The 57,671-nt window shown below is 47.9% G+C and carries 53 protein-coding genes and 1 tRNA gene (1 of these 54 running past the window's edge); 19 read left to right on the top strand and 35 right to left on the bottom strand.

The features are described from left to right. The 5 genes in view from RCH83_RS06965 to RCH83_RS06945 are tightly spaced (at most 10 nt apart) and all read left to right on the top strand, a layout consistent with a single transcriptional unit that may run on beyond the window. Nucleotides 1-498: the 3' portion of an acetyltransferase gene (locus tag RCH83_RS06965; RefSeq protein ID WP_306520391.1), read on the top strand. Its footprint begins 153 nt before the window's first position; the window shows 498 of its 651 coding nt (coding positions 154-651); its start codon lies off the left edge, out of view; the stop codon is at nucleotides 496-498. A 10-nt stretch (nucleotides 499-508) separates the two neighbouring features. Then, nucleotides 509-1,567, top strand: coding sequence for a nucleotidyltransferase family protein (locus RCH83_RS06960; protein ID WP_306520390.1), 1,059 nt, complete (start codon nucleotides 509-511; stop codon nucleotides 1,565-1,567). Next, complete coding sequence (locus tag RCH83_RS06955) at nucleotides 1,564-2,553, top strand: Gfo/Idh/MocA family protein (RefSeq protein ID WP_306520388.1); 990 nt, start codon at nucleotides 1,564-1,566, stop codon at nucleotides 2,551-2,553. Before RCH83_RS06960 ends, RCH83_RS06955 begins: the two co-directional genes overlap by 4 nt. After that, nucleotides 2,553-3,254 carry a cytidylyltransferase domain-containing protein gene (locus RCH83_RS06950; protein ID WP_306520386.1) on the top strand — a complete coding sequence of 234 codons (702 nt, stop codon included), beginning with the start codon at nucleotides 2,553-2,555 and terminating at the stop codon, nucleotides 3,252-3,254. The genes RCH83_RS06955 and RCH83_RS06950 overlap by 1 nt, the downstream gene beginning before the upstream one ends. Continuing rightward, nucleotides 3,247-4,002, top strand: a complete 756-nt coding sequence (locus RCH83_RS06945) for an oxidoreductase (protein WP_306520384.1) — start codon at nucleotides 3,247-3,249, stop codon at nucleotides 4,000-4,002. The genes RCH83_RS06950 and RCH83_RS06945 overlap by 8 nt, the downstream gene beginning before the upstream one ends. A gap of 33 nt (nucleotides 4,003-4,035) precedes the next feature. On the opposite strand, the gene RCH83_RS06940 is transcribed toward RCH83_RS06945, so the two are convergent. The 21 genes from RCH83_RS06940 to RCH83_RS06840 all read right to left on the bottom strand — a co-directional run bounded on the left by RCH83_RS06940 (nucleotide 4,036) and on the right by RCH83_RS06840 (nucleotide 25,097). Beyond that, nucleotides 4,036-6,117, bottom strand: a complete 2,082-nt coding sequence (locus tag RCH83_RS06940; RefSeq protein WP_306520382.1) for a 6-hydroxymethylpterin diphosphokinase MptE-like protein — start codon at nucleotides 6,115-6,117, stop codon at nucleotides 4,036-4,038. Next, entirely contained in the window at nucleotides 6,117-6,416 is a 300-nt protein-coding gene (locus RCH83_RS06935) for a hypothetical protein (RefSeq protein WP_306520380.1), read from the bottom strand. Before RCH83_RS06935 ends, RCH83_RS06940 begins: the two co-directional genes overlap by 1 nt. Further along, on the bottom strand, nucleotides 6,406-6,825 hold the full coding sequence (gene fliS, locus RCH83_RS06930; protein WP_306520378.1) for a flagellar export chaperone FliS: 420 nt from the start codon (nucleotides 6,823-6,825) through the stop codon (nucleotides 6,406-6,408). The genes RCH83_RS06935 and fliS overlap by 11 nt, the downstream gene beginning before the upstream one ends. Nucleotides 6,826-6,844: 19 nt before the next feature. Continuing rightward, complete coding sequence (gene fliD, locus RCH83_RS06925; protein WP_306520376.1) at nucleotides 6,845-8,245, bottom strand: flagellar filament capping protein FliD; 1,401 nt, start codon at nucleotides 8,243-8,245, stop codon at nucleotides 6,845-6,847. Nucleotides 8,246-8,264: 19 nt separating this feature from the next. Continuing rightward, entirely contained in the window at nucleotides 8,265-8,693 is a 429-nt protein-coding gene (locus RCH83_RS06920; protein WP_306520374.1) for a flagellar protein FlaG, read from the bottom strand. 62 nt (nucleotides 8,694-8,755) lie between these two features. Next, a complete protein-coding gene (locus tag RCH83_RS06915) occupies nucleotides 8,756-9,748 on the bottom strand; it encodes a flagellin (protein ID WP_306520372.1) in 993 nt (330 codons plus the stop codon). A 93-nt stretch (nucleotides 9,749-9,841) separates the two neighbouring features. Continuing rightward, entirely contained in the window at nucleotides 9,842-10,207 is a 366-nt protein-coding gene (locus RCH83_RS06910) for a hypothetical protein (RefSeq protein ID WP_306520370.1), read from the bottom strand. Between the two features lie 515 nt (nucleotides 10,208-10,722). Beyond that, nucleotides 10,723-11,718: a flagellin gene (locus RCH83_RS06905; protein ID WP_306520368.1), complete on the bottom strand. Its 996-nt coding sequence runs from the start codon at nucleotides 11,716-11,718 to the stop codon at nucleotides 10,723-10,725. A 493-nt stretch (nucleotides 11,719-12,211) separates the two neighbouring features. Next, entirely contained in the window at nucleotides 12,212-13,441 is a 1,230-nt protein-coding gene (gene flgL / locus RCH83_RS06900) for a flagellar hook-associated protein FlgL (protein ID WP_306520367.1), read from the bottom strand. A 2-nt stretch (nucleotides 13,442-13,443) separates the two neighbouring features. After that, nucleotides 13,444-15,429 carry a flagellar hook-associated protein FlgK gene (flgK, locus tag RCH83_RS06895; RefSeq protein ID WP_306520365.1) on the bottom strand — a complete coding sequence of 662 codons (1,986 nt, stop codon included), beginning with the start codon at nucleotides 15,427-15,429 and terminating at the stop codon, nucleotides 13,444-13,446. 57 nt (nucleotides 15,430-15,486) lie between these two features. Then, nucleotides 15,487-16,749 (bottom strand): flagellar assembly peptidoglycan hydrolase FlgJ, encoded by a 1,263-nt coding sequence (gene flgJ, locus RCH83_RS06890; protein WP_306520363.1) that lies wholly within the window; start codon nucleotides 16,747-16,749, stop codon nucleotides 15,487-15,489. Nucleotide 16,750: 1 nt separating this feature from the next. Continuing rightward, nucleotides 16,751-17,842: a flagellar basal body P-ring protein FlgI gene (locus tag RCH83_RS06885; RefSeq protein WP_306520361.1), complete on the bottom strand. Its 1,092-nt coding sequence runs from the start codon at nucleotides 17,840-17,842 to the stop codon at nucleotides 16,751-16,753. Nucleotides 17,843-17,860: 18 nt separating this feature from the next. Beyond that, nucleotides 17,861-18,538, bottom strand: coding sequence for a flagellar basal body L-ring protein FlgH (gene flgH / locus RCH83_RS06880; protein WP_306520359.1), 678 nt, complete (start codon nucleotides 18,536-18,538; stop codon nucleotides 17,861-17,863). A 13-nt stretch (nucleotides 18,539-18,551) separates the two neighbouring features. Beyond that, nucleotides 18,552-19,340: a flagellar basal-body rod protein FlgG gene (gene flgG, locus RCH83_RS06875; RefSeq protein WP_306520357.1), complete on the bottom strand. Its 789-nt coding sequence runs from the start codon at nucleotides 19,338-19,340 to the stop codon at nucleotides 18,552-18,554. 23 nt (nucleotides 19,341-19,363) lie between these two features. After that, a complete protein-coding gene (gene flgF, locus RCH83_RS06870) occupies nucleotides 19,364-20,110 on the bottom strand; it encodes a flagellar basal-body rod protein FlgF (protein WP_306520355.1) in 747 nt (248 codons plus the stop codon). A 206-nt stretch (nucleotides 20,111-20,316) separates the two neighbouring features. After that, nucleotides 20,317-21,633 (bottom strand): flagellar hook protein FlgE, encoded by a 1,317-nt coding sequence (gene flgE, locus RCH83_RS06865; RefSeq protein ID WP_306520353.1) that lies wholly within the window; start codon nucleotides 21,631-21,633, stop codon nucleotides 20,317-20,319. A 20-nt stretch (nucleotides 21,634-21,653) separates the two neighbouring features. Beyond that, on the bottom strand, nucleotides 21,654-22,352 hold the full coding sequence (locus tag RCH83_RS06860) for a flagellar hook assembly protein FlgD (protein WP_306520351.1): 699 nt from the start codon (nucleotides 22,350-22,352) through the stop codon (nucleotides 21,654-21,656). Between the two features lie 10 nt (nucleotides 22,353-22,362). Beyond that, nucleotides 22,363-22,776: a flagellar basal body rod protein FlgC gene (flgC, locus tag RCH83_RS06855; RefSeq protein ID WP_260657657.1), complete on the bottom strand. Its 414-nt coding sequence runs from the start codon at nucleotides 22,774-22,776 to the stop codon at nucleotides 22,363-22,365. Next, nucleotides 22,776-23,177 carry a flagellar basal body rod protein FlgB gene (gene flgB / locus RCH83_RS06850; RefSeq protein ID WP_306520349.1) on the bottom strand — a complete coding sequence of 134 codons (402 nt, stop codon included), beginning with the start codon at nucleotides 23,175-23,177 and terminating at the stop codon, nucleotides 22,776-22,778. Before flgB ends, flgC begins: the two co-directional genes overlap by 1 nt. Before the next feature lie 142 nt (nucleotides 23,178-23,319). Further along, on the bottom strand, nucleotides 23,320-24,153 hold the full coding sequence (locus RCH83_RS06845; RefSeq protein ID WP_306520347.1) for a protein-glutamate O-methyltransferase CheR: 834 nt from the start codon (nucleotides 24,151-24,153) through the stop codon (nucleotides 23,320-23,322). A 14-nt stretch (nucleotides 24,154-24,167) separates the two neighbouring features. Next, complete coding sequence (locus RCH83_RS06840; RefSeq protein ID WP_306520345.1) at nucleotides 24,168-25,097, bottom strand: chemotaxis protein; 930 nt, start codon at nucleotides 25,095-25,097, stop codon at nucleotides 24,168-24,170. A gap of 124 nt (nucleotides 25,098-25,221) precedes the next feature. Here RCH83_RS06840 and flgA point away from each other — a divergent pair, with 124 nt between their 5' ends. From flgA to flgN, 3 genes are all read left to right on the top strand, one after another. Then, complete coding sequence (gene flgA / locus RCH83_RS06835) at nucleotides 25,222-25,935, top strand: flagellar basal body P-ring formation chaperone FlgA (RefSeq protein WP_306520343.1); 714 nt, start codon at nucleotides 25,222-25,224, stop codon at nucleotides 25,933-25,935. 77 nt (nucleotides 25,936-26,012) lie between these two features. After that, nucleotides 26,013-26,336, top strand: coding sequence for a flagellar biosynthesis anti-sigma factor FlgM (gene flgM / locus RCH83_RS06830; protein ID WP_306520341.1), 324 nt, complete (start codon nucleotides 26,013-26,015; stop codon nucleotides 26,334-26,336). Continuing rightward, nucleotides 26,333-26,764, top strand: coding sequence for a flagellar protein FlgN (gene flgN, locus RCH83_RS06825; protein ID WP_306520339.1), 432 nt, complete (start codon nucleotides 26,333-26,335; stop codon nucleotides 26,762-26,764). The genes flgM and flgN overlap by 4 nt, the downstream gene beginning before the upstream one ends. Nucleotides 26,765-26,842: 78 nt before the next feature. Here the strand turns inward: flgN and RCH83_RS06820 are convergent, their stop codons facing one another. Then, complete coding sequence (locus tag RCH83_RS06820; RefSeq protein ID WP_306520337.1) at nucleotides 26,843-27,298, bottom strand: LPP20 family lipoprotein; 456 nt, start codon at nucleotides 27,296-27,298, stop codon at nucleotides 26,843-26,845. A gap of 175 nt (nucleotides 27,299-27,473) precedes the next feature. Between RCH83_RS06820 and RCH83_RS06815 the strand changes: the two genes are divergently transcribed. Next, nucleotides 27,474-28,643, top strand: a complete 1,170-nt coding sequence (locus RCH83_RS06815; protein WP_306520335.1) for a flagellar assembly protein T N-terminal domain-containing protein — start codon at nucleotides 27,474-27,476, stop codon at nucleotides 28,641-28,643. A gap of 142 nt (nucleotides 28,644-28,785) precedes the next feature. Continuing rightward, nucleotides 28,786-28,860: transfer RNA gene (locus RCH83_RS06810), tRNA-Arg, on the top strand. Between the two features lie 298 nt (nucleotides 28,861-29,158). On the opposite strand, the gene RCH83_RS06805 is transcribed toward RCH83_RS06810, so the two are convergent. Genes RCH83_RS06805 through RCH83_RS06795 form a run of 3 tightly spaced genes read right to left on the bottom strand, consistent with a single transcriptional unit; the run spans nucleotide 29,159 to nucleotide 31,395 of the window. Further along, entirely contained in the window at nucleotides 29,159-29,995 is an 837-nt protein-coding gene (locus RCH83_RS06805) for a FlgO family outer membrane protein (protein WP_306520333.1), read from the bottom strand. A gap of 1 nt (nucleotide 29,996) precedes the next feature. Next, complete coding sequence (locus RCH83_RS06800; RefSeq protein WP_306520331.1) at nucleotides 29,997-30,746, bottom strand: FlgO family outer membrane protein; 750 nt, start codon at nucleotides 30,744-30,746, stop codon at nucleotides 29,997-29,999. A gap of 43 nt (nucleotides 30,747-30,789) precedes the next feature. Further along, nucleotides 30,790-31,395: a FlgO family outer membrane protein gene (locus tag RCH83_RS06795; RefSeq protein ID WP_306520329.1), complete on the bottom strand. Its 606-nt coding sequence runs from the start codon at nucleotides 31,393-31,395 to the stop codon at nucleotides 30,790-30,792. Nucleotides 31,396-31,606: 211 nt separating this feature from the next. On the opposite strand from RCH83_RS06795, the gene yegD reads away from it, so the two are divergent. The 3 genes from yegD to RCH83_RS06780 all read left to right on the top strand — a co-directional run bounded on the left by yegD (nucleotide 31,607) and on the right by RCH83_RS06780 (nucleotide 35,373). Continuing rightward, nucleotides 31,607-32,914 (top strand): molecular chaperone, encoded by a 1,308-nt coding sequence (gene yegD, locus RCH83_RS06790; protein ID WP_306520327.1) that lies wholly within the window; start codon nucleotides 31,607-31,609, stop codon nucleotides 32,912-32,914. A gap of 150 nt (nucleotides 32,915-33,064) precedes the next feature. Beyond that, entirely contained in the window at nucleotides 33,065-34,489 is a 1,425-nt protein-coding gene (locus RCH83_RS06785) for a DEAD/DEAH box helicase (RefSeq protein WP_306520325.1), read from the top strand. A 143-nt stretch (nucleotides 34,490-34,632) separates the two neighbouring features. Continuing rightward, nucleotides 34,633-35,373 (top strand): pseudouridine synthase, encoded by a 741-nt coding sequence (locus tag RCH83_RS06780; protein ID WP_306520324.1) that lies wholly within the window; start codon nucleotides 34,633-34,635, stop codon nucleotides 35,371-35,373. Nucleotides 35,374-35,421: 48 nt separating this feature from the next. On the opposite strand, the gene RCH83_RS06775 is transcribed toward RCH83_RS06780, so the two are convergent. After that, nucleotides 35,422-36,633 (bottom strand): MFS transporter, encoded by a 1,212-nt coding sequence (locus RCH83_RS06775; protein WP_306520322.1) that lies wholly within the window; start codon nucleotides 36,631-36,633, stop codon nucleotides 35,422-35,424. 222 nt (nucleotides 36,634-36,855) lie between these two features. Here RCH83_RS06775 and RCH83_RS06770 point away from each other — a divergent pair, with 222 nt between their 5' ends. The 3 genes from RCH83_RS06770 (at nucleotide 36,856) to RCH83_RS06760 (ending at nucleotide 42,265) form a co-directional block, all read left to right on the top strand. Further along, a complete protein-coding gene (locus RCH83_RS06770; RefSeq protein ID WP_306520321.1) occupies nucleotides 36,856-38,745 on the top strand; it encodes a DUF885 family protein in 1,890 nt (629 codons plus the stop codon). A gap of 56 nt (nucleotides 38,746-38,801) precedes the next feature. After that, nucleotides 38,802-39,203: a hypothetical protein gene (locus tag RCH83_RS06765; RefSeq protein ID WP_306520319.1), complete on the top strand. Its 402-nt coding sequence runs from the start codon at nucleotides 38,802-38,804 to the stop codon at nucleotides 39,201-39,203. A gap of 425 nt (nucleotides 39,204-39,628) precedes the next feature. Continuing rightward, nucleotides 39,629-42,265 (top strand): M9 family metallopeptidase, encoded by a 2,637-nt coding sequence (locus RCH83_RS06760; protein ID WP_306520317.1) that lies wholly within the window; start codon nucleotides 39,629-39,631, stop codon nucleotides 42,263-42,265. 103 nt (nucleotides 42,266-42,368) lie between these two features. Here the strand turns inward: RCH83_RS06760 and RCH83_RS06755 are convergent, their stop codons facing one another. The 8 genes from RCH83_RS06755 to RCH83_RS06720 all read right to left on the bottom strand — a co-directional run bounded on the left by RCH83_RS06755 (nucleotide 42,369) and on the right by RCH83_RS06720 (nucleotide 52,012). Further along, complete coding sequence (locus RCH83_RS06755) at nucleotides 42,369-43,676, bottom strand: hemolysin family protein (protein WP_306520315.1); 1,308 nt, start codon at nucleotides 43,674-43,676, stop codon at nucleotides 42,369-42,371. 218 nt (nucleotides 43,677-43,894) lie between these two features. Further along, nucleotides 43,895-44,671 carry a dienelactone hydrolase family protein gene (locus RCH83_RS06750; protein ID WP_306520313.1) on the bottom strand — a complete coding sequence of 259 codons (777 nt, stop codon included), beginning with the start codon at nucleotides 44,669-44,671 and terminating at the stop codon, nucleotides 43,895-43,897. A gap of 112 nt (nucleotides 44,672-44,783) precedes the next feature. Further along, nucleotides 44,784-46,109, bottom strand: a complete 1,326-nt coding sequence (locus tag RCH83_RS06745) for a PAS domain-containing sensor histidine kinase (RefSeq protein ID WP_306520311.1) — start codon at nucleotides 46,107-46,109, stop codon at nucleotides 44,784-44,786. Next, on the bottom strand, nucleotides 46,090-47,424 hold the full coding sequence (locus tag RCH83_RS06740; RefSeq protein ID WP_306520309.1) for a sigma-54 dependent transcriptional regulator: 1,335 nt from the start codon (nucleotides 47,422-47,424) through the stop codon (nucleotides 46,090-46,092). Before RCH83_RS06740 ends, RCH83_RS06745 begins: the two co-directional genes overlap by 20 nt. A 3-nt stretch (nucleotides 47,425-47,427) precedes the next feature. Next, nucleotides 47,428-48,621 carry an FtsX-like permease family protein gene (locus RCH83_RS06735; protein WP_306520307.1) on the bottom strand — a complete coding sequence of 398 codons (1,194 nt, stop codon included), beginning with the start codon at nucleotides 48,619-48,621 and terminating at the stop codon, nucleotides 47,428-47,430. Between the two features lie 5 nt (nucleotides 48,622-48,626). After that, the gene (locus RCH83_RS06730; RefSeq protein WP_306520306.1) at nucleotides 48,627-49,925 is read right to left on the bottom strand and encodes an ABC transporter permease; all 1,299 of its coding nucleotides are present in this window, start codon (nucleotides 49,923-49,925) and stop codon (nucleotides 48,627-48,629) included. 11 nt (nucleotides 49,926-49,936) lie between these two features. Further along, complete coding sequence (locus tag RCH83_RS06725) at nucleotides 49,937-50,635, bottom strand: ABC transporter ATP-binding protein (RefSeq protein WP_306520304.1); 699 nt, start codon at nucleotides 50,633-50,635, stop codon at nucleotides 49,937-49,939. Between the two features lie 102 nt (nucleotides 50,636-50,737). Beyond that, the gene (locus RCH83_RS06720; RefSeq protein ID WP_306520302.1) at nucleotides 50,738-52,012 is read right to left on the bottom strand and encodes an efflux RND transporter periplasmic adaptor subunit; all 1,275 of its coding nucleotides are present in this window, start codon (nucleotides 52,010-52,012) and stop codon (nucleotides 50,738-50,740) included. Nucleotides 52,013-52,250: 238 nt separating this feature from the next. Here RCH83_RS06720 and RCH83_RS06715 point away from each other — a divergent pair, with 238 nt between their 5' ends. The 3 genes from RCH83_RS06715 (at nucleotide 52,251) to RCH83_RS06705 (ending at nucleotide 56,714) form a co-directional block, all read left to right on the top strand. Further along, complete coding sequence (locus RCH83_RS06715) at nucleotides 52,251-52,670, top strand: YciI-like protein (RefSeq protein WP_306520300.1); 420 nt, start codon at nucleotides 52,251-52,253, stop codon at nucleotides 52,668-52,670. 291 nt (nucleotides 52,671-52,961) lie between these two features. Next, nucleotides 52,962-55,715 carry a pitrilysin family protein gene (locus RCH83_RS06710; protein WP_306520298.1) on the top strand — a complete coding sequence of 918 codons (2,754 nt, stop codon included), beginning with the start codon at nucleotides 52,962-52,964 and terminating at the stop codon, nucleotides 55,713-55,715. 165 nt (nucleotides 55,716-55,880) lie between these two features. Continuing rightward, nucleotides 55,881-56,714 (top strand): transporter substrate-binding domain-containing protein, encoded by an 834-nt coding sequence (locus RCH83_RS06705; protein ID WP_306520296.1) that lies wholly within the window; start codon nucleotides 55,881-55,883, stop codon nucleotides 56,712-56,714. Here the strand turns inward: RCH83_RS06705 and RCH83_RS06700 are convergent. Next, nucleotides 56,695-57,671: bifunctional diguanylate cyclase/phosphodiesterase (locus RCH83_RS06700; protein ID WP_306520294.1), on the bottom strand; the 977-nt coding region annotated here is incomplete at its 5' end. The genes RCH83_RS06705 and RCH83_RS06700 overlap by 20 nt on opposite strands.

The raw sequence follows: 57,671 nt of genomic DNA, 5'->3' as shown, positions 1-57,671 counted from the left end.
CCGCAGTATCACGACGACGCAGAGATCAACAAATTTCCACCAGAACAAGTGTTGTTGATCAATGCGGTGGGTCGTTTGCCGGGCGAACATCGCCGTATGCAGATTTTTGAAAAATTTAAACAGCAGGGTTACCGGTTTGCCAGCGTTATTTCAGAAAAAGCACTGGTTTCAAGCCACTGCCAGCTTGGCGAAGGGGTGCAAATTCTCGATGGCTGTATTGTCAATTCCGGTGTGGTGGTTGCGCACAACTGCATCCTCAACACTGCCGCAGTGGTAGAACACGATTGCCGGCTGGACGCTCATGTGATGATAGCGCCAGGAGCTGTACTTTGCGGCAATGTACATTGCAAAGAGCAGGCTTTTATCGGTGCCGGCGCTACTGTTATTCAGAATCTGGCTATTGGCAAAGCGGCATTGGTGGCTGCGGGCGCCACTGTGGTATGTGATTTGCTAGACAATCAAAAAATTTATCCGGCACGGCACTTTATCGTTATGTGAGGTCATCATGATGGAACAAAAGTGGAAACAAGTCCTTATCGCCCCTGACAGCTCTATCCGTGATGCCCTGAAAATTATTGAACAGGCATCCTTGCGTATAGCCTTGGTGGTTTCTGCTGAACATCAGCTGCTTGGGGTTGTCACAGACGGTGATATTCGCCGTGGTCTGCTGAAAAACTTTTCGCTCGACAGCCCGGTGAGTGCGGTGATGAACAACCACCCTATTACAGCTGCTGTTGGCGCCCCCAGGCGTGAGCTGATTAAGCTGATGAATGATAAGGGATTGTTATCTATTCCATTACTGGATGATGGCAAAGTGGTTGATCTGGAAATTCTGCAGCGCAATGCCCCTGAATTCCGCCACGACAACCCGGTGTTTCTGATGGCTGGTGGTTTTGGTACCCGCTTAAAACCGCTGACCAATGATTGCCCTAAACCTATGTTAAGAGTGGGCGAAAAACCCATACTGGAACTGGTGTTACTCAGTTTTATCCGCTCTGGTTTTCATAACTTTTATATCTCGTTGCATTATATGCCGGAGCAAATCCAGCAATATTTTGGTGATGGTTCCAAATGGAACGTCAGCATCAAATATATCTACGAAGACTTACCGCTTGGCACAGCTGGCGCACTGGGTTTATTACCAGCTGATGCCCCTAAATTACCGGTGTTATTAATGAACGGTGATTTATTAACCACGGTCGATTTTGAGCAACTGCTTGAATTTCACAACAAAAGCCGCTCTGACGCCACTATGTGTGTGCGGGATTATGAATATCAGATCCCATTTGGTGTTATCAATGGCGACGGCGAGCGGGTGCTGAGTATGGTGGAAAAACCGATACAACGGCTTTTTGTAAACGCCGGTATTTATGTGATTAATCAGGATGTCCGTGCTCAGGTGAAACCCAATCAGCGTATCGATATGCCGACTTTGCTGGAGCAGAATATTGACCTTGCCAAAAAAGTGTCGATGTTCCCTATTCACGAATATTGGCTGGATATAGGCCGGATTGATGATTACCAAAGGGCACAAATTGATGTACACAATTTAAGGCTGCCGGTATGAAGCATATTGCGGTGATTGGCGCTGGCAGTATAGGTCGGCGCCACATCGACAATCTGCGGTTATTGCATGCTAAAACTCAGATTTACTGGTTGGGCGCGACCGGTCAGCTCCCCCCGGCACTCAGACTTAACGACATTCAGTATCCGGCAAGTCTTGAAGAACTGACTGCTTTGCCACTGGATTATGCTGTTGTCGCATCGCCGGCATCAAGCCATCAGCAACATCTGAGTGCCCTGCTTGCCCACAATATTCCGGTCTTAGTCGAAAAACCGCTGGCCGCCACCCTGGCGCAGGGACTGCAACTGCAGAAACTTTGCCAGGCTTCACCACAAATACCAGTGGCAGTTGCCTATTGCCTGCGGTTTTTACCAGCGTTACCACTGCTGAAAACCCAACTTGCAGAACAACTTATTGGCACCGTATTACATGTTAATTGTCACGTAGCCCAGTATCTGCCCGACTGGCGGCCCGGCAAAGACTACCGGCAAAGTGTTTCTGGCCAGACGGCGCTTGGTGGTGGTGTATTGCTGGAACTCAGTCACGAACTTGATTATCTGTATTATTTGTTTGGCCCACTGAAGTTGCTGCATAGCAAGTTACAACAAAGTGGCCTGCTGGACATTGATGTAGAAGATCAGGCTGATTTATTGTTGTCGGCGCCAGAAGCAGGCACTATCTGCCTGCACCTGGATTTCCTGCAAAAAACTGTACAGCGCCGTTGTGTGATCAGTGGCACCGAAGGAAGACTGGAATGGGATCTGGTGCAAAATACCATTGTTCTGTACCAGGCAAAACAACAAAAGCTGATATTCAGTGACGAAAACTACCCAAAAAACCAGATGTATCTGCAGATGCTGCAACAATTTGAGCTGATGGTGCAAAACCCTCAACAACAACCGGCTTTTTTGGCCAGTATTGACGATGCCGTTTCGACCCTCAGGGTGATTGACGAAGCCAAACGGCAGTCGCAGTTTAAGGAAAATTGATGAGCACTATCGCTTTTGTGTTTGCCCGCGGCGGCTCCAAAGGTCTGCCCGGAAAAAATATCAAACCGCTCTGCGGTAAACCGCTGTTGCATTATTCCATTGAAATAGCTCAACAAATTCCAGAAATTTCGGCTATATACGTGTCAACAGACTGCGACCATATAGCGGCCTCTGCAATACAGGCCGGCGCTTTAGTGATCAAAAGGCCAGCTGAGCTTGCCAGCGACACCGCAGCTGAATGGCTGGCCTGGCAACATGCAATTTTGCAGGTGCAACAAAGCGGCATTCAGTTTGACACCTTCGTCAGCTTACCCACCACCAGCCCGCTCAGAGCTGTGCAGGATGTGACAGCTGCCTTAGCGCGACTCAAAACCACAGCAGCAGATATTTGTATTGGTGTGACCCCTGCTGCCCGCAACCCCTATTTTAATATGGTAAAACCCAAAGGGGATGATGAAGTCTGCCTGTTTAACAACGATCAGCAGCAGATAAAAAGACGACAGGATGCCCCTGTTGCCTTTGATATCACAACTGTAGTTTATGCGGCCAGGGTTAATTATATTCTTGAAAAGAATGCTCTTTTTGCCGGAAAAGTCACCAGCATTGAAGTGCCGAAACAAAGAGCTGTTGATATTGACGATATGTATGATTTTTTGTTTGCCGAGTCTTTGTTAAAAAGTGGAGCCGCATTTGATGTCTAAAAAAATACTGGTGGCAGGCGCCGCCGGCTTACTTGGCAAACATATTGTCAAAACTTTATTAGCAGCCAATTATCAGGTGCTGGCTTGTGATCTCAGTCTGGATTTATTACAACAACGGCTGGGCGCACTTGGCATTGATCTGTCACAACAGGGCCTTCAGTTACAACAACTGGACTTAACCAAACCAGAGGAAGTTAACCAGTTTTTCCACCAGCAGCCTGATCTTGATGGTGCGGTGAATTGTATTTATCCACGCAACAAAAAATACGGCACCGACTTTTTAAGTGTGACGCTGGATGATTTTAACGACAATGTTGCGCTGAATCTCGGTTCGTCTTTTTATCTGATGCAAAGTTGTGTCAAATATTTTCAGCAGCAGCAACGCCCTTTTTCGCTGGTAAATTTCGCGTCCGTTTATGGCGTAGTGGCGCCGGAATTTGATATTTATCAGGATGTTGCTTTTACCATGCCGGTTGAATATGCCGCCATCAAATCGGCATTAATTCACCTGAGTAAATATGTCTGCAAGTATGTGGCTCACAGTGATTTCAGGGTGAATGTGATCAGTCCCGGTGGCATTTTGGATCAACAACCCACTGCTTTTACTGAAAAATACCAGCAGAAATGCCTGGGAACCGGTATGTTGCCGCCGGAAAGTATGGCAGGAACAGTGTTGTTCCTGCTGTCTGATGACTCAAAATATATTAACGGGCAGAATATTATTGTGGATGATGGTTTTACTCTCTGATGGCGCAGTTTACCAAAGTATAAATGACTGCGTTTATACTTTGCGTTGTTCCAGACCCCAATCACACTTGGTATTCCAGTTTAATGGGAAATCATTTTTGATGTCGTTTAAGTAACCTACCCACAACTTCCGCACTTTTTCAAAGTGTTCCAAAGTTTCTTTTTCTTCTTCAACGCTGTACAACATTGTCAGCATTGGGCAGTGGAAATATAACAACGAACCTTTTACCATATGGAAAATATAGGTAAATTTTGTGCCATTAAAAGCATAAAGATAACGAGCTTGCCGCATCAATAGATCTGAAGCTTCCACTCTGGAGTGATAAGGCTCTTCAGCAATTGCGATCATGTGTTCGCAGACATCATTCAGCAATTTAAAATTAATATCAGCTTCGGTAACATTCAGCTCAAAATCAGTGAAAAACCTGCTTTTTATGTCCGCTACAACTTTATCTTTATCAATGGCTGTTTTTGGAATAAATACATCTTCAACAATTAATGGATGAGCGCCTTCAAGTTTGGCGCCGTAACCTACGTTATAAAAAAACGTATTTTTTGAGGTATTGATCAGGTTTTCTATTTGCGTTTTTGCAACTTTTAATAAGTCGGTGGCCATAACAACACCACCAAAATTTCCTTCTAATTTATGCCGGGCATTTTTATTAACTGTCCGTTTAAAATCTAAATTTTCGTCACTGTAAATACTAAATTTTGAATGGGTCGCCTGATTGATATAACCATTATCAACACCCACCAGGTAAATTTCTTTAAAACCCATGGACACAGCATAAGACAAGGCAGTATTTACCACCAAGGGCCCACAGTTTGGCATCGCCTTTAATAATTTTTGTTTTTTAATGGCAATATATTGATAAAGGAAAAAGGTCGATGCTTCCGGTCCTTTTAAACCAACACCAGCCCATTTATACAGTTCCAATACATCCGGATACATCACATCCACAGTCAGCAAATTCAGTTTTTCATAAACTTCCTTTGGCTGTGTATCCAGCAGGATGTCATAGGTAATTTTCGGTCTTTCTACCAGTACATGGAAATCCGGATCTATGCCCATTTTTAATAAAGAGCCTAAAGCCGTTCCTGATGCAAAAATAATGGCGCGATCTTTTACCTGTTGTAATAACCCGGCTGCATCGTCCAACGAAGGCCCGTTACCAATGACAAAAACAGGCACGTCGGCGTAAGGAAACTTCGGCGCTTTTGGCTCTTTATAAAAAAATTCGTAACCTTTATTTAAGTTTTCAATGCCATGCGCAAGGCCGGTAATGGCATCGTTGTAAAAGCCAAAACCTAACTGGAAATCGCTGTAACGTTGGAAAAATTCTTTAATCAGCTGATTGACTTCAGGTGACGGGTAGTGCTGATAACAATAACTGCGCACCAGAGAAAATGCGCCAATATCAGCGGCTACTGCACTTAAAGTTGCAAAAAACTGTTTGTAACTAACCCCCACCTGCAGAAATAAAGTTTTACCCTCTTCGTCTATTTTTTTAATAATAGAACTCCAGTCAATACAATACAGACTGGCATAAAAAAGCTCTAAATCGGGTTCTGAAATAAACAGATAATCAAAAGAATGTTGTTTAAGCAATAACGGAATATGGTAACCCAAACCTACGCCAAAAATGATTGCACTAGGGAAGTGCTCAGGTAGTTTACTGATGGGGGTCAGGTCTTGCGCGTAAAAATCAGCCAGGTGTTCATCTAATGCATGCATGTATTGTATATGAATGCGGATGTCGTCACTTTTTACACCAAAGCCATATTTCGTCATGCTGAAAAATGCTTTGTTGCGGTAACGTTCAACCTGCGTGGCAACTGTTTCTTCAATATCCACACCATAAAGCGGAATATCATGACCGGCGGGAATAAAATCAGCAAAGCCACCTTCACGGACTATAAACTTAAAGTCGTCACGCTTTTTATATTGGGTGATGGAGTTGTATACATCAGGATAATATTGCTGGAAGGTTTGCAGATTTTGTTCGAACCGTTGTTGTGAGATTTGTTCGAATACTATTTCACGTTCTTTTTGTGCAACGACATCGGCCAGTTTCGACTCAATTTCTACTAATTGCTTCTCGAGATCATTCGACATCAACAATTATTCTTCTGATAAGCTTCACTGACTTTATTAGACCGAAACTGGTCAATGGAAGCAACAGTTATCTGGATCTGCTGAAGCTTTTTTTTAAGTTCTTCTATCTTAACATCAAACAAAAACTTTAACGCTCTGATGTCTTCAGCCACTTCAGCAGTTAAGCCCTGACGCTGAAAAACCACTAAATGCTGATGGATAGTCACACATTCCTGGCAGGCTTTTTCATATTCTTCGGCAGCAATCAAGGCTTCAAAACTGCTAATTTGCTGTTGTAACAAGGCACGGTCAGCCAACATTGGCCATGCCTCTGGACTGCTCCGCTTGCATTTGTGCGTCTAACGGAATTTCGTCCCAAGCCGATTTGATGGTTTTAAACAGTTCGCTCACTTCATCAATGGCGGCAGTGTTTTCTTTTTCAACTGAAGCATCTATCAGCCGTTCAATCATATAACTATACAAAGCATATAAATTATTGGTCAGTTCAGGCGCCAGGCTATCATCCAGACAAGAACGAAGCGCTTCGAGAATGGCAGATGCTTTGGACAAAGCCCGGCCTTTAGCTTCAAAATCTTTGCGGCTGAGCGCACCTTTGGCCAAAGCCAGATTATCAAGCACACCAGACATTAATAACTGAATCACCTGATAAGGACTGGCATCTGCTAACCGGGTTTTGGTGGCTTCTTTTTGATAAAATTTAATGCTCATAGCTATCCCCTGTCAGCTGTTATTTAGATTTTACAAAACCCGGTAAACTACCCAGTTGCGATTGCAGGAAAGAACCTGAACTTTGCATCTGTGCAATTAATGAGTCCAGATTGGCATATTGTGCTCTTAACCTTACTTCCATCTGTGACATCCGGTAATCATGTTTTTCACGTTCAACTTCTAAATCGCGCAACGACAGATTGATATTGTCCTGACGGAAAGTGAAAGAACCTTTTGCATCAAGATTTTTTTCCAGCAGATCTTTGATGCCACCGGCAAAACCACCCACTGATGAAAATAATTTACCAAAATCCGCATAGTTGTCGGTTAAAGCTTCACTCATGCTGCGGACTAAACTGGATTTTTCCAGAGTACCGTCTTTTTTCAGTCCCAGGCCCACATCAAAAATAGTTTCAAAAGGTCCTGCACCTGTGACCACTTGCTGCAGGCTGTTGGTTAACTGGGTTTTTAAACCACGCATGGTGGAATCCCCATATAAACCAGCGCCAACTTTGGTGTGATAATCGATGGTGCCAACAGCATTGTTGTAGGCTTTGATAAACTCATCCATCAGTTTTTCCACACCAGCGGTATCGTAAGCCACATCAATACGGGCTTTTTCACCTGCGGCACCCACTTTTAAAGCGGTAAAACTTAAATCCTGAATGGTATTACTAAACTTGTTGGAAGCGCTGGTGACATCCACGCCATCCACTTTAGCAATGGCATCTTTTGCAATATCAGCAGCGGCAATTGTCATACCGCCTGCACCACCACCAAAAGCAACAGTCGACACTGCGTCTAAATCAGCATTGTCGTTTTCAATAATCACATCATTGCCTGCACCAGTGACATTTGAGGTGATCACCAGTTTAGATGTCGGACTTGCACCACCGGTATTGATAATGTTGGCAGTAATACCAAAATTGGTCTCTGAGCTGTTAATGGCATTACGGATATCTTCTAAAGTTGCACCAGCTGCGATATCCACAGCAAAGTCTTTGGTGCCGGCTTTTAACGTTAACTTGCCGGCAGTGGCATTCACCACATCGGTAGGTGCGGTAAAAGCGCCATTTGACATAGCCCGGCTGCCTTGCGCCAGCTGGGTCACTTCAATATTAAAACTGCCGGTAGTCGACTGATCTGTGGTGGCTACAGAAATCAGATCGCCGGAAGTTGGTTGTTTCACTGTGGCAACCCTTTTACTGAAATTTTCCGGGTCGGCCAGTTTTTTAATAATGTCCTGCAATGAAGATAAAGAAGACTTAACGGCACCTAAGGCTGAAAGTTCAACACTCAACCGCGTTTTGGTTGCTTCAAAACGTTTTAACTTAGGTTGATCTTCTGCGTTTAAGGTTGCATTGATAATGTCTTCCAATGGAAGACCAGAACCCACACCTGCCGAAGTTATACCTGCCATGTTATCTTCCTCTTGCGGCTTATATTTCAGTATTAAATAAAGCGCCGGACTTATTTAATGTATCGACCATATCACCAAAAGCTTTAGCAACTTTATCCAAATCCCGGGAAGGAATTTCGCGGATCAGCTCTTTGCTTTCTTTGTCGATGACTTTAATTATAGGTGGCTCATTTAAGTCATCAAACTCAAACACCAGGTTGGTATTAACCAACGGAATAAACTGATTCAGCGATTCCAGCGATTCGCGGATCCGTTCATTATTTAATTCGATATCTGATGGTTGCTCTTTTTTAGCCTGAGCATCAGCTTCGGCTTTGTTGGCAAGCACATCTTTTTCTGCCTGACTGGCCGTTTTTGCCGTTTGGGCATCGTCCATGGCTTTTGTTCTGTTGCCAGAGAATAAATCAGGTAATTCTCTGTCCAGAGACAAGGAAGTATCGTAACCCATAATGACCTCCACACACGCTCAGAATAAAAATGGCCAGCTCACTGAGCTGGCCATTTTAACGATTAGCCCAGTAATGACAAGGCGACTTGTGGCCGCTGGTTTGCCTGAGACAAAATCGAGGTACTGGCTTGTTGCAGAATTTGCGAACGGGTCAGTGCAGCTGTTTCAGCAGCAAAGTCGGCGTCCTGAATACGGCTACGGGCGCCAGACAGGTTTTCAGCGATGTTAGATTCGTTACGAATTGTTGATTGGAAACGGTTTTGTACCGCACCCAATTCCGCACGTTTTTTATCAACAACGGCAATTAACGAGTCCATACCAGCCAGAACCAGCTGAGCATTCACCTGAGTAGATACGCTGATTGAGGTTTCAGCAAAGATTGCTGAAAACGCAGCGTCAGCCAGTGCAAAAGTGCTGTCCATACCGCTTAATGCAGACAGTTTTGAAGCGTCCAGCACGTCAGTTAAGGCTTTGGTGGTTACGTTACTGGCAACACCAGCAATACCTGACAGGGTAAAACCGCCGTTTGCTGACAGACTGAACGTACTGTCACCTGAGGTACCGCCCACTTGTTTCATTGAGAAACCGATGGTTTGTACCGCATCAGCACCAACCTGGAAGCTGGCTTTATAAGAACCATCCAGCAGTTTCTGACCACCAAAAGTGGTGTCTTTTGCTACACGGTTTACTTCACCCATTAAAGAACGGATTTCTTCCTGGATTGCCAGGCGGTCTTCGTCGGTGTTAGAACCGTTAGATGCCTGAGATGCCAGAGTACGAACACGCTGGAACATAGACGTAACTTCGTCCATCGCACCTTCTGCGGTTTGTGCTAACGAAATACCGTCATTGGCGTTACGGATACCTTGGTTCAGACCGTTGATCTGACCTGTTAAACGGTTAGAAATCTGCAAACCTGCAGAGTCATCAGCTGCGCTGTTGATCCGCAAACCTGAAGACAAACGTTTGAAAGATGTGTCCAGATTGGTACCGCTGTTCATTAATTGACGCTGAGCGTTTAACGAACTGACGTTGGTATTGACTGCTAAAGCCATAATAGCCTCCGATTATTGATAATAATGCTTGTTTTAACAGGTTACCCCTAACCGCTAAAACAGCATGTAAACGAACTTCTTGGACCTAACTCATTATGATAATGAGACTTTTAACGCAAGGTCGCTGCAATTACAGTTCCCCTTGTTTAAGCTATCGGCGGCGTTCTGAATTACTTTAGGAATTTTTTTAAAAAATTTAAAAATAATTTCAATCGCACCGCTTAACCTAAATTTTTTGCCAGACCAGATGGTTTTTTTGACTGAAAGATTGACGATGAACTCAGCAAGAAAAGGCCCTGCGGCCGTATTCCAAGCCGGCGGCAATGGCCGTAACAGATCGTCAGCTTTTTGCCGCTCTGGTGTAAAAACTAAAATGGCCTGGTTGTTCAACCCCTCTTTTTCACAACAGCACAACACCTGATGTTGTGCCGTTCCTTCTGCCATGGCATTGCCGGTCAACAAACTGCTCCCTTTAGTTTTTTGACAGTAAGTTTGTTTGTCAGCTTGTTTGTTATTGGCACAACTTTGTGTTGTGTGGTGTTTTTGCCCGGAAAAAGCTGCAACCACAAAAACCCGGCTTGGCAGGTTGTTGCGGTTGCAGTTTTGTAAAACAGAACCTGAAGCTATATTACCCGTCACAGGCAAACGACAAGGCTTGCGACTCTGACAATCAGGCATTGGTTGCCTTACAGCTTTTAAGGATAAATAAACGGTTGAGGTTACTGTGAATGTGGATAAAAGCTGTAGCTTATGGCCCGGCACAGGAACACAACCTGGTGTGGTTGCGGCAATCTGATTGATATTCATCTGTCTGCCCTCGCAATAAAACCTGTTGTAAAACACGGGTTACTGATATTCAGTGCCGTTCAACAATCAGGGCGAAACTTGTTATTGCCGAAACAAAAAAGCGCTCTTAACACTACCCCATGTCAAGAGCGCCAACCTCCGCTTAAGCTTCAGGACTAATTAGTTAATTAACCCTGTAACAGACTTAAAGCCGCCTGAGGTCTTTGGTTCGCCTGTGCCAGGATGGTAGACGAAGCCTGTTGCAAAATTTGTGAGCGGGTTAAGGCAGCAGTTTCTGATGCAAAGTCCGCGTCTTTGATCCGTGATTTAGCGCCAGCCAGGTTTTCGCTGATGTTGGCCTGGTTACGAATCGTTGATTGGAACCGGTTTTGCACCGCACCTAATTCCGCACGTTTTTTGTCAACTACCGCTATTAACGAATCCATACCTGCCAGCACCAGCTGAGCGTTCACCTGAGTGGACACGCTGATCCCAGTCTCTGCGAAGATGGCTGAGAATGCCGCATCTGCCAGTGCAAAGGTGCTGTCCATTGCACTTAAAGCTGACAACTTAGATGCATCCAGAATGTCAGTCAGTGCTTTGGCGTTAACGTTACTGGCAATACCGGCAATACCTGACAGGGTAAAACCACCGTTTGCACTTAAGCTGAATGTACTATCACCTGCTGTACCGCCCACTTGTTGCATTGAGAAACCAATGGTTTGCACTGCGTCGGCACCCACCTGGAAGGCTGCTTTATAAGTACCATCTAACAGTTTCTGACCACCAAAAGTGGTATCGCTGGCGACCCGGTTTACTTCACTCATTAAAGAGCGGATTTCTTCCTGAATCGCCAGACGGTCTTCGTCAGTATTCGAACCGTTTGATGCCTGAGACGCCAGGGTACGAACACGTTGGAACATCGAGGTTAATTCGTCCATCGCGCCTTCAGCAGTTTGTGCTAAAGAGATACCATCATTGGCGTTACGGTTACCCTGGTTCAGACCCTGGATTTGTGATTCCAGACGGTCAGAAATTTGTAAACCGGCGGCGTCATCGGCAGCGCTGTTAATCCGCAGACCAGAAGACAAACGTTTGAATGAAGTGTCCAGATTTAAACCAGAGTTCATCATCTGACGTTGAGCATTTAATGAACTGATGTTGCTGTTTACATATAAGGCCATGGTGGTATCTCCTGGTAGCTTAAAGCGTTTAACAAACTGTTTTGTTTGTATTTTTGCCTGATACTTATTTATCGGACGTCAGGAGGGAAACTTTAGAAATTTTTGCAGCTTTTTTAAAAATGGTTTTAAGTGGCTAATTTTCTTCACTTTGGCACAGGCTGTGCATATTATTTAACTGTGATGGGTTTTTGACTGATCACAGATAAAAGCTATATAGCCTCCGCTTATTGCATTTATCAAATACCGGCGCTCTTAACGTTACCCCCAATGGTTAAGAGCGCCCCTTCCCCGCACTGAGTCTTATGGTAAATACAGCGCCTGAAGTGACCTCTGTTATATCGGCCAGCCTGAACAATATCTGAGTCGGTTTTTTGACATTGCAACCGGTAAAACAGCCGGCTGCTTTTTGCCATTACAATACCTGGTGTGCCCAAAACAAAAAAACCAGTCTAAGACTGGTTTTGCTGCTGACATGTTGCCGGATACATAGCAACTAACGGATATAGTCAAATAAGCTCAGCTGCGTCACTTTGGTAAAAGTGCTTTGCACCACCTGCAGTTGTGTTTCCTGTTTGGTCAGTTCCGTAATGCCCTGTACTAAATCAAGTTCATAAATATCAGCACGGTATTCGACATTGGCAATTTTTAAGTCTTCCAGACTACCAGAAATACTGGTGATCAGATTCTGCCGGCCACCCAAAGCAGACACTGTTTCGCCCACTTTTAATGAAGCACGGTCAATCTGTACTGAAGTATCAATTAACACATCTTTGAGCTGATCCGGCGGCAACTGATCAATCAACACTGCATCAATCACATCGGTCAGCGTATTCAGAATGTTACTTTTTGCCGGTGGTTTCAGGCTGAAATCTATCTGGCCAGGGAAGGTACCGGCATGGTCAATTTTTAAACCATTAAAATTAATGGCCTGGCCCGGCAGCACAGTACCGCCAACAGGTGGCACCAATGCCGCACCACTTTGCAAGGTAATGGCATATTGATCAGGAGCTGTGTAACTAACCCGGTAATCATTGTTTGCTGCGTTTACACCGTCATATTTCTGACCATAAAAACCGTCAAAAATCGACTGACTGGCGACCTCAACCACAGCTTTGGTAATACCACCTGCAACGCTGATATTAATTGCTTTGTTACGGGCATCCACAGTTTCAAAAATATTCTTGCCGCTGTCATTGGCCGCAATAGTGACAGAGGTCGAGACCTGTAAAAATTTCTGGCCTTCATCCCCTTTAAAGTCGTAATAACCTGTTGATTCGTTGTATTCGTACGACTGGGTTTTTTCGTTAAAACCGGAGAACAAATAACCGCCATTGGAGTCGCGTTGATTCATTAAATCAAAAATTTCAGCTCTGACATTAGCCAGCTGACCGGCAATGGCCGCTCTTTCAGTTTGTGAGTTCGAGCCGTTGCCTAATGAAATCACCAGCGTTTTGGCTTGCTGAATTGAACTTTGGATACTGCGCAGCACCGTCTCTTCCACGTCCAGGCTGTTCGACAGCATATTGCTGTTCACCTGAAACTGACCAGAACTGTCAATTTGCTGATCAAGGGCGGCAACACGGGCAGCACCTGATGGATCATCAGCAGGCGTCAGAATTTTGGTTTGTTTTTCCAGCTTGGCACTGGCAGTCTGCAGCCGTTCCTGGGCCTTGCCGATGGCCGCAACGTTGATGGCATAAGTCTGATTAAATGAAAGACGCATAATTACCTCGCAGCTTGCAGCAGCGTATCAAAGATAGTTTGTGAAGTTGCAATAATCTTTGCCGCTGCGGCATAACTTTGCTGAAAGCGGATTAAATTTGCCGCTTCTTCATCCAGATTCACGCCTGACACAGATTCGTACCAGGCTTCAGATTGCGCCAGTACAGACTTGGCGGATTCAGAAGCGATACGAATTTGTGAGGTTTTTTGTCCGACAAAACTCACCACATCACCATAAGCTTCAGTGAATGATGAACTGTTATCGGCAGCAGCGCTGGAAACTGCATTTTTTCTGATCAAATCTTTGGTCTGCAACGCAGAAAGCGCCAGACCGTTGCGGTTGTCTTTAAAACCTGAGGTGTTGTAATCAATGGTAAAAGTGTCACCGGGCTTGGGCACCCCAGTGATATTAAAATCAAAACCGTAGGTGCCAAGACCGGCAGCCGCCATCACATTGTTATATAAACCACTTGGCATAGCGCCTGTGGTTCCCAATGAAGTATTGCTGCCGTCGAAAATCTCAAAATCATCAGCGCCCAGATACCGCACGGTAAATGGCCCGCCTGTTAAAGTACCGGAAACAGCAAAAGGCGGTGCTGTGGTGTCAGTGACCTCAATGGTGCCAAAACGGGCATTACCAAGGTTATTCAGCGTAAAATCCCCCCGCACCGGTGACGCAAGCGCCAAATCTTCCGGCCTGGTGGTTGCCAAAGCAATTTCGTTGGCAGCCACACTCAGCGGTTTAAACAAAAACTTATCCCCAGCGGCAAAAGCGCCTGTGCTGGTGTCCATGTTAATTTCAAAGCCATAAGCAACAGTGCCTGTCACCTGAGTGACGGCAGAACCGGCAATTACAGCCCCTCTTTCGTCCAGCGCAGACATGGTGAACTGGTTTGGTGCCACAAACTCAATCAAAAAATCATTCGGTGGGATATTTTTGCCTTCGCCAGGTTCAACAGTAGCCAGCACCTGACCCAAACCGGTGTTTTGCCGGTACGGCATGCCCGAATAAACGCCCAGAGTAAACAGGTCTTTGCCCAGCAAACCATTGCCATCCATACCAAGTTTATTCTGCACATTAAAACTGTCGCCCAAACCAAGGGCGAGCTGGCCAATTTTGTTTAAAGTAGGTTCCAGAATTTGCGAACGGAATTCCAATAAACCACCAATTTTGCCACCCAGTTTATTACTGTCGATTTCTGCGGTGACATTAGTATTAAAATCCAGCTGCATTTTTACAATTTTGCGGCTGATCTCCGGGTCACCATCGGCACTTAATAAATTAAATTTGCCTTGTTCCAATACTACAGATTGGCCTGTTGATAAAAACACCAGCTTTTCACCATTGTCGGCATCCAGCACCTGAATATCGGCAAGTTCGGCCAGTTTGCGAATGGCTTCATCCCGCTTGTCCAGCAAATCCAGCGGCGGTGGGGTGTTGATAGATAAACCATAACCGGCAATTTCTTTATTCAGCTGGGCAATAGAGGTGACCATTGAATTGGCGTCAGACACATAAACCGACAACTGTTCGTTTATATAAGCTTGTTGGTCGCGCAACAAATTAGACTGGGTATTAAATTTATTAATCAGGGTCTGGGCACTGCCAAGCACCAATGAACGGGAAGAATTATTGGCCGGATCATTATTGGCAGTCTGCAGCTGTTTAAATAAATCGGTCATGCCGGTGCCGACACTATTGGCGGTATTGGCAAACAAGGTGTCAACCCGGCCGGCTTCGGCTAAATATTGTTCATAAAAGGCGACATTGGTGGTGTCACGGCGCAATTGTTTCAGTGCAAACTCGTTGACCATCCGGCTGGTGGTGCCACGCCCAACACCAAGACCCAGAATAGAAGATTCATATTCAGTGGACTGACGTACATAACCTTTCGTATTGAGGTTACTGATATTATTTGAGGTTGTGTTCAGCAGACCATTGCTGGCGAGGACACCTGATGTACCTATCGTTAGCAAATTATCTGACATGAAAAAAACTCCTGCTTACACAACGCCAGTCATCTGGACGCGGATTAAATAACAACACTATGATTTATCTAGCAAGTTCCGCACCTCTTTAAAGGCACGTCCTTGTAAAACTGACAATATCTTCTGTGCATAGTTCGGATCTGTTGCATAACCCGCCGCCTGCAACTGACGGAAATAGGCCTGGGTGTCGCCTGCAACATCAAGTGCTGCCTGATATCTTGGATTTGACTGTATTAAATCCACGTAGTCGGACAAACTTTGTTCAGCACTGTCATAAGCACGAAACCTGGCTTTTTCTTTTTGTGCCACACCCTGACGATATTCCAGTGTATCCACCACAGCCACATCACCCTGCCAGTTATTCATGGCTTTAATGCCAAACAAATTATTGCTGCTCTGGCCAGCAGCCGTTTTAAACATACGCTGCCCCCAACCGGTTTCCAGCGCTGCCTGCGCAATTAAAGCCAGTGGCTCAAGACCAAGTTTAGCCGCCGCCTTTTCTGCCGCTGGTAACAGACGTTGAATAAAAGCAGTGGCGTTGTTTTCCGCCTTATTGTCGTCAGAAACATCTGCTGCTTTAGCTGTGGTTAACACTTTTGCTGCAGTCACAGCGGCCTTAAGTTCATGCTTATTGCTTTCGATTGTTATCGGCCTGGCGCCATCAAACTGAAATGCGTTTGGTTGTATCGGATTGACCCTATTCGCCTGAAACACCACCTGCTCCTGCGGTAACTGCTGAATAAAATTACCGGTCTGCAGCGGCGATAGCGCAACTTGCGCTTGCAACGCCTGATGGCCGTCGATTGCCGTTATTGGCGTATCCACGGCAATTTGTTGCAGTTTTGGGGTTTTAGCCTGTAACACTATACGTTCGGGGTCGAGCTGCACAAAACGCGGACCACGCGCTTCGAGCGCGTGCATGGTGTTGTCACCCGGCAACATCAAGGTTTTTTGTTCGGCTAAATCAAAACGGGACGGCGGGCTGATTTGGCTGGCGGCTTTGGTTTTGCTTTTTTCCGGACTTAATTGTTGCACCATTAAATCGGCAAGCCCCAAAGCACCTTTTTTCGACAATTCAGTGGATAACTGGCTGTCGTGCATATCACGGTAAAATTCAGTTGCCTGGCTGTTCAGCGGATTGTCTTCACCAAAACTTTCGTTGGCTTTGCGCATACTGGAGAGCAGCATGCCCATAAACACCGACTCAAACTGCTGAGCAGCTTGTTTTATGGATGTGGTTTCATCCTGTTTTGCCGAAGCCCTGAGTTTATTCAGGCTCGACAAATCATGATAAGACACACTGACATCAGGCGTTGTCATGTTAGATCACCACCAGCTCGCCATGAATAGCACCGGCTTCTTTTAACGCTTCCAGTATGGCCATCAGGTCGCCTGGCGCTGCGCCCACAGCATTGACAGTGCTCACCAGCTCATCAAGCGTGGTGCCGGGGTCAAATTTAAACATCCTTGAACGGTCCGGCCGCACATCAATAATGGTATTAGGCACCACCACAGTTTCGCCTTCAGCCAGAGCATTCGGCTGACTGACAACAGGATTTTCGGCGATAGTCACTGTCATACCACCGTGCGTGACAGCAGCTGGGAACAGCCTTACATCTTTGCCAATCACAATAGTGCCGGTGCGCGAATTAATAATAATTTTTGCTGCATCTGATGCGGGTTCAAAAGTCAGGTTTTCCAGCGTGGCCAGATAGGACACCCGCTGGTCAATATCACGGGGTGCCCGCACCTGCACTGAACGTGCATCCAATGTGCGGGCCGTTTCATCTCCAATAAAACCATTAATGGCAGCAGCCAGATTTTTGGCGGTGGTAAAGTCACCACGATTAAGGTTAAAAGTAATGTAATCACCCTGGGCAAAAGGGCTTTGCACTTCACGCTCAACCATAGCGCCATTTGGAATACGGCCAACTGTAGGCGTGTTGACCACTACCCGCGAACCGTCCGCACCTTCAGCACCTAAACCACTGACCACCAGACTGCCCTGTGCGACCGCATATATTTGTCCGTCCAGACCCTTTAAAAAGGTTTGTAATAAAGTGCCACCACGCAGGCCTTTCGAACTGCCAACGGATGACACCGTGACATCAATGGCCTGACCCGGTTTGGCAAAGGCAGGCAGTTCAGCATGCACAGCCACTGCAGCAACGTTTTTGATTTGTGATTTCATCCCGGCCGGCAAATTAATGCCAAAATTGGTCAGCATGGTTTTAAAACTTTGTTCGGTAAAAGGGCTTTGTTCACCTGTGCCCGGTAAACCAACCACCAAACCATAACCCACCAGTTGGTTGGAGCGCACTCCTTCCACTGTCGCCACATCTTTTACCCTGGCCGCCTGACAGTGCAGACTGACCAGACTAAGGGTTAATAATACACAGGCCGTTATTTTCATAAGTTGCCTCAATCAGGTTCAGAATGGCCACAGCGCTGATGCAAAAAACCGGCTTAACCAGCCAGGTCCCTGGCCACCGTGTGCTGCACCTGTGCCACTATATTCAATGCGGGCATTGGCGATTTTGCTCGACTCCACTGTATTACGGGCATCAATATCTTCAGGGCGAATCACCCCTGTTAAACGAATGTATTCTTTACCGGTATTAAGCGTGAGCCACTTTTCTCCACGGATCACCAGGTTACCGTTGGCCATCACCCTGAGCACATTCACCGAAATATCACCTGTTAAGCTGTTGCTCTGATCGGCCTTGGAATCACCTTTAAAATCTGTGCTCGAGTTCATACCCAGTTGCAACACATTGCCGGCAGCACTGATATTGCGCCCGCCAAGACCAACCATAGGTTCGATATTGTTGCTGCTGTCTTTACCAAATTCGGTTTTGGCTTTTTTCGACGCCTGAGTATTTTCTCTCAGTACCACAGTAATAATGTCGCCTTCTCTTCTGGCTTTATTGTCAGAATACAAACCGTTCGACAAACCTGACGCAAATAAAGAACCGGTTTGCACCACAGGCGCGGCCGCTGGCTCTGGTGGCAGCGGTGCAAAAGCCGGATCGTCCGGCATGGCTTCAGGTTCGTAACTGGCACAACCAGAAATCAAACACAGCGCCAGCAAAGCAATTCCAATACGCATCACAACCTCCTGCTTACAGCTGCTGAATAGCAAAGCTCAGCATCTGATCCACTGCTGAAATCACTTTGGAGTTCATTTCGTAAACACGCTGACTTTCAATCAGCCCCACCAGCTCTTCGGTCACGTTGACGTTGGAGGACTCCAGCGCGCCTTGTACTATGTAGCCAATACCTTCAAGACCAGGTACACCCTGAACCGGGTCGCCGCTGGCGCCGGTCTGACGGAATAAGTTCTGGCCTATAGGCTCAAGGCCTGCCGGATTAATAAAGTTAGTCACCACCAACTGACCCAGCACAGCATTTTCTGCCTGACCCGGAATTTTTACCGACACTTCACCATCCTGGGAAATATTGATATCAGTGGCTTCCGGCGGAATAGTGATAGTGGGTTGAATTTGATAACCAGCGCCAGAAGTGACTAAATTGCCTTCACTGTCGGTGGTGAACTGACCGTTGCGGCTGTACGAAATACTGCCGTCCGGCATCAGAATTTCGAAAAAGCCCGAACCCTGGATCATCACATCCAACGCATTGTCGGTGGTCATATGGTTACCCTGGGTAAAGTTTTTCTGGGTAGCCACCACTTTGGTACCTGCGCCCAGCATCAAACCATTTGGCAGTTCTGAGTTCTGCGACGAACGGCCGCCCGGCTGATTGACGTTTTGATAAAGTAAATCTTCAAACACAGCGCGGCTCTTTTTGTAACCGACAGTGCTGGCGTTGGCCAGATTGTTTGAAATCACCGAAATATCACGCTGTTTGGCGTCTAAACCTGTTTTGCTGATCCAAAGTGCTGGATGCATGGTGTCCTCCTGAGCTTAAAGCTCTAGATTATGCGTAAAACCTGATTGTGCTGGCGATCCATCTCTTCAGCCGTTTTCATCATCTTGACTTGTAATTCATATTGCCGTTGCAGGCTGATGAGATAGGTCATCTCCCCCACTGCATTCACGTTGCTGCCCTCAAGGGCGCCTGACAACAAACTGACTGTTGGGTCTACTTCGGCCACAGCACCGTCTTTACGGCGGAATAAACCGTCATTGCCCTTAAACACATCCGGATTTTCCGGTTTCACCAGTTTGATACGACCCACCTCGGCTATCGCATTGGCAGGCGCGCCCTGCGGCAACACCTGAATACCGCCGTCGGCCGATATATCAATTTTGGCCAGTGGCACCGGCAACTGCAGAGGCTCACCACCTTCTCCCAGCACCGGCAGACCGGATGCGGTTTGCAACATGCCATCGGCGCTGATTTTCAGATTGCCTGCTCTGGTATAAGCTTCATTACCATCGGCATCCTGCACGGCAAACCAGCCATCCCCCTGGATCGCAACATCCAATTCGTTTTCTGTGATCTTTAGTTCACCAGCGTCAAAATTCTGACTTGGCATTTCAGTCATGGCAAAAACACGGCTTGGCAGACCATCACCAAATGCCTGCATTGACCGCGCCTGCTCCAGATCAGCTTTAAAACCTGTGGTATTGGCGTTTGCCAGATTATTTGCCCGCACACCCAGTGCGTTCATATTCTCTTTGGCTCCGCTCATCGCGATATACAGCAAATGGTCCATAACCCTGCTCCGTGATTTAAGAGTCGCGGCTTTAACAGCCTGTGATACAGGACTAAAGCAAAGATGATGCCATGATGATTAAATCACCGGATAAAGCCATGGCACTGTTTTTGTGCTCTGCCTGAAACTACTGTTGCTGCTGGCAGCCCGATAAATTTCAGCCATAAAAAAACCACCCGAAGGTGGTTTTTATGCGATTGAGCCTGTTATCGGATCTGCAACACTGTCTGCTGCAAGGTACTGTTCACTTCAAGTGCCCTGGAGTTAGCCTGGAAGTTACGCTGAGCAGAAATTAAATCGACCAGCTCATTGGTGAGGTTCACGTTGGAGTTTTCCAGCGCCGACGAATTAATGGCGCCCAGGGTTCCGCTGTTTGCTTCACCGGCCAGGGGTTCACCGGAACGCAGACTGGTTTTCCAGGCCGTATTACCGGTTTGGGTTAAACCTTGCGGGTTGGCAAATTTCACCATGGCAATTTGTGACAAATAAGTCTGGTCGCCGTTACTGTAACTGGCCATCACTTTACCTGAAGCATCAATATCGATACTGGTTAAGCGACCCACAGTAGTACCATCCTGACTTAATGAACCCACTTCAAATTTGGACGCATATTGGGTTGGCAATCTTGTAGCAGCCTGATCGGTAAAGTTCACCGTCAGCGGACCGGTAAACTGAGCACCGTTTTGCAAATAAGTCGGTGTATTTAACACCGCCTGTGGGATCACCAGATCCGGCAAGGACGCTGTGATAGGCAATGTAGGCACACCGTTGGCGTCAAAATCCAGCACCACAGGACCAAAAGGCTGACCCGCAGCTGTTTTGTCGTCAAATACCGCAAACACTTCCCAATCATTGTCAGTGGCAGGGTCTGTTCTACGGAAATAAAACGACAGAATATGAGGTTCACCCAAGCTGTCATAAACAGTGGTTGAGGTACCGGCTGTTGAGTTGTAAGTCGTTTTATCCAGCGGATCAAAAGCTGCAAAACCACCGGCAGGCGCCACATCTTTTGAGTTCAGGTTCATCGTCAGATACACATTTGATGTGGAACGTGGAGCACCTGCTGTGCTTGGTATCTGAATGGGTTTGGTGGTGCTTAAGCTGATGGAGCTGACGGCACCATTGCTTGGATCAACCGGATAACCCTGCAAATAATTGCCGTTGTTATCCACAATAAAGTTCTCTTTTGACAACTTAAAAGCACCGGCACGGGTATAAGACATATCCCGGTCAGCCAAACCCGGTGTCATGGCAAAAAAACCATCGCCGGTAATAGCCAGGTCCAACGAGTTATTGGTGAACTTCAATGCACCCTGACTAAACTGTTGTGCCACCATCGAGGTTGACACACCATCACCCACTTTGGTGCGGTTCGATGAAAAAATGGAACCAGCATAAACGTCAGCAAATTCAGCACGGGATTCTTTAAAACCTGTGGTATTAACGTTGGCTATGTTGTTTGCCGTAGTATCCAAGTCTTTCTGAGCGGCTGCCAGACCACTTAATGCAATATTAAAACTCATAGTTCACCTCGTTGACGGAGTTAACCCGCTGCAATTTCTAAAATATCTGCCAGTTTTTTCGCACCTAAACCAAACAGATTTAATGTCATGTCACCTGTACCTTTGCCAAGCGTCACGCTGGTTACCGGTACATAAGAAGAAGTGGGTAATGCTTCGGTCTTGCCATTCACAGTGGCTTCAACTTTGACGGTATAGATGCCTTTGGGCAATGTAGTACCGGCGTCATTGTTACCATCCCAGGCAAAATCGAATTTACCGCTGGCCGGGCTTTCCGCCGGCTCAGAACGCACCAGTTCACCCGCTGCGTTATAAATTTTCACCGTCAATAAACTGGTGTTAGCCGGCACTTCGGTCGATCCAACCGTCATATTAGTGCCGTCAAAAGGCAGTTGATCTGAGCTCACCCTAACGGTGCGACCAACCAGACTGGATGCCTGCAGCGCCTGATTCGAATCCATACTGCTGGCAAAATCTTTAAAGTTGGTATTGAGCGAGCTGATACCATCGGCCATGGTGAAATTGGTCATCTGAGCGATCATCTGATCATTTTCAACAGGTTTGGTCGGATCCTGAAATGCCAGTTGTTGTGTTAACAACGCAAAAAAGTCGGCCTGGGTTAATGCCCCGGCTTTTTCAGCATCCGTTTTGTCTTTGGTCGCATTGGCACCTTTGAGACTATCCAGATAACTGTTGCTGGTATTGTTACTGACCGTTGTCATTGCTTACTCCTTAGCGCTGACCAAGTGTCAGGGTGCGACTCAGCATTTGTTTAGCTGCGTCGGCTATCTGCACATTGGCGTCGTATGAACGACTGGCGGAAATCATGTTGGCCATCTCTTCAATCACATTGACATTAGGCTTGTAGATAAAACCGTTTTCATCCGCCATTGGATGGCTTGGATTGTATTCAGTAGTCAATGGCGCATCACTTTCAACAATACCCATCACTTTGACACCAGCACCCTGCTGTTCCTGTGCCCGGTCTAATTCGGCAGCAAACACCGGATGACGACCTCTATAGGTCTGATCGATGCTACTACTGACCGTATTGGCATTGGCAATGTTACTGGCAGTGGTATTCAGCCGCAGCGCCTGCGCCGTTAAACCTGAACCTGCAATATCAAACACCCGATATAAACTCATTAGGATTGACCTCCACCTAAGGCTTTTTTCAAACCACTGATTTTTCCATTCAGAAAGTTCAGTGACGCCTGATATTCCATACTGTTCTGGCTGAACGCATTACGCTCGCGGTGAATATCAACACTGTTGCCGTCACCGGTATCGGTTTGTTCAACATTGCGAAACTTCACTTCATGACGCATATCACTGGAAATCACAAAATGTTTTTCATGAGTGCGGCTGACTGAAGCGCTCTGGTGCGACCGGGCATTGGCTAATGCCGTCTGAAAATCCAGATCCTTGGCTTTAAATCCCGGGGTATCAGCGTTGGCGATGTTATCGGCCAATATTGCTGAGCGCTTCTCTCTGAGTAACATCCCTTCTGGATGAAGACCAAAGGCTTTGTCGAAACTGATTGCCATGTTGCTGCACTCTATTCTGTGAATGACAGAATTTCTTTAGCAAAACTCAGGCCAGAAATTTAAATTGGTGGTGTAAAGTAGTGAAATAAGCGGGGTTCAGCGAATGGTCATAAGACCGGCATCTAGCGGCATGCACCAGATTTTAGTTTTTGCGGCGATAAATAATGCCGGGATTACAACGCAACATTTCAAAATCAGTATTCACACTCGACAAAGACTCAGAGGCACCCAAAAACAGATAACCCCTTGGATTCAATGACTGCGCAAACTGGCGAATAATCTTGGCTTTGACTTCAGGAGAGAAATAAATCAACACGTTACGACAAAAAATTATGTCGAACTTCCCCAACAAGGTATAACTGTCGAGTAAATTCAGATGGCGAAATGACACATTTTTCCGGGCGGCATCCCGCACCCGCATCATGCCATTCCCACTGTCTTCAAAAAACTTGCTGCGCCGCTCGGGAGACAAACCTCTGGACAACGCCAGGCCATCATACTCAGCACGCTGACAATGCTCCAGCATGGCATTGGAGATGTCTGTGCCCAGAATATGCACACCCAGGCTGAAGGCCGAAGGCCGCTGCGCCTGATATTCAAGGGCTGTCATCGCAATAGAATAAGGCTCCTGACCGGAAGAACTGGCCGCTGACCAAATTTTGACGGTGCGGTGATCCTTTTCCAGTTCAGGAAAAATTTGTTTTTTCAGGAGTTCATACGGATAGGTATCGCGAAACCATAAAGTTTCGTTGGTGGTCATGGCATCAATCACAGCGGAACGAAGTTGCCGCTCAAAAGGGCTCAGCGTTTTACTGACCAGTTCAGATAAAGTGGCCAGATTAAAACGTTGCATTAAAGGACCAAGCCGGCTTTTGACCAGATACTGTTTATTGTCGCCCAGCACTATGCCGCACTGCTGTTCAAGGAAATCCCGGAACAACTTGTACTCACTGTCATGCAGCTCTTTATTCGCCACTGCGATGCCACCTATCAATCAGTATGTAACCACTTGCGCACCGACTCACCAAGTTCATCAGGATTAAACTTGGCGATAAAGTCATCTGCACCAACTTTTTGTACCATTTGCTGATTAAACACACCACTTAACGAAGTGTGTAGGATCACATGCAATTTTTTCAGTTTTTGATCAAGGCGGATTTCTGCCGTCAGGGTATAACCATCCATTTCCGGCATTTCGATATCGGAGATTAACAAACCGATTTTTTCGGTGATCGACTCTTCACAAGTAGCGGCAACTTCCTGCAGGTAGGTTAAAGCTTCACGGCCGTTTTTCACCAGATGCATAGTGACACCCAAGCCTTCCAGCGCTCTTTTAACCTGATTACGGGCCACTGCGGAGTCGTCGGCAATCAGAATAGTTCTGTCACCCAAATCAGCCATGATAGATTCAGTTTCTACAGCTGCAGTAATAGTGGTGGGTGATGGCGAAATTTCTTCGAGGATTTTTTCTACATCGATAATTTCGACCAGTTCTTTGTCAATTTCTGTCACTGCGGTGAGGTAACTTTGACGTCCGCCTGTGCCTTTTGGCGGCGGCATAATAGATTCCCAGTTGATATTGATAATACGTTCAACTGAGTTCACTAAAAAACCCTGCACTGATCTATTGTATTCGGCGATGATAATAAAACTGTCTTTAAGGTTTTCAATAGGACGGCCACCTGTTGCCAGGCTTAAATCAATCACTGAAATGGTCTGGCCGCGGATATGGGCGATACCACGGACAAATTTATTACGTTTGGGAATGGCTGTCAGTGGCGGGCACTGCAAAACTTCCCTCACTTTAAAAACGTTAATACCAAAACGCTGCCGACCCGCTAACCGGAACAACAACAACTCCAGCCGGTTTTGCCCAACCAACTGGGTGCGCTGGTTAACAGAATCAAGAATACCCGCCATGTGAGACTCCCAGAAAATTTCAGGATCGATTCTTGCAGCGGAGGAAAGACTGCGGCAAGTCACTGAAAAATTGACATACTTGGTATGTTATAGCCCTTTGCCGATAAAGCATAGCTGAAACATTATGAAAATGTACGATAAATTTTTGCCCCTGACTGTCGCCAAATTGCTGTTGTCAGTACTGTTTTTACATTGCAGTTACAGTGCCTCTGCTGCGTCTTACAGCATGGCTGAATTGTCCGCTCAGGCTTCTGCCTGGTTGCAACAACAACTGCAACAAATGGAACAGAGCCAGCTGCAGGCACAACTTTATCCGCTGGATACACGTCTTGCCGACAAAAGTTGTGACAGCCAACCCGAATTCAGTCTGGTGACGCCAAAACTTCAGCGTCAAAATACTGTCAGAATCCACTGTCCTGACCACAACGGCTGGCAGCTGTTTGTGCCGCTGCGGATGCGCCAGATGCTAAGCGCGGTCGTCAGTAATCAAAAAATACCGGCGGGCAGTTATTTAACTGCAGAAATGCTTAAAACGGCCGATATTGATGTCATACAAAGCAGGGACCAGCTGGTTGCAGATCCACAACAGGTATTAGGCGCCAGAACTAAAAAAGCGCTGAATGCCGGACAAATGTTGACACAGTCTGATCTTTGTCTTGTATGTAAGGGCGATATTGTTACAATTGAAGGTATTTCCAGCACACTCTCGGTCAGCACTCAGGCAACAGCGTTGCAGGATGGCAGTTTTGGCGACACTGTGCGGTTGCAAAACATTCAATCACAACGAATTATCAGTGCTGTTGTTACGGCGGTCAAAAAAGCCGAAATAAAGTTGTAAAAAGTTCTAAAGTTTTTGTGCCGGCGGCCGTTAAAGAGTTTAAGGAATAGGCCAAAGGGTCTGATGAGGGGTGAATTATGGCGATTAATGTCAATCAAGGTGTGCAGAACGCCACCACAGTGAAAACTGACAAAGTTGATCAAAGCATTCAGAAACAACAAGTTGCACAGCAACAAGTGAATATGAGTGCGCCAGCACAAAAGCAGGATTCGGTGTCTCTGACTACTCAGGCGCAGCAGTTTACCAAAGCGCAGGAGAAAGCGAGCAACAGTTCTGGCATCGATCAGGAAAAGGTCGATAAAATTAAACAAGCCATTGCTGAAGGCAGATACAAAATTAATGTGGAAGCACTGGCCAGACGGATCATGCAGTTCGAAGGCGAACTGTTCGACAAAAAATGATTGAACCGGCCCTCATCCTTCCTTTGTTCGAAAAACAACAAGAGCACCTTATGGTGCTTTTGGCGTTATTAAAATCTGAGTTGGCCGCTATTGCCAGCCGTAATGTCGAAGAGCTTGATAAGTGTTGTGCAGTTAAACTGGAATGCTTAGAACAAATTCAGCAACTTGACGCCCAAATTGCCGCAATTCCCAACTTAACTGAACTGAAAACCCAGCCCTGGTTTGTTGAAAAACTGCAGGCTATTGACGATGTGCTGCAGCAGTGCAAAGAACAAAACGAAATTAACAGCCTGACATTGCAACAAAGCCAGTTAATAGTGGAACGCTTTAAACATGAATTATTGCAAAACCGTGGCAAATCCGGCCTGACTTATACGGCCAAAGGCAAACCTGCGGTCGACAACAAAGGCAGTGGTATTAAGGCCTGAATTGAATGGTTTTACTCAATAAAAACAGCGGCTCATGGCCGCTGTTTTTATTTGGTTTTTTGGTGTTCAGCCATCTGGTTAATAATATTTCACTGACTTCACCCGCCGAACCGGCTGGGCATTTTGGTACAGGTCATACACTTGCCTGAAATCCAGTTCCATTTCAGTGACATAAAACTGCCCTACCGGGTAAGTTTTCACCACTCTGGCGCCACGGATCACGCCTTGTAATGAAGCTCGCAGCTGTTCATTACCAAGCAGCGCCTGCCCCATCGTCACTTTGTAATCTACTTTTTGGCCATATACCTGTTCCGCCAGCTCTTTATAAGCTTCCAGCTTGGAAGCTTTCATCGCCATCAGCATCCGTTCTTCTTCGCTGTTGGCTTTTTGTTCTGTTAAAGGTGCATAACCCACAGCTTTGATCAGCGGAAAATTATCCGGTGGCACAGATTCCCATTGCACTTCTTTATCCATAAACAAACTACAACCTGAAAGTGCCAGGCTGGCTAACAATGGCAGCAAAAATTTGTTCATTATTCACCTTCTGTCGTTTGGCACAGCCAGTGGCAAAGTTTGATGGCGCCTGACTGATACCCTTGTGGAAACCTTATTCAACAGAAACCTTGCAGAATTCAAGCCATAATTATGTTTCCAACAGAGCAGGCACGTTAATTGCTTTGACCTTGTATCAAGAGGTGGAGAACACAATATGCAAAAGTTAGCAGCTGCCATGTTGCTGATCCTGGCAGGACAGGCGCAGGCCGAGTGGTATGAAACCACGGGTCAGGCGGCTATTCGTAACGGCGATCAGGCCGCAGCAAGGGCTCAGGCCACTGAAGATGCGGTTAAACGGGCTTTATTGTTTGCCGGCGTGTCAGTGCGCAGTGTACAGCAAGTCACTGACGGTCTTTTGACACAAGACAGTATGCAGCTTAAAAGCCACGGTGAAGTACAGCAGGTGCATCTGGTATCGGAGCGCGCAACAAACGGTACTTTTGAAGTGACTATCAGAGCCGACATAGTGCCGGGTGAAGCCGCCTGCCCTAATGTTGCTTATAAAAAGAAGCTACTCATAGCTCCTTTTAAACTAAAAGTGCCTGAACAAGCCGTAATTGGCGACCTGTTTGAACTGGGTAAAGTCAGCAGTGAACTTTTTAACGACAAACTGACGGAGCTCAGCCAAAGCAGCTGGACCCAAACTCTGCCTGCCCCGCTGGATGTGGGTCGCTTAAGCTACAACGAACGTAAAGCGATAGCGCGGCAATATGGTGCCCGTTATGTGCTGAGCGCTACGCTCAACGATGTGTCTTTGGGCGAAAGCAGCGGCACCAACTGGCAGTTCTGGACTGACAAAGATCGCGAACGTTTTTACCATCTGCAATTATCGGTGTTTGATTTAGCAGAAGCCCGTCTGGTACTGCAGCAAAAATATCAGACGTCGGCTATTTGGCGGGTGCGTAAAACCACAGCTTTGGACCCGCAATACCATCGTTTTTGGCAAAGCAGTTATGGTCAGGCAGCCGAGCGCGTGCTGGACGCCGCAGTGTTGGATGTAGAAGAAGCCATTCGTTGTGAGCCTGTAGTCGCAGAGCTGTTACAGGTGCGGGACAATCAGGTTTTGCTCAACCTTGGCAGTGCACATGGGGTACAAATCGGTGATACTTTCACTTTGGTGCATCGGCGGGAACTGAATGACAACTTTGGTCAAACCCAGCCTTTGTTGGCAGTGACCAATATGACAGTCAAAATTACACAACTGAGTCACGAAGCAGCTTGGGCACAAAGTGTGGATGGTCAACTGCTGGCCAATGTGCAAGTCGGTGATTTAGCCCAGGCCGCTAAAACTGTGGTCAAGGATGAATGGGTAGAACAAGAATAACAGCAGCATTTTTAACTCAGCTGTTTGATTATCAAACAAATACCGCAAATAAATCAGCCATCAATTGACAAAAGGCCACATTTTTAGCAGCATGTGGCGCCTTTGTGTTGTTGCCTCTTTTCAGCACAAAGCAGAAACAAATGGCCCCATAGTTAAATGGATATAACGGCCCCCTCCTAAGGGGCAGTTACAGGTTCGATTCCTGTTGGGGCCGCCATTTGGCAAATGGCAGCAATCTCCACTCTTTATTTCCCCGATAGAACATTTTACTGAAATAGCCTTTTCCTGAAATAATCTGAGCACCAAAAGGTCCGCTGCATAAACTGCTACAGCCAAAGTCCAACAGCAAAAATCACCCAAGCAAAATGGGAGGTATCCTTGCTGATCCGGGGGCTTTGCATGAGACCCAATAAAAAAACCAATAAAAAACGGCAGCGCTAAGCTGCCGTTTTGTCGTTTTTATCTATGCCGCGGAACAGTTTTTTGGCTTTTTTACCAAAACTACCGCCACGCTTTTAAGGCTGAATTTGTTGTAACACCAGATGTGGCACCATGGTGCTGGCAGCTGCTATCACTTTATGGCCTTGTACCGACACTATTCTGCTATTGATCTGAATACCACGGCGTGTTGCCACCAAGGTTCCCGTCATCACATAGTCCATGCCCACTTCTTCTTGCAGTTCACGCACATCCCGCGACAAGGCAATATCCCCTCTTGGGCTGACATCAATATCGCGGGTGAGTTTATATTCAATCACATCAACACCGTATTGAGGTAGCAAGGTCACCATAGCTTCGGCAAACTGATTACCCAATGCCGTGGTTTGCTGCAGGCTGTCATCAAACTCGACAAAGCTGGTAACTCCCACTTTGGCCCCTTTTAATTCGTCAAAACCGGCCAGTTTAAAAGCCATTTGAGCGGCATAATCGGTGAGTTGTTTACGGCTTTGTGGCAAATCCGGATAAACCGACATTACCGCCATATGCGCACTGTTGTCTTGCTGAAAAGCAGCCTGCTGCTCTGAAGGTAAAGATTTGCGTTGTAAACCTGGTTTGCTGACCACCGGCCAGATAGGTTTGGCGCCTGGCTCTGCCATCAGCTTATCCAGCTGAGAGACTGTTTGCACTGACTGCACCGGTGGCGCTTCGGCCATGGCTCTGTCTTCAATCACAGTGCCATCAGTTGCAACGCTGCTGGCAACTTGTTGCTCCTGCTGCATTTGTTCCGACAACGACGGCTCTGTGCTATGGCTAACATCTTTGTTGCTGTCGGCTTTGGTACTCTGACAATCACACCACTGACTACAGCTACTTAGCTGCAGCAGCAATACCAGCAGGGTTAATTTACGCATCTTATTCACCCTGCTTTAAATAAAGTTTGCCTTGTGCCGATGAAGGCTGCACACCGTTGGCTACATTTTGCGGAATAAAACCCTGCGCTGTTGCCAGTACTTTTTTACTGGCAACAGAAACGATGCGGGCATTCACTAAAGTACCGCCCTGATGTGCCACTAAAGTGCCACCCAGCACAAATTCAATCGGCTGCTCTTCACGCAGTTCCATAAAATCACGGCTGAACACAAAATCACCTTTGGGGGTGACGCGGATAAAATCTGTGGTCTTAAAGTCGACTACAGCTAAACCAAACTGATGAATTTCATGCATAAAACCTTCAGACAGCTGATTGCCCAACAAGTCGGCCTGATCATAAGCAGCATCCAGATAAACAAAACTGGTGACACCAATAATCATGCCGTCTTTGACTAAATCTAAATTCGCCACTAAATCATGCATCATGCCCTGAATATAATGATTGATTGTCACCTGCGACTGCGGCAAATAAGTCGGCTGCATTTTTTGGGCAGCCATGCGGGTGGCCTGATAAGAAGCACCGTCGTACAAAGCCGGTGTAACATATAAAGGAGAGTTACCAGCGCCTGTTGGCACCACAGGCAGCGTGGCCGTGGTTTTTAATTTCATTTCCGAAAGCGCTTTGTCTTCGGCCTGATGCTGCGCGTCTACCGCTTTGTTCCACTTATCAACTGAAGCACAGGCGGTTAACCCCAGGCACAGCGTTAACATCATAAATTTAGCCGTCATCATTATTATCCCCATTTCGCCCCATCTGCCTTGTGGTTATCCGGATTTATTGGCTGTTGCGATATAACATTTGCTGGCGCAACTGCACTTGTTCTGCACTGCCGAGTACCGAACTTGGCACTAAGTCAGAAGCAGCTGCAATCACGGTATTATTCTGGATATCGACCAGACGGGCATTTACTGTAGTGTAATTTTCAGATTGATTCAGGGTGCCGGCAATGACATAACGCACCGACTGCTGCATGGCAAGTTCGCTGATGTCACGGCTTAAAATACGTTCATGGTCAGCGTACACTTTGACCGAAGCGGCTAAACGCAGCTCTTTCACCTGATAACCTAACTGGCTGGCCACAGTCAGCATACTTTCCTGCAACTGCAAACCGAGTAAATTCAGCGACAAATTATAAGGATCCGGCGCCAGAGATTTGACGTCGGTAAAGCTCACCACCGCAATAGCACCTGGTGTTATTGGTTTTAAATCCTGAAACAGCCGGTCGGCAATACGCTCAGTGTAATAAAGCAGCGGCGTGACGGCAGTTTCTGGCTGCAGCACGGCAGTTTGCTGCCGCTCCAAAGGTTTTTCCGGCAACTGCACACAAGAGGCCAGCAGCAATGCTGTTGCAGCCCACAAGGCTGTTTTGGTTGTTTTCATTTGTGTTTCACCTTTGATGGGATGCATTTAGGCCAGCTTTATTATTGCACTAACCTTCACCCCGGCTTCGATATTGGCAAATTTTGCAAAATCAGTGCCAGCATTGTGCTGACGGCCAAAGGCGCTGTCGTTATACTGTGCGGCTTTTTTGCTGTGCTGTTGGCTGAGCTGATTGATTGCAGCTGGCAACGTCTATTTTCAGGATTTTTTCATGTCACCTTGTTATACCGGAATTGATTTTGGCACTTCAAACTGTACTGCCGGTTGGTTAAACAACAACGAGCCGGTACTGGCGCCGCTGGACGGTCAAAGCCCTTATTTAAGCTCGGCGCTTTATATTGAAAAAAACCGCAGCGACGACCACGACGAAGACGAGCCTTATATCAACGAAAGTTTAAGCCGTTTGTTGCAACAAGAACCCACGGTGCACCTGGGCCAGAGTGCCCACGCCAGATACAGCGCCAATCCGCTGGCTGGGGTTTTTATCCGCTCGCCTAAATCTATGCTCGGCTCCAGATTAACTCCGGCTCAAAGCCAGATTTACCGCCAAATCAGCACTTTGCTGCTTAAAGACATTAAACAAAAAGCCGAAACTGCGCGTGGCGCTGAACTGCCTTATGCCGTGCTGGGCCGGCCTGTGCATTTTCAGGGGATAGACGGTGCCTTGGGCGACGACAGAGCTGAAGCTATTTTGCGCTCGGCGGCCAAAGACGTGGGTTTTCAGGAAATTCAATTTGCTTATGAACCCGTGGCCGCTGCCGTTGAATACGAGCGCAGCTTAACTCAAGAGCAACTGGTGCTGGTGGTGGATATTGGTGGTGGTACCAGCGATATCAGTTTGATTCGCCTCGGCCCCAAGCTGGCCGCGCAGACCGACCGCAGCAACGACTTATTGGGTCATGCCGGTCGCCGTATTGGTGGTGTGGATATGGATATTAAACTGGCGATTTACAGCTTAATGCCACTGCTTGGCCGCGGCAGTCAGGCCAATACCGGCCGGCCGTTGCCGAATGCCCTGTTTAGTGATGCAGTCAATATTATTGATATTCAGGCGCAGGAAAATTTTTACCGCGAACAAAGTGCCGCTGAAATTCAGAGTTTAATTAAGCTCGCGACAGAACCACACAAAGTCAGCCGTTTACTGAAACTCTATCAGCAGCATTTAAGTTATTACCTGGTGCAAAAAGCCGAACAAGCCAAAATAGCCCTGGCCGACCAGGATAAAGTGCTGGTGGAACTCAATCGCCTGGAAGCTGAACTTACGCAACACATCGACCTGTTGATGTTGGATCAGGCCATTTATATTGAACTGAACGGCATTAAAAAGCTGATAGAACATAGCCTTGCCAGCGCAGCAGCCAAACCTGATGTGATTTTTTTAACCGGCGGCGCTTCAGCGGCCAAAGGTGTCATTAAACTGCTACAACAACTGCTGCCCGATGTGCCACTGGTGCATGGTGACCGCTTTGGCTCTGTTGGTAAAGGTTTATGCACTATTGCCGCGAGGCATTTTGCTTAAGCAAAAAGGTAAAAAACAGCCGGTGTAAATTCAGTGCTTTAGCGGGGGTTGAAGCATTGTGATAGCACTTCAGCCAGATACCGGTTAGAATGCGCGACTTTTTTGTACAGCCCCCCAATTTCGGCGTGCTGACAATATTTGGGGTTATGCATGTCATTTTCGTTATTAGGGTTACAACCTGCCATTTTACAAGCTGTTGAACAGGCAGGTTATACCCAGCCGACACCTATCCAGCAACAGGCGATTCCTGCGGTGCTGGCGGGTCGGGATTTACTCGCTGCCGCCCAAACCGGCACCGGTAAAACAGCTGGTTTTGTGTTACCCATTTTACAAAAACTCAGCCAGACCAAATCTAAACACCCGCGCCCTACCCGCGCCCTTATTCTGACCCCAACCCGCGAGCTTGCCGCGCAGATTGGTGAACAAGTCACTAAATACAGCAAATTGCTGGATCCAAAATTAAAACATCTGGTGGTATTTGGTGGTGTCAACATCAACCCACAAATGATGGCGTTGCGTGGTGGTGTGGATATTCTGACCGCAACCCCAGGCCGTTTATTGGATTTAATTGGCCAGAACGCCGTTAAAATTAACGAAGTTGAAATTCTGGTATTGGATGAAGCCGACCGGATGCTGGATATGGGTTTTATCCGCGACATTCAGAAAATTCTGAATCTGCTGCCAAAAATCCGCCAGAACCTGCTGTTTTCAGCCACTTTTGACAATGAAATCAAACAACTGACTAATAAGCTGCTGAAAGATCCGTTGATGATCAACGTGGCGCCAGAAAACAGCACTGCTGAAAAAATTGAACAAAAGGTGTATCACGTCAGCAAAGGTCAAAAAACCGGGGCTTTGATCACTTTAATTGAACAAAACAACTGGCAACAAGTGCTGGTATTTATGGCCACCAAACACGAAGCCAACCGCCTGACCGAAAAACTGGAAGCCGCTGGTATCAGCGCTGCAGCTATTCATGGTAATAAAAGCCAGAACGCCCGCACCGCCGCTTTAGCCGGTTTTAAAAATAATTCAGTGCGGGTATTGGTGGCATCTGACGTTGCTGCCCGTGGTATTGATATTGCTGAGCTGCCTTTTGTGGTGAACTTTGCCTTGCCACGTTCAGCCGCTGATTATGTACACCGTATTGGTCGTACCGGTCGTGCCGGTAAAGCTGGTTTAGCCGTATCCCTGGTGTGTCCGGATGAAATGCCACAGTTAAAACAAGTGGAAAAGCTGATTGGGATGAAAATTCCGGTGGCTGAACTCAGTGGTATTGTCAGCAATGCGCCGAACGACCACGACTTAACAGTGCGCCCACCCCGTCCACCACGGCCACAACAGAAAAAGCCATCTTCAGCCAATGGTCAGCCAGCAGCCCGCTCAGGCCAGCCACGCCGGCCACAGGCAGCCAATGGCCAATCTGGTAACGGCAATAGCACCAACAACGCCGGTGGCAACAGAGCAAGCCATGGCAAACCAGCGCCACGTCGCAGCGAAAATAGCCAACAAACAACTGGCCAGCGTAGCAACACAACACCACGTGCCGCTAAACCGGCAGGTTCACAAGTTTAAGCGATGATGAAATACCTAAGCCTGAGATCTCAGGCTTAGGTGTTATCCTCTGCACAACAGCTGTATACGCAAACACACGCCAAGCACCATGCAAGCAAACTCTGCCAGCACAAACTACGGCAAAAGATCAGCGAGACAGCGCCATGGAAAGCTTTGATAAAGCTGCACCTCTGGTTGGCCTGCGGTTAAATCAGGCGCTGGCACAAAGTGGACTTTGTTCACGCAAAGCTGCAGCAAGGCTGATTTCTGCGCAAAGAGTCACAGTCAATGGGAAGCTCGAGCCGCACCATTATCTGGTGAAAACCGGCGATATTATTTTGCTTGATGGTAAGCCACTGCCCGAACCTGCACCTTTACAATATTGGCTTTATCACAAGCCCGTTGGCATCGACTGTAATCTCAACAGCAAAAAAGACAGTTTAAAACAGCTGCTTGATAGCCTGCCGCAACGCTTATTTCCGCTGGGTCGCCTTGATAAAGACAGTTGTGGTTTATTGCTGCTGAGTAACGACGGCGCTTTGGCGCAGCAACTGATGCACCCCAGTTTTGCCCATGAAAAAACCTATCAGGTGACAGTCGATAAACCATTGCAGGATTTGATGCTACAGCGCTTAGCTCAAGGGTTAAGCTATCAGGTGGGGCCACATCTTTATCAGACTTTGCCTTGTCAGGTGCTATTGCTGGACAGCCATCGTTTCCAAATCACCCTGACGCAGGGCCTGAACCGGCAAATTCGTTATATGTGCCGTGAAGTTGGGCTAAAAGTGCTGCATTTACAACGCACTCAAATTAATCAGCTTGAGCTTGGTTATTTGCCCGAAGGAGAAATGCGGCAACTGACGGCGGCGGAAATGGGTTTGTTACGAGGCGAAACTCAGTCTTAACACAATCAACCCAGCTGATTTCAGTGTCACGCCTTCTGTTCTGCAAACTCAGGCTGATTTTACCGCCACAAAAGGCCTGAGCTGCACACTCAGCCATAACGTCAGCAATAACATCAAAATTGAACCAAGCACCACACCAGGCCAGTTGGCATAACTCCAGAATGGATGCAGGTATAAACCGCCTGTACTGGCCCCCAGATAATAAAACACCAGATAGAGTGCGCTGGCGCTGGCTTTGGCGTGGGTGGCGTGCTGATTGACCCAACCGGTGGCCAGGCTGTGGGTTAAGAAAAAGCCAAAGGCGTTGATAAAAAAGCCCAGCACTATACCGGTTAAAAACGGCAATAAGGTCACTAAAGTACCAAAAATCATAATGATAATACCCAGCGCCATGCCATCAGGCGGCGCCAGCTTTTTACTGACTTTGCCCGACATGGCAGAGCCAACAGTGCCGGTAAGATAAGTTAAAAACAATAAACCTATCCAGCCGGAGGACAGGTGGTAAGGCGCAAGCGACAGCGCAAAACTAATATAAGTGTATTGATTTAAATAAATAAAAAAGTTAAGGCCACCAATCAGATAGGTCAACAGCAGCACTTTTTGCCGCAGATGATAGCCATTGTCTTTAAGCGCCTGACGCCAGGAAAAAGGCTTGGCAACAAAATGTTGAGATGGCGGCAAATACCGCCAGAACAGCAGCACTAACAGCAAACTCAGCAGCGCCATAGGCCAGAATGCCCATTGCCAATGCCCGAGTTCCGCCGAAAAACCTGCCAGCACCCGGCCGGAAATGCCGCCTAAAGAGCTGGCGCTAATGTAATAACCCACTGCTGCCAATAATGCCGGTTTACTTAACTCCTCACCCATATAAGCAATAGCTATGGCAGGCAAACCACCCAGACAAAAACCCTGCACCGCACGCCAGAATAATAAGCTGTGATAAGACTCAACCTGGGTAATGGCCACTGTGGCACCCAGCATGCCCAATAAAGTCCAGAGCAGTACAGAACGACGGCCTATAGCGTCGGACAGCGCGCCATAAAATAATAAACTCACCCCAAGTGCCAGCGTGCCAATGGCATAACTCCAGCTGGTTTGTAGCGGGCTTAAGGCAAAACTGCGGCTAAGCTCCGGCAACAAAGGTTGCAAGGCGTGTAAATTGGCAAACACCACCACAGCGGCAAAACTTAAAATCCAGGTGATACGGCGGTAACCGGTGCTGGATTTTTCATAAGGTGCTGATAACGCCTGATTTGACATAACTGAGGTGACAGAGCTTAGAAGCTAAAACAACAATGGCGTTATTGTAACTTCTTGACCTTGCTTAGGCGAGCTGAGCCGCTGATAAAGCTTGGGCGGCCTAACCCTGCACAAACAGCTGTGCCGCTTTGCCAGATTGTATACAAAAACCAGCTGCATTCAGAAAACCATTGTGTATGATGGTACGGTTTTTCTTTCCCCCTGAATTCTGAGGATGTTCTGATGCGTTTATCTCTGTTAAGTCTGGCGATAACCAGCAGTTTACTGCTGACCCAATGTACTGAAGCGCCAGTGACCAGCACTGCCCCCGCCACGCCTGCAGCCACAGTGCAGGCGCCACTGTATTCGGCAGAAGCTGCCGCGGCTTTGTATCAGGAAGCCACTCAGGCGCTTTTTCAGGCCAGGGCACTCAGTGCCTCGGCTTATAACCTCAGTGTCGAACAAGTAGGTCAGCCGTATCAGACAGAAATGGAAATCTATAACAGCAGCAGTGAAGCTGAACTTCGCAGCAAAATGGCCGCTATTGCCGCCAAACTGCAGGCCATGCCACAACCTGCCGATGCTGTTGCAGCGGATAACCTGGCCGTGATGGCCAATATTCTGAATTTTTACGCCGGCGATAGCCGTTTCCCGCAGGGTTATATTGATGTCTGGATGGGGCATTCGCCTTTTATTATCAACCAAATCAACGGCCCAACCATCGATATGGCCGGTGCTTTAGTCAATTCCCATCCGGTGAACAACATCACCGATGCTGAAGCTTATTTAAGCCGGCTGGAAAAATTCGGTCCTGCCCTGAAAGCCGTCAGTGATAAGTTTCACACCGACGTCAAAAACGGTTTTATTCCACCCCGCGTCTTGTTGGATAAAGCCCAGAAAATTTTGCAAAGCTACAGCGACAACAGCACTAACCATGCCCTTTATAAAGATTTTGCCAGCAAAATAGACAAAGTAGCAGCTGTGACCCCGGAGCAAAAACAGCAGTTGCTGGATAAAGCAGCCAAACTGATTAGCACTGTAGTCGCGCCGGCTTACCAGCAGTTAGTGGCCGATGTAGTAGCCACTTTGCCACATGGCCGCAGTGAAGCCGGTATTTGGGCGCAGCCCCATGGCAGCGATTTTTATGCGTATTCAGTGAAACAGCTAGGTGACACTGATTTAACGCCGGATCAAATTCATCAGATTGGTCTGGATGAAGTGGCGCGTATCAGCAAAGAAATGGATAGTATCCTCAAAACCAATGGTTATCACGACGGCACTGTTGGCGATCGCATGACGGCGCTGAACGAAGAAAGCCGTTTTTTATATGAAGACTCAGACGCAGGCCGTGCCCAGTTGTTGTCGGATTTAAACGGTTATATTGCCGAAATGGATAAACGTATCAGCGAGCAGTTTGCCACCCGCCCGCCTTACAATGTGGAAGTGCGCCGTATTCCGGTGGAAGTGCAGGACAGCGCCGCCGGTGGCCAGTACACCAGCCCTTCGATTGATGGCAGCAAACCAGGTATCTATTGGATTAACCTGGCAGATATGAAAGCCAATGCTAAATTTGATTTAAAATCATTAACCTATCATGAAGCCAACCCTGGGCATCATTGGCAGATCGCATTAAATCTGGCACAGGATCAATTGCCATTGTTGCGCCGCCTGGCTTCTTATAACGCTTATTCTGAAGGCTGGGGTTTGTATGCGGAGCAGGTTGCTTACGAAATGGGTATGTATAAGGACGACCCTTTTGGCAATCTGGGCCGATTAAAAGCAGAGTTATTCCGTGCTGTACGGCTGGTGGTCGATACAGGTCTGCACGCCAAAAAGTGGAGCCGTGAACAGGCAGTGCAATATATGGCACAAACCACAGGCACGGCGTCTTCTGATGTGATTTCAGAAATTGAACGTTATATGGCCTGGCCGGGTCAGGCTTTGGGTTACAAACTGGGCATGCTGAAAATTGTTGAGCTGCGTCAGTTTGCCAAAACTGAACTTGGTGATACCTTTGATATTCGCGCTTTTCACGATTTAGTGTTGTTAAGCGGTGCAGTGCCTATGGCAGTGCTGGAACAAAAGGTAAAAACCTGGGTTGCTACACAAAAAGCCAGTGTGGCCGCAAACTAAACCCACCTCAGGGGCAGCTGTATAAGCAGCCCCATGCTTTCAGAAGGATTTGTTGAATGAGCGATCGCAACCAGGCCGAATGGCTGTTACTGCAACAAAGTTATGATCAAATGGAAAAACAGGCGTTGTGGCTTAAAGTAGTGGCTATCGCACTTTGGCTCTGGCTGGTGCAAAGTCAAAGTGGCCTGCTGTTGCAGCTGGGGCTGGTGTTGTTGTTCTGGTTGCATGAAGGGCTGTGGAAAACCCAACAAAGCCGTACCGAAAGCCGGTTATATGCATTGGAACAAGCCACCCAACAAGCGCAGGATATCGGTTGTTTGTGGCATCACAGCTGGCAGCAACAAAGAGGTGGTGTTGTTGACCTGTTGTGGTCTTACCTGAAAAGCAGCCTGAAACCGACAGTGGCAGTGACTTATGTTATTTTGCTGGCGGCAACTCTGGTACGACATTTTAACTGACAGCATCTTAAATCCGGGCAGCCATGGCTGCCCTTTTTTTATTTTTGTTGTGTTTATTGCCATGTTAAACTTTGCGCCTGCCCTCTGCCCACAGAAATCCGAAATCAGAAATCACCAGCAAAACAGCCATCTGATTTTATTATTTGTTGCTACAGCCAGGCTCAAATCTACAACTGACATCAGCTCGCAGTCCCCGCTCAACTAATCCATTGTGTTGTTTTTTGCTGATGTAACAGCAGTGCACAATGGTAACTATCAAACAGTCAAAGTTCCCAATTTGGTTAGTTCAAAAACAAAGCAGCTTATACGTTTTTATTCTGAAATATACTGACTGATTATATTGTATACAATATCCTTCATTACTAATATGTGAAAGCCATATGGCAAAAACATAACAAATGATAATAATCCAGCAGGAACTTTGTATGATCTCAACTAAAAATGCGCGGCTTAGCGGCCAGAAAAAACCGGCCCTACTGGCCATAGCTGTCAGTCTGGCTTTGTTGACACCTGCACTGCAGGCAGCAACGCAAAACTCAGCGCCAGCCAAACCTCAGTCTCAGCAGGCCTCTCAACAAAGTCAGTGGGTGCCCAAACACGCGCAGGATAGTACTGTGATCAATGCCCCCATCGAAGCATTGCCTGAACATCTGTCGCAAAAAGTCACAGATGAAGACAGTTATTTTCGTGCACACAGCAAAGCACAACAATTTGCTGCCAATGAAGCACAAGCGGCCGATGTTTGTGCCACTGCACTTTCAGGTTATGGCAGCAAAACAGGTCAGGCTTTGGTTGATCATATTCTGAACAACCCAAACCACTGTATTAATGGTTTATTTAACGGTGAACCCAATTCAATTGCCGCTTTTAGCGCCAGCAATATGGCTTTTGTTGCCAATGCCACCGCCAGTCTCGCCAGCAGTTACAATGCCAGCGGCACTGAAGCCAGCATCGGCAAACTATATTATTTCCTGCGTGCCGGTTATTACGTGCAGTATTACAACAACAACCAAATTCCGGCTTACCCGCAAAGTGTTAAAACTGCCATCCGCGCTGCGCTGGACAACCTGTTTAATAACCCGGTGTTTTATCAAAATTCAGCGGTAAACGGCATGAATATTCATGATGCACTGACGTTGGTCGACAGCGCAGGCGAAAACGTGCGTTATCTGTATATTGTGAAAGAATGGTTACAACGCTGGAACAGCAGTTATGCCAGTGAGTGGTATATGCACGGCGCTGTGAATCAGATTTTTACCATTTTATTCCGTGGTCATCAGGACAGCAGTTTTCAAAATACCGTCGTCAATGACACAGTGCTGATTTCCCGCCTTGGCAATTTTGCCCGCCAAAGCTGGATGATTGGCACCGAAGCCGCCTACCTGCAGGAAAATGCTGCCGCTGAACTGGCGCGTTTTTTACAATATGCAAACGCCGCTATTGCCGCTGATGTGAAGTCTCATGTTAGCGCCATTCTAAGCCAATACAGCATGAATGGCACTGGCTCAGCAGTCTGGCTGCGGGTTGCTTCTGCAGTGGATTATTACGGTAAGTGTGCAGAATATAATATTTGTGGTTTTCAGACCCAGCTGGAACAACAGGTATTAAGCAAACAACATGCCTGTAGCAGCTCGTTAAAATTCCGCGCCCAGGATATGACCAGCGCTGAATTTACTGAATCCTGTACTGCATTAAATGCCCAGGAAAGTTATTTCCACACTTTCCTGCGTACACAAAACCGGCCTGTGCCTGATGATTTGAACAGCAATCTGGAAATGGCGGTGTTTGATTCAAGCAACGATTATCGCCAGTACGCCGGGTTATTTTTTGGCATTGACACCAATAACGGTGGTATGTACCTGGAAGGCAATCCGGCACAAACAGGTAATCAGGCCAGGTTTATTGCGTATGAAGCCGAATGGATGCGACCTGAATTTCATGTCTGGAACCTGACCCACGAAATGGTGCATTACCTGGATGGTCGTTTTAACCTCAAAGGTGATTTTGCCGCCTCCAAAGTAGACACCCACAAAACAGTGTGGTGGACCGAAGGTCTGGCCGAATATGTGTCAAAGAAAAACCGCAATGACGCCGCCATTACCCTGGCGCGCAGCAAACAATTTCCACTGAGTGAAATTCTGGCCAACAACTACAGCAGTGGTCAGGACAGGGTGTATCGTTGGGGTTATCTGGCGGTGCGTTTTATGTTTGAAACTCAGGGTGCCACTGTCACCAATTTATTGGCGCATTTCCGCAATGGTGACTATGACGCTTATCTGGCGGCGGTGAACGCTCTTGGCACCAGCCTGGACGCGCAGTGGCTGCAATGGCTGGGCACAGTACAAAGTGACGACACAACTCCACAAGTCACAGTAGGCCACACCGGTGGCGACAATGCGGCGATGCAAAGCGGCGTGGCAAAAACCGGCTTGTCCGGCGCCAAAGACAGCTGGTTACATCATTATATTGATGTGCCGGCCAATCAAGCCAAATTGGAAGTGGTGCAAAGCGGCGGCAGCGGTGATGCAGATCTTTATCTGAAACATGACGCAGAGCCGACCTTACAAAGTTACAACTGCCGGCCTTATATTGGCGGTAATGCTGAAACTTGCAGCATAACCAATCCGGCAGCAGGTCGCTGGTATGTGTCAAACTTTGCTTACGCCAGTTTTAATAATGTCAGTGTGACCGCCACTCTGACGCCAAGACCACCTCAGCCTGACGCTTGTGCCAGCCAGGGACCTGTTGATTACATCGCAGTGCAGGCCGGCCAGATGTATTGTGTGGTGGCTGGTCATGACAACTACAGCTATTTCTATTTTTACAACAACACCGCCAATGCCAGATTAAAGCTGAACCTGTATGGCCCTGTTGAAGGCAATGCTGATTTGTATTTCAGCAGCACTAACTGGCCGACCAGCGACAATTACCAACAAAGCTCTGTTAATAGTGACAGCACTGAACAAATTGTCACTAACCCATTGCCGGTAGGCTGGAGTTATCTTGCGGTGAAAGGCAACCCAAGCCGTGGCCAGACGACTTTAGTGGTGACAGTGCAATAAACGGATGTAACGGCACCATCCGGTGCCAATACAGCTGCAGTAAAAAGGCCGGAGCAGATCCGGCCTTTGTTTTTTCTGTTGCAACAACTGAAGTTGCCAAAGGTTATGATTTTAAAGTGTCGGTATTGTTTTTGACCCTGGTCACCAGCAGCTGGTCAATTTTATAACTGTCGATATCTACCACCTCAAACTTATAGCCCTGATGCAATACAAAGTCGGTGCGTTTTGGAATTTTACGCAGCATATACATCATAAAACCGGCGATGGTTTCGTAGTTTTCCTGATCCGGAAAATGGTCAATCGACAATACCCGCATGACATCATCCAGTGGTGTTAAACCTTCCACCAGCCAGGAATCATCATCACGCTTCACAATTTGATCTTCTTCAGAATTAACCAATTCCCCCATCACAATGCTCATCACATCGTTCAGGGTAATCATGCCAACCACCAGCGCGTATTCGTTTAAAATCACCGCAAAATCGACACCACTGGATTTAAAATGCGCCAGCACTTCGTATAAAGACAAAGTATCGGGAATAATCAGCGGTGTGCGTAACACCCCTTCGCGGGTTAGTGAAATAGATTGTTCATGCAGCACCTGCATCAGAATATCGCGGGTGTCGACATAACCCACTACCCGGTCGAGCGCTGCGTCACAGACAATAAATTTGGCATGCGGATGTTCAGCAATTTTGGCTTTAATGCTGTCGGTGGATTCTTTTAACACAAAATAAATCAGACTTTCGCGCGGAGTCATGGCCGACGTCACGGTGCGCTGATCCATATCAAAAACGTTTTCCAGCAAAGTGTGTTCCTGCTGGCGCAGCACACCGGCTTCGGCACCTTCGTCCATCATCGAAATAATATCTTCTGGCGTGATTTGATCTTTGCGGGCTATAGGCACATTAAACAGCCGGAAAAACATATTGGCTAAACCGTTAAACAGCAGCACCAAAGGTTTTAAAATCACCAGCAACCATAAAATAGGCCGCACTACGGCAACAGCAACTTGTTCTGGCGCCAGCATGGCCAGGCGTTTTGGCATTAAATCGGCAAACAGAATAAAAAGCGCTGTGACAAAAAATACTGACAAACCAAAACCCAAAGACTGCAGCGCCGGGCCCTGATACACCAGCTGTAACAACTCAACAAAAGTAGGAGTAAAAGCGGCTTCACCCAAAATACCACCGAGAATAGCCACAGCATTCAGGCCAATCTGAATAATGGTAAAAAAGTTACCCGGATGTTCCTGTAAATCCAGCACCAGTTTGGCGCGCGGTTCACCTTCCGACAACAACTGCCGTAACCGCAATTTACGCGACGCAGCCAGCGCAATTTCCGACATCGAAAAAAAGGCACTGACGCTAATTAACAATAAAATAATAAACAGGTGTTCAGACAAAGACATTGTTTCACTCACCAGGCTGGAGCCAGTTTGCACAAACGCATTCTGAGCCCTTATTTTGAAATAAATATGACAACGCCCAACAGTATAGGCTGTTAGGCGTTTTATTTCAGCCAGTTATGGAAAGAAGCACAATGAAACAACAGGTTCAGTCATTTTGCTGCAAGCGTTTTTTTGGCTGTTGTGCTCTGGGAAATGGCACTCAGAAGCCAGCTGTTGCCTTAACTGCGTAAAAACAAATCCCTGGCTTGCTGATAAACCCAAAGTGCCAGCGCCGGATCGTATCTTTCGCCTTCATCGCGCATAAAAGCATGCTCTGCATTCACTTCAAACCAGCTGAAATTCACCTGTTTGGCTGTTAGCTGCTGATAAATTTTCGCCCGGCCTTCAGCGGGAATATGCGGGTCTTGTTTGCCCCAGATCAGCATCAGCTCAGCTTTAATTTCACCGGCGCGATCTAAGGTTTGGTCGCCCACCAAAGCGGGTAAAGTGTCGGAATGTAAGTCGGTGGCGTATAAACAACAAGCCGCGCTGATGGCCGGATTCAGTGCAGCGCGAAACGCCAGATGGCCGCCAATACAAACACCATAACTCATGGTTTTGCCATTAAAACTGCTGAGCGTTTTTAAATAATCCAGCATCGCTACCACGTCACTGTCATGCGCCGGCAAAGGTTTTTGCCATTTATCCTGATTGCCTTTGTTTTTACCCGCATCATCATAAGGCAGCACTGTGCCTTGTGGATTCAGCTCATGGAAAATCTCCGGCACCAGCACCAGAAAACCCAACCCTGACAGCAAAGTAGCGGCACGGGCGATAGGGCCTGTGATCTGAAAAATTTCCGAATAAAACAAAATCGCCGGATATTGTTTTGTCTCGCCTGCTTCGTCATTCTGCTGGTTTTGCTGTGATAACAAGGGCTGTGCTGGTTGGAATAACCGGCACAACATAGGCCCTGTTGCTGTAGGTAAAATCAGTTGCTGTTGCTGAACTTGCATAAATACACCGGATGGCTATATGGCTGGAAATTACCTTATCTTAGCAAAAAGCCCGGTAAAGCAGCCAGTCGGATTTGTTTGCTGTTGTGGTTAAGCTGTTGCCGCCGAAAAGCTATGACTGAGCAGACGACATCAGCTCTGGCGCAGCCTTGTGCCGCGGTAGCTGAATTTGCACCAATAAACCTGCATCAATATTTTTCAGCAACAGCTGGCCACCATGGGCTTCAACAATGTCGCGGCATAAGGTCAAGCCAATGCCCGAGCCCTGCTGCTTGGTGGTAAAAAACGGCAATAACGCATGTTCCAGTAAAGCCGGGCTGATGCCACCGCCGTTATCCTTAAGCGAAATCTGCAGAAATTGGGGCTGTTCGCTCAATTGCAGTTCAATTTTGGTGGCATCTGCGCCCGCTTCGTGGGCATTTTTTAGCAGATTTAACAGCAGCTGCATCAGCTGGGATTGATCCAGCCACCAGCGCCCGGCGGGCAGCTCACCCACCAGCTCAAACTCATAATGATCATGTAACTGATTAATCAGCCTTGGCCAGTTCACTTCAGCCAGACTTGGCGGCGGCAATTTGGCAAATTGAATATAAGCCTGTAAAAACTGGTTCAGATGATGGCAACGTTCGCTGATAGTTTGCAAAATCTGTTTCAGCTCAGGCTCTGCCGCCAGTTGCTGTGCCGAATAAGCCAGGGATGACAAAGGCGCCAGACTGTTATTCAGCTCATGGCCAATAACCCGTAATAATTTTTTCCAGGCGCTGAGCTCTTCGCGCTGAATTTCCTGGGTCATAGGTTTAAAAATATACAGCTGATGGCGGCGCTGATTCAGCAAAAACTGACTGGCCGACAAATGCCAGATGGCCGCGGGTTCACCCAGATGGATTAAACCCGGTTGCTGGCTGGCCAAAAAAGCCGGCAAAGCATTGGCCAGTTGCGGCAAATGTTGCAGCACTTCGCTTAACAACAAACCTTCAAAACGCCGGCCCTGACTTAATAATTGCCGCGCCGCCGGGTTACTGAGCAGCACTCTGCCCTGCTCGTCGGTCAATAAAATGGCGCTTGGACTGCTTTGTAACACGGTATCGAGCAACAGCTCACGCTGATATAAACCGGCGCGCTGACGACGAAGCTCGGCGGCCATGTTATCTAAAGTGACGGCCAGCGGCATCAGCTCGGATAACACCGCTTTATTAGCACTGCACTGATAAGCCTGATCCTGCAAATTACCGGCATAAAGATTCAGCGCCGAAAGCTCCAGCGCCAGGCTTTTCAGACTGCGTAGCAGCAACAGCGCAAACAGCAGCAATAACACAGAAGTGAGCGCCAATAACAGCGGCGTTGGTGCCAACCAACTGATCAGTGCCAATAAAGCGGCGGCAAAAAGCACAAAACTGCCGCCGATTTTTTGCGACAAACTAAGGCGTGGCAATGCCATAAAACTCCATACGCCGGTACAAGGCCTGACGGCTGATGCCAAGCTGTTTGGCGGCTCTGGCAATGACACCACCGGCATCTTTCAGTGCCTGCTCTATTTGCTGCTGCTCAAAATCATCCAGCGCCCTTTTGCCCGGCAGCTCTTCCTGCGGCAAAGCTAAATCGGCCGGCTGAATTTGCGCTGTTGGCGAGAGCAACAAAGCCCGCTGACAGATATTTTGCAGCTCACGCACATTGCCAGGCCAGCTGTAACCCAGTAGCGCCTGCTCCGCCTCTTGACTCAGCGTTTTTTCACCCCGTAAAAACAGCCGCGCCAATGGCAGAATATCGTCGCGCCTGTTTTTCAGTTCCTGCAGATGCAGCTCTACCACATTCAGCCGGTAATACAAATCCTGCCGAAAAGTGCCGCTGCTAATGGCTTTGGTTAAATCAGTGTTGGTGGCACTTAACAGCCGCACATCCACTTTGCGTGTTTGGCTGGAGCCTAAACGTTCAAACTCGCCGGTTTGTAACACCCGCAGCAGTTTCATCTGACCTGATAACGACAGATTGCCAATTTCATCAAGGAAAATGGTACCGCCGTCGGCCGCTTCAAAGCGGCCAATGCGGGTTTTGCCAAGGCCGCTGTAAGCACCGGCTTCAGCACCAAAAAGCTCTGCTTCCATTAAGTCGCTTGGTAAAGCGCCCATATTCACTTTCACCAGCGCTTTGTGTTTGCGTGGTGAATTGGCATGCAGCACCTGGGCTATGCCCTCTTTGCCGGTGCCGTTTTCGCCGGTAATAAGCACAGCTGCATTGGACGGTGCCAACTGCAGCGCCATCTGTAATAGCTGTTCCATAGCGCTGCTGGCAAATACCAAACCACAGAGATCCTTGCCGGCAAAAGCACTTAAGCGAGCCTGCTGCTTTTGCGCCAGCCGCTGCTGAGACTGCTGCAACTGACTCAGCTGCAGCGCTTTGGCCACAGTGGTGAGTAACCGCTCGTCATCCCAGGGTTTGGCGATATAGTCACAGGCACCGGCTTTCACCAGCTCCACCACCATGTCGATGGAGGTCCAGGCCGTCATCAGAATAATGGCAGTGTCAGGCAGCAGCGCACGCAGCTGATAAAACAGCGCCTTGCCCTGGCTACCTGTCATTTCGCCTTTGGCAAAATTCATATCCTGCAAAATTAAATCCACCTGCGCAGTGGCCAGATAAGCCAGCGCCTGCTGCTCAGACGCCACACTGTGCGCCTGATAACCCTGCAACATAAACAGGGTTTTTAAGGCGGTACAGACAGCGTCGTTGTCATCAATAATCAGAATATTTGCCATATTTTATAAAGTCTTAGTGGCTGTAGCCGGCGATACCGAAGTCGCAATACGGGCAGGATACCATGTGGCCGCGCTAACACAAATCAACAGTACCAGTGTTGCCAGCAGCGGTAACCACCAACTGATGGCCGGAATACTGATCACAGCCGACAAGCCCTGATTCAGCGCCAGTGCGGCCAGGGCGCCCAGCATGGCTCCAGCCAGGGTGTTCAGCCAGTTCTCGCAGAACAACTCCATAAAAATCATATTTTTACTGGCACCCAGTGCTCTTTTGATGCCAATTTCCTGCTGCCGTTTGAGTGCATGAAAGTGGGCATTGCTGTAACTGGACACCATAGTCACCAGCAGCATCAGCACACTCAGTAGCCCCAGCAGCACCGCCAGGCCGAACTCGTTACGGTACAACCTGTTGTGCTCTTCGTTAAAACTGCGCAGATATAAAATTTCGATATTGCTGTCGACCTGCTGCAGCACTGTTGCCAGCTGCGCCTGAACGACATCTGCCTGACCAGGCTCAGTGCGCACCAGCAGGTTATAACCCCAGTCAACCGAAAATAACGGCGCCACCTGGATGCGGTTATAGTTGCTGTTCACAGCATTACGCTGGCCATAAAAGTCGTCAACCACAGCAGCCACAGTGCCACCATTGGTTTGCCGGCCCACAGCAGAGCCATTTGGAAACAACTTTTGCGCCAGGCTTTGGGTCAGCACCAGAGGGCTGATATCTTCACCATCTTTGAGCAGCGGCGCCTGTGGTAATTCACCTTCCAGTGCTTTAATTTGCAGCACGTCAAAAAAGTCTTTTGACACCTGATACACAGGCACACTGTTGATATTGGTGCGCTCTTCATTGTCAGGGTCATACAAATTGCCGTTCGTTCCCCCACGCTGCAATGGCGGCTGATTGCTGTAGGCAACAGCGACCACACCGGGCAGTGCCCGCACCGCCGCCATCTGCCGCTCCAGTAAATCAGCAAGCGCCGGATATTGCCGAAGCGTCGGCGTGGTCGGTTTGAGCTCCACCGTCAGGCTATTGATTAAATCCAGACCGGTCTCTTCATGCAGTTTTTGCCAGGTTTGGCCGGCCAGACTAATGCTGTTCAGCAGCAGCGCCAGTGTCATTGCCAGTTGCAGCAACAACAGACCTGTCACCACTTTGCGTCTTAATAAAGATTGCAGTAATAAATGAAGTGACATGATGATTATTCCTTTAATTGCTGGTTAAGCGCACCAAATGAAGCGCGAAGTGCGGGATATAAAGTCACCAGATAACTGGAGGCCAGGGTTATCGCCAATAAAAACAACATCAGCGTCAGATCCCAGCGGGCAAAAAGTGCATTGATCGGCCACAGATAATTCATAAGCTTGGTGCCGCCAAAACCAATCAGCAACGCACCACTGATGGTAAAAAGCGTCATCAACAGTACATCGGCCAGCATTTGTTGTTGCAACTGCCAGCGGCTGGCGCCCAGGGCGCGGCGCAAACTAAATTCGTATTGGTTGCTTAAATAACGGTTTAACGACAAATGGCTGGCGTTAAACAGACACACCACTAAAAACAATAAAGTCACCAGTGCAAAAGCTTTGATATCACCGGACTCCCCACCAAAATAAGCCACTATGTCGCGCATCGCCGGCAGCTGATTATTCACCGGGCTTGGGTGACGGCCGGCTTTTTTCTCATCTTCAGCCAGATTGGTCATAAACTGCACATAGGCCTGTTGCTGCGCTGGCGTATCCAGCTGCACCCAATATTGCAGCTGATGCATCGCTTTGCTGCGCCCGTCGGTCGCCAGTTGCCGATAATCAGCATCATCAAAAGTCTGCGACTGGGTGTTGGATAAATAATTCAGGTCATAACCTGTTTCAAGCGGAATATACACATCTTCCACTTCATCGACATGGTTACCGTTATTAGCATCATAAAGCCTCGGCAACATTTGCCAGTCATCCAGCACTGCCACTACGGCAAAACTGCGATCATCCAGCAGCAGTTGTTTGCCCACCACATCAGTGCTGCCAAAAATTTTCAGTGCTATGGCTTTCCTCAGCACTATGTCCTGCCGGCTTTTATTGTCCGGCCAAATAGCACCATGCAGCAGCGGCACGTCCAGCATGCGGAAAAAATCCGGTTCGGTCAGGCGAATATTCACAGGTGTGGGCAACTGAGTGCTATCAAGGCGTAAATAACCGTCTGAGCTGTACATGGCAGCCTCTGCGCTTGGAATATCAGAGCTTTTCAGTTTTTGCACATTGGCGTAACTGAGCACAGAAGGTGGTTTACAGTCCGCACATTCATAAGGCACCAGCAGCATCATCGGAAAAAACAATTTGTCGCTTTTATGCGGCAAAGGATCCGAGTTCATCTGGTAATAAAAAGTGGCATTGGCAAAAAACACGCCAAGCCCCAGGCTTAAAATAAACACTGTCAGGGCATAAGGCAGCGGCGCTCTTTTAATGCTGACCCAGCTCACTTTGACATAATATAAAATCTGTTCCATGTGCGCTCTCCTTAAGCCAGCTTCACCGCAAGCGGGTCGTACATGGCGGCGTCACTCAGCTGGCCGTCTACTATCTGTACCTGACGGCTGGCGCGGCGTGCCTGATCCGGGTCGTGGGTCACCATTAAAATGGTGCAGCCCTGGCGGTTAATTTGCTCCAAGAGCTCCATCACCTGCCTGGCCATTAAAGAATCCAGGTTGCCTGTGGGTTCATCCGCCAGCAAAATACGTGGCTGACCGGCAATGGCCCGGGCTATGGCCACACGCTGCTGCTGACCACCGGACAACTGGCTTGGGTGATAATCTTTGCGCGCCGCCAGGCCGACCAACTCCAGCGCCTCTAAAGCACGGCGTTTGCGCTCACTGGCACTGATGCCACGGTAGCGCAGCGGTAATTCAATGTTGTCGAGCAGGCTGTAATCTTTAATCAGGTTAAAACCCTGAAAAATAAAACCAATTTTTTCATTACGCAGCGCCGACAACTGCCGGTCTGACAAACCTCTGACCGACTGACCGTCCAGCAAATAATCCCCTTCGTCAAAATGTTCCAGCGTGCCCAGCACATTCAGCAAAGTGGATTTACCCGAGCCGGACGGCCCTGTTAAAGCGACAAACTCACCTTCATTCACCTGCAATTCAATCTGGCGCAGGGCATGGGTTTCAATCAGCTCGGTACGAAACACTTTGCTTAAATTTTTCAGTTGAATCATTTATTTATTCCTTTTTTAAACGGTCAAACCGTTGCTGTTTACCTTTGCAGCTGTACCTTTTCAGTTGTAGCCTGGCTGCTCTTTGTTGTGCCGCTGCCACTGCTAATTCAGCCGCACCCGCGCCGCATCTTTAAATTCGCTGGTATTGGAAATCACCAGCTGATCCCCTTCTTTGGCACCGGATAAAATTTCTACCCACTGCACCGACAAAGCCCCCAATTGCACCGGCGTTTTAACTGCCACATTGTCCTGCAGCAGATAAGCCTGACGGCCACCACCAGACGCAATAAAATCACCACGCGCCACTTTCAGCACATTGTGGCGTTCTTCAAACACAATACGGGCCGACAACCGCTGGTTCTGCCTTAAGCTGGCAGCGTCCTGGCTGTTAAAACGCACCCTGGCCCGTACATTGCCTTCCACTACTTCAGGTGCCACATGGCTCAGCTCACCTTGCAGCTGCTGACCATTCACACTGACATCCACCAGTTGGCCAGCTGTCAGCTCACCGGCATAGTTTTCCGCCACACTGAGCTCGGCTTCATAACGGCTTAAATCAATCACTGTGAGTAACCCCTGACCTTCCAGCACATGATTTTGCTGCTCCACCAGCCAGCTGCCAACCTGGCCTGTCACAGGAGCTTTAATTTGCAAAGCTTCGAGCTTGCGGCTGAGCTCAGCCACCACCAGCTGCTGACGTTCCAGCGCCTGGGCACCGGACTTTTGTTCAAAGCTCAGTTTGTCTGCCGCCAGCGCCACTTTGCGTTTGGCATGGCTGAACTCCAGCTCAGCCTGGCTGAGTTTGTCGTTGGCCATATCTAAATCAATCTGGCGCAACACGCCCAATTCCAGCGACTGTTTGGCGCGTGCCAACTCACGTTTGGCGGCCAGTAAGTTCACCTGAGCGCTGTTCTGAATTTGTTCCATATCCAGTTGCTGCTCGCGTGCCTGCAGCGCAGATCGCTCCACTTCAGACTGCATACTGGACAGCAGCGCCTGCTGTTGTTTTAAGTCGTTTTCCAGGCTTGGGCTTTCAACCACCGCCAGCAGGTCGCCGATGGTGACAGGCTCACCCGGTTGTTTTAATAACCTGATCTGGCCGGCTTGCTGACTGAATAAAGTGGGAGCATTGGCAGCAACCACTTTGCCCTGCACCGCCAAATCCCGCACAAAATCACCGCGGCTAACGGTGCCAAGCTGCACACCGGCTCTTGGCATCACTAAACTGGCCTGCGCCTGATTAAACATCAGCTGATAACTGCCCCATAACATCAAACTGATGGCGGCAAAAGCCAATACAGCTTTGCCCGCGCCGGCAAAACCACCACCTTGTGTTGTGCTGCGTCTGATGTCCTGATTTTCGGTGCCCTGGATCATGATTTATCCTTGTTGTCAGTCACTTCGTCTGCCGCTATATAGCAGAAGCCGTGCCAGCTAAAAATTTTCTATAAATACATGTATTCATTGAACTTTAATAAATTTTCTTGTCTGGATCTGGTGTCCGCGGACACTAAAACTGTCCGCGCCAGCACGGCGGACACTGCAGAGCCTGCCCCCTTAAAAAACAAAAACCGTGGCACAGCAGTGTGGCGGGGCTCAACAACAGCACCCCACAATGGCGACAAGCCGCGGCAGACACAAAAACGACCAACAGGCGGCAGAACAGGCACAACAGGCTGGCAAGCTGAACAAAATCGCTCTAAGCTCGGCCTCAGCCAACAGCCCCGGAGAACTCAGCATGCATTATTTATTAAGTTATCAACTGGCCGATGATTATCTGGCACGACGTGGCGAATTTCGTAGTAGCCATCTGGCTTTGGCCTGGCGGGCGGTAGAACAAGGCGAACTGGTGTTGGGTGGTGCCGTCGGCGACCCGGTGGAAAGTGCGTTATTGCTGTTTAACGTTGACGATATGGCCAAAGTGGAAGCTTTTGCCAAAGCCGATCCTTATGTCACTGCCGGGCTGGTGCAAAGTTACCGTATTTTGCCCTGGCATACGGTGGCGGGCGAAAGCGCAGCTACACCGGTGCGTTAATAGCGGCCAGGACAACACCTTGCGGTAACACAGGTTTTTTAGGTTATATTTTTGCGGCCTGAGGCGGCAATCAAAGATGGAATTTATATGCAGAAGTTATTATGTACCGGGCCAACACGCCCGCAACCAACACAAACCTTTACACTGGCCTTTACACGATCTTTAACACTGCCCCGTTTGCTGCCTGTGAGCGCTGTTGCCTTATGCGCTCTGCTGCTCAGTGGCTGCAACAGCAGTCAAAACGCCGGCACTGCTTTAAGCGGCAACACTCTGCCTGCTGGCGTTACGCTTTTGGAAGATCAAAGCCAACCATTGGCAACACCGGCCATTCCTTATAAAAAATATAAACTAGCCAATGGTTTAACAGTGCTGGTGCATGAAGATCATTCAGATCCGCTGGTACATGTTGATGTCACATATCACGTAGGTTCAGCGCGGGAAGAGGCGGGTAAATCAGGTTTTGCCCACTTTTTTGAACATATGATGTTCCAGGGTTCTGAACATGTAGCCGACGAAGAACATTTTAAAATCATCACCGCAGCAGGTGGTGAAATGAACGGCACCACAGATAACGACCGCACCAATTATTACCAGACAGTGCCGGTGAATCAGCTGGAAAAAGTGTTGTGGCTTGAAGCAGACCGGATGGGGTTTTTACTGAACGCCGTCACGGAAAAAAAGTTTGAAGTACAACGTGAAACGGTGAAAAACGAACGGGGCCAGCGTATTGATAATCAGCCTTATGGCCGTTTATCAGAAAAAGTGGCCGAAGCTTTTTACCCGGCGGGTCATCCTTACTCCTGGCCTGTGATTGGTTATATGGACGATTTAAACCGCGCCAATGTCAATGATGTTAAAGCATTTTTTCTACGTTGGTATGGCCCGAACAATGCCACCCTGACCATAGGCGGCGCGGTAAAAGCTGAGCAGATTTTACCTCTGGTGCAACAATACTTCGGCAGCATTCCTAAAGGGCCTGAGGTTGCAGCAGCACCAAAACAACTGTTTAGTCTGAATCAGGATAACTATGTTTCTTTTGAAGACAATGTGCATCTGCCGCTGCTGTATCTGGCATTTCCCACTGTCTACGCCCGCCATCAGGACGAAGCAGCACTGGATATTCTGGCGCAGATTTTAGGGGGTTCCAACAGCTCGTTGTTGTACAAAAATCTGCTGAAAAATCAACTGGCAGTGCAGGCACAAGCCAGCCACAGCTGTATGGAGCTGGCCTGTGAATTTACCTTATTGGCTTTGCCTCATCCGGCGTCCGGCAAGACGCTTGCGGATATTGAAAAGATCATCCGCCAGAGCCTGCTTGATTTTGAACAGCGCGGAGTTACAGATGACGACTTAGCCAAAGTCAAAGCGCAGATTGAAGCCCAAAGTGTGTTTGGCCTGCAATCAGTGCAAGGCAAAGTTAGTCAACTGGCGCATAACGAAACCTTTTTTGCCACACCGGATCTGGTCGCTTCAGACATCAAAAGATATCAGGACGTCACGAAAGCCGATGTGCTGCGGGTATATCAGCAATACCTGAAAAACAAAAATGCGGTGGTGATGAGTGTGGTGCCCAAAGGCCAGCGGCAAGCCGTGGCTAAAGCCGACAATTTTGTGTTTAAAAGGCCTGATTTTACGGAAAAATCCAGCACCAGCGCGGCAGACCTCACCGAGCGTAAAGCCACAGATAACTTTGATCGTAGCCAGATGCCCAAAGCCAGCGCCAACCCGGCTGTGACTTTGCCACAAACCTGGCAGACAGAGCTTGCCAGCGGCATCAAAGTGCTGGGTGCACAAACCACTGAGACCCCAACCACAGCGCTGCTGCTGAAAATTCCGCTTGGGCTCTATTATGAGACGCCGGACCAACTGGGTATTTCGGCTTTATTGGCCGCTATGCTGAATGAAGGCACCAAAAACTACAGCACTGAGGCTATGAGCCTGGCGCTGGAAAAACTCGGCAGTAGCATTAGTTTTAGTGCCGGTGATCAATACCTGACGGTTTTTGTGTCGAGCCTCAGTAAAAACCTGAGCCCAACATTAGCTTTATTGGAAGAAAAACTGCTGCAACCCGCCTTTGCTGCCGATGACTTTACCCGTTTACAACAACAAAGCCTGCAAGGTCTGCAACATGCCGAAAAAAATGCCGCTTATCTGGCGCGTAAACACCTGCGCCGGCTGTTATTTGCCGACCATATCCGCGCTTATCCTGCCGAAGGCACGGTAGCCAGCCTCAGCGCCCTGACTCCGGCCAAACTGCAGGCTTATTATCAGCAGCAGGTTAAACCCAAAGGCAGTATGTTGATTGTGGCCTCTGACTTAGCCCAGCCTGAACTTGAGCAACAGCTGTCGCAGCTGTTTAAAGGCTGGCAAGGACAAGCTCCGGCATTAAACACCCGGATCCCACCCGCCAAAGCCAAAACCGGGGTGATTTATCTGGTGGATAAACCTGATGCACCTCAGGCCGAAATCCGCCTTGCCAAACGCAGTTTGCCGATGGATATCAGTGGTGAGTTTTTCCGCGCCAACCTGATGAATTTTGTGCTGGGCGGCAATTTTAACAGCCGTATTAACCTGAATCTGCGGGAAGACAAAGGGTATACCTATGGTGCTTTTACCGGTTTTAGCGGCGACAAATATGCCGGCAGTTTTATTGCTTCAGCCGCGGTGCGCTCAGACGTTGCAGCTGCGGCCATTAGCGGGTTTCTTACTGAAATAAACCAATACCGCAATCAGGGTATTACTGCAGCAGAGCTGGAGTTTATGCGTCAGGCCATTAACCAGTCTGATGCACTGCAATATGAAACGCCTCAGGCCAAACTGGGATTTATGAGCCAGATTTTGGAATATCAGCTGAAACCGGATTTTGTGCAAAACCGCAATCAGATTGTAAAAAGCATCAGCCAAAGTGACATCAACGCGTTGGCGGCCAAACATCTGGATCCGGCTTCCATGTTGATCCTGGTGGTCGGTGATGCCAAAACCTTAAAACCACAGCTACAGACTTTGGGCTGGCCTGTAATTGATTACCCCATGTCTGGCAACTGAACGCTATAAAAGAACAGGGCCTGCACTCAGGCCCTTGTTACTGCGCAGCGGTAACGGCGCTGAGCCTGCACCAACACTTCGTATGCAAAAGCCCTCAGCTTGCAACGCAAAGCGCAAAAAGCTGTGCTAAGTTGCGAACATAGGTTCAAAAAATCGGTGGCTCTGGTGCTTTTAAATGCCCTGCTGAAACTGCGACAACAAAAGCCAGCTGTAGCACTGCTGTTATGCCTGCTGCTGCTTTTGTTGCAAACAGAAGCGGCGCAACAACAGCAGGCCACTGCAACAACACAAAAAATACCGGCACAAGAGCAGCCATCAGACATCAATTCCCCAATAATTAACGGCAAAAACAAAACTACCCGGCAACACCAGCAGCCATTAAAACCCATCATAGTGGCAAGCAGCGTTAACCAATCCGCTTTAACCAGAATGATTGAAAGCCGCCTTGCCAAAGCTTATCTGGCGCTTGGTTTTCAGCTTAAAGTGCAATACCTGCCAGCCGGGCGCTCTTTATTAATGAGCAACAAAGGCGAATTTGACGGTGAGTTATTCCGCATCCAAAGTGTGGCCAGCCACTACCCTAACCTGCGGCTGGTGCCTGTGCCGCTGACATCGGTTGAACTTTATGCTTTTGTCAGACCCGCCTTTGTCACGGACAGCCAACAATGGCAACAGAATGCAAAGTTACGTATCGGTTATGTGCGGGGTTTTAAAATGGCGGAACAATATCTGTTTAAAGGCAGCAGAGTGCCGGTGACCACCACCCGGCAGGCTATCCGGATGCTGAATCAGGGCAAGGTTGATCTGGTACTGGATGATGTGGAATCTGTGTTGCAAGTGCAGCAGGATTTAACAGGCACCGAGATCCGTCGTTTACCTCAGGTGCTGAGCAGTGACAAACTCTTTCATTTTGTCCATAAAAAACATCAGGCCCTGCTTGAGCCTTTAACTGCTGAATTACAAAAAACAGCCACAACAGTTAGTGCACATCCTCACTAAGTCCGGGCTGTCTGGCTGGTAATAACGCAATAAACTTCTGCTCTGGCACTGGTGGCGACCAGAAATAACCTTGCGCCTGATCACAACCCACATCTTTAAGCAGTTGCATGGTTTGGGCATCCTCCACCCCTTCAGCCACTGTGGTTAAACCAAGACTTTTTGACAACTGAATAATTGCGCGCACCAAAGGCTCATCGCGGCTGGATAAACATAAAGAACTGATAAAAGACTTATCAATTTTTAACGTGGTGGCATTAAAACGGCGTAAATAACCCAGGTTGGAATAACCGGTGCCAAAATCGTCAATGGCAAAAGTCAGTCCTAAACTGCTCAGCGCATCCAGCTGTTGCTGAATATGCACCGCATCACCAATTAACAAAGATTCAGTCAGTTCCAGCTCCAGTGCCGAAGGGCTGAGTTCTGCTTCTTTCAGCGCGTCCCGCACCAGCCCTTCCAAAGAGTTATCGCGAAACTGCACAAAAGACAAATTCACCGCCACACTGATGTCGTGATATCCCATCTGCTGCCAGCGCTGACAGGCCAAACAAGCTTCGCGGATCACCCAGGCGCCAAGCTCCAGAATTAAACCACTTTCTTCACAAAGCGGAATAAACTGCAGCGGGCTTATCAGCGAACCATCAGCTTGAGGCCAACGCACCAGCGCCTCGGCTCCTACTATCTGACCACTTTGTAAATCAACCTTGGGCTGATAATACAACTGAAACTGCTGCTCTTTCAGTGCCTGCCGTATGCCCTGCAACAGGTTAAATTTGTCGATATTGGCTTTGTCGATTTCTTCATCATAAAAACGCCAGGTATTGCGGCCATCGTCTTTGGCTTTATACATCGCAAGATCGGCTTTTTTGCACAACATATTAAATTCAACACCGTCGCGCGGCACCACAGCAATACCAACAGAGCCGGAGATTTCAATATGGGTTTGCATCACATAAAAAG

It is taken from the genome of Rheinheimera sp. (genome assembly GCF_030824435.1).
Classification (GTDB): Bacteria; Pseudomonadota; Gammaproteobacteria; order Enterobacterales; family Alteromonadaceae; genus Pararheinheimera.
The sequence above is the reverse complement of the archived record's forward strand: the minus strand, read 5'-3'. Positions and strand labels throughout refer to the sequence as shown.

Excerpts from the sequence above, each read along its gene's own strand:
- RCH83_RS06840 (WP_306520345.1), bottom strand. The coding sequence starts at position 25,097 with ATGGCGGGTATTCTTGATTCTGTTAACCAGCGCACCCAGTTGGTTGGG.
- RCH83_RS06715 (WP_306520300.1), top strand. The coding sequence starts at position 52,251 with ATGGCGACAAGCCGCGGCAGACACAAAAACGACCAACAGGCGGCAGAA.
- fliS (WP_306520378.1), bottom strand. The coding sequence starts at position 6,825 with ATGAGCATTAAATTTTATCAAAAAGAAGCCACCAAAACCCGGTTAGCA.
- yegD (WP_306520327.1), top strand. The coding sequence starts at position 31,607 with ATGTCACCTTGTTATACCGGAATTGATTTTGGCACTTCAAACTGTACT.
- fliD (WP_306520376.1), bottom strand. The coding sequence starts at position 8,245 with ATGGCAGGTATAACTTCGGCAGGTGTGGGTTCTGGTCTTCCATTGGAA.
- flgC (WP_260657657.1), bottom strand. The coding sequence starts at position 22,776 with ATGAGTTTATATCGGGTGTTTGATATTGCAGGTTCAGGTTTAACGGCG.
- RCH83_RS06945 (WP_306520384.1), top strand. The coding sequence starts at position 3,247 with ATGTCTAAAAAAATACTGGTGGCAGGCGCCGCCGGCTTACTTGGCAAA.
- flgH (WP_306520359.1), bottom strand. The coding sequence starts at position 18,538 with ATGCGTATTGGAATTGCTTTGCTGGCGCTGTGTTTGATTTCTGGTTGT.
- flgM (WP_306520341.1), top strand. The coding sequence starts at position 26,013 with ATGGCGATTAATGTCAATCAAGGTGTGCAGAACGCCACCACAGTGAAA.
- RCH83_RS06725 (WP_306520304.1), bottom strand. The coding sequence starts at position 50,635 with ATGATTCAACTGAAAAATTTAAGCAAAGTGTTTCGTACCGAGCTGATT.
- RCH83_RS06735 (WP_306520307.1), bottom strand. The coding sequence starts at position 48,621 with ATGTCACTTCATTTATTACTGCAATCTTTATTAAGACGCAAAGTGGTG.
- flgB (WP_306520349.1), bottom strand. The coding sequence starts at position 23,177 with ATGGCAATCAGTTTCGACAAAGCCTTTGGTCTTCATCCAGAAGGGATG.
- RCH83_RS06940 (WP_306520382.1), bottom strand. The coding sequence starts at position 6,117 with ATGTCGAATGATCTCGAGAAGCAATTAGTAGAAATTGAGTCGAAACTG.
- RCH83_RS06720 (WP_306520302.1), bottom strand. The coding sequence starts at position 52,012 with ATGATCCAGGGCACCGAAAATCAGGACATCAGACGCAGCACAACACAA.
- RCH83_RS06775 (WP_306520322.1), bottom strand. The coding sequence starts at position 36,633 with ATGTCAAATCAGGCGTTATCAGCACCTTATGAAAAATCCAGCACCGGT.
- flgN (WP_306520339.1), top strand. The coding sequence starts at position 26,333 with ATGATTGAACCGGCCCTCATCCTTCCTTTGTTCGAAAAACAACAAGAG.
- RCH83_RS06915 (WP_306520372.1), bottom strand. The coding sequence starts at position 9,748 with ATGGCTTTAGCAGTCAATACCAACGTCAGTTCGTTAAACGCTCAGCGT.
- RCH83_RS06860 (WP_306520351.1), bottom strand. The coding sequence starts at position 22,352 with ATGACAACGGTCAGTAACAATACCAGCAACAGTTATCTGGATAGTCTC.
- RCH83_RS06920 (WP_306520374.1), bottom strand. The coding sequence starts at position 8,693 with ATGGGTTACGATACTTCCTTGTCTCTGGACAGAGAATTACCTGATTTA.
- RCH83_RS06800 (WP_306520331.1), bottom strand. The coding sequence starts at position 30,746 with ATGATGACGGCTAAATTTATGATGTTAACGCTGTGCCTGGGGTTAACC.
- RCH83_RS06935 (WP_306520380.1), bottom strand. The coding sequence starts at position 6,416 with ATGTTGGCTGACCGTGCCTTGTTACAACAGCAAATTAGCAGTTTTGAA.
- RCH83_RS06730 (WP_306520306.1), bottom strand. The coding sequence starts at position 49,925 with ATGGAACAGATTTTATATTATGTCAAAGTGAGCTGGGTCAGCATTAAA.
- RCH83_RS06805 (WP_306520333.1), bottom strand. The coding sequence starts at position 29,995 with ATGCGTAAATTAACCCTGCTGGTATTGCTGCTGCAGCTAAGTAGCTGT.
- RCH83_RS06745 (WP_306520311.1), bottom strand. The coding sequence starts at position 46,109 with ATGGCATTGCCACGCCTTAGTTTGTCGCAAAAAATCGGCGGCAGTTTT.
- RCH83_RS06955 (WP_306520388.1), top strand. The coding sequence starts at position 1,564 with ATGAAGCATATTGCGGTGATTGGCGCTGGCAGTATAGGTCGGCGCCAC.
- flgE (WP_306520353.1), bottom strand. The coding sequence starts at position 21,633 with ATGAGTTTTAATATTGCATTAAGTGGTCTGGCAGCCGCTCAGAAAGAC.
- RCH83_RS06750 (WP_306520313.1), bottom strand. The coding sequence starts at position 44,671 with ATGCAAGTTCAGCAACAGCAACTGATTTTACCTACAGCAACAGGGCCT.
- RCH83_RS06885 (WP_306520361.1), bottom strand. The coding sequence starts at position 17,842 with ATGAAAATAACGGCCTGTGTATTATTAACCCTTAGTCTGGTCAGTCTG.
- flgG (WP_306520357.1), bottom strand. The coding sequence starts at position 19,340 with ATGCATCCAGCACTTTGGATCAGCAAAACAGGTTTAGACGCCAAACAG.
- RCH83_RS06820 (WP_306520337.1), bottom strand. The coding sequence starts at position 27,298 with ATGAACAAATTTTTGCTGCCATTGTTAGCCAGCCTGGCACTTTCAGGT.
- RCH83_RS06755 (WP_306520315.1), bottom strand. The coding sequence starts at position 43,676 with ATGTCTTTGTCTGAACACCTGTTTATTATTTTATTGTTAATTAGCGTC.
- flgK (WP_306520365.1), bottom strand. The coding sequence starts at position 15,429 with ATGTCAGATAATTTGCTAACGATAGGTACATCAGGTGTCCTCGCCAGC.
- RCH83_RS06950 (WP_306520386.1), top strand. The coding sequence starts at position 2,553 with ATGAGCACTATCGCTTTTGTGTTTGCCCGCGGCGGCTCCAAAGGTCTG.
- RCH83_RS06795 (WP_306520329.1), bottom strand. The coding sequence starts at position 31,395 with ATGAAAACAACCAAAACAGCCTTGTGGGCTGCAACAGCATTGCTGCTG.
- RCH83_RS06785 (WP_306520325.1), top strand. The coding sequence starts at position 33,065 with ATGTCATTTTCGTTATTAGGGTTACAACCTGCCATTTTACAAGCTGTT.
- RCH83_RS06960 (WP_306520390.1), top strand. The coding sequence starts at position 509 with ATGGAACAAAAGTGGAAACAAGTCCTTATCGCCCCTGACAGCTCTATC.
- flgL (WP_306520367.1), bottom strand. The coding sequence starts at position 13,441 with ATGCGTCTTTCATTTAATCAGACTTATGCCATCAACGTTGCGGCCATC.
- RCH83_RS06905 (WP_306520368.1), bottom strand. The coding sequence starts at position 11,718 with ATGGCCTTATATGTAAACAGCAACATCAGTTCATTAAATGCTCAACGT.
- RCH83_RS06780 (WP_306520324.1), top strand. The coding sequence starts at position 34,633 with ATGGAAAGCTTTGATAAAGCTGCACCTCTGGTTGGCCTGCGGTTAAAT.
- RCH83_RS06760 (WP_306520317.1), top strand. The coding sequence starts at position 39,629 with ATGATCTCAACTAAAAATGCGCGGCTTAGCGGCCAGAAAAAACCGGCC.
- RCH83_RS06765 (WP_306520319.1), top strand. The coding sequence starts at position 38,802 with ATGAGCGATCGCAACCAGGCCGAATGGCTGTTACTGCAACAAAGTTAT.
- flgF (WP_306520355.1), bottom strand. The coding sequence starts at position 20,110 with ATGGACCATTTGCTGTATATCGCGATGAGCGGAGCCAAAGAGAATATG.
- RCH83_RS06815 (WP_306520335.1), top strand. The coding sequence starts at position 27,474 with ATGCAAAAGTTAGCAGCTGCCATGTTGCTGATCCTGGCAGGACAGGCG.
- RCH83_RS06770 (WP_306520321.1), top strand. The coding sequence starts at position 36,856 with ATGCGTTTATCTCTGTTAAGTCTGGCGATAACCAGCAGTTTACTGCTG.
- RCH83_RS06740 (WP_306520309.1), bottom strand. The coding sequence starts at position 47,424 with ATGGCAAATATTCTGATTATTGATGACAACGACGCTGTCTGTACCGCC.
- flgA (WP_306520343.1), top strand. The coding sequence starts at position 25,222 with ATGAAAATGTACGATAAATTTTTGCCCCTGACTGTCGCCAAATTGCTG.
- flgJ (WP_306520363.1), bottom strand. The coding sequence starts at position 16,749 with ATGACAACGCCTGATGTCAGTGTGTCTTATCATGATTTGTCGAGCCTG.